72 protein-coding genes are annotated in these 52,188 nt (G+C 43.1%); 71 read left to right on the top strand and 1 reads right to left on the bottom strand.

Annotated features, from left to right (window positions below):
* Window positions 1-269: 269 nt before the first annotated feature.
* From ACTTK7_RS12275 to ACTTK7_RS12160, 24 genes are all read left to right on the top strand, one after another.
* Entirely contained in the window at window positions 270-407 is a 138-nt protein-coding gene (locus ACTTK7_RS12275; protein ID WP_462868374.1) for a hypothetical protein, read from the top strand.
* Window positions 408-455: 48 nt separating this feature from the next.
* The gene (locus tag ACTTK7_RS12270) at window positions 456-650 is read left to right on the top strand and encodes a hypothetical protein (RefSeq protein WP_462868373.1); all 195 of its coding nucleotides are present in this window, start codon (window positions 456-458) and stop codon (window positions 648-650) included.
* 2 nt (window positions 651-652) lie between these two features.
* A complete protein-coding gene (locus tag ACTTK7_RS12265) occupies window positions 653-1,156 on the top strand; it encodes a hypothetical protein (RefSeq protein ID WP_462868372.1) in 504 nt (167 codons plus the stop codon).
* Between the two features lie 637 nt (window positions 1,157-1,793).
* Complete coding sequence (locus ACTTK7_RS12260) at window positions 1,794-2,759, top strand: helix-turn-helix domain-containing protein (protein ID WP_462868371.1); 966 nt, start codon at window positions 1,794-1,796, stop codon at window positions 2,757-2,759.
* Window positions 2,760-2,848: 89 nt separating this feature from the next.
* Window positions 2,849-3,631, top strand: a complete 783-nt coding sequence (locus ACTTK7_RS12255) for a ParA family protein (protein WP_462868370.1) — start codon at window positions 2,849-2,851, stop codon at window positions 3,629-3,631.
* On the top strand, window positions 3,615-3,950 hold the full coding sequence (locus ACTTK7_RS12250; RefSeq protein WP_462868369.1) for a hypothetical protein: 336 nt from the start codon (window positions 3,615-3,617) through the stop codon (window positions 3,948-3,950). Before ACTTK7_RS12255 ends, ACTTK7_RS12250 begins: the two co-directional genes overlap by 17 nt.
* 88 nt (window positions 3,951-4,038) lie before the next feature.
* Window positions 4,039-4,242 (top strand): hypothetical protein, encoded by a 204-nt coding sequence (locus tag ACTTK7_RS12245; protein WP_462868368.1) that lies wholly within the window; start codon window positions 4,039-4,041, stop codon window positions 4,240-4,242.
* A 72-nt stretch (window positions 4,243-4,314) separates the two neighbouring features.
* Window positions 4,315-4,779, top strand: coding sequence for a hypothetical protein (locus ACTTK7_RS12240; RefSeq protein WP_462868367.1), 465 nt, complete (start codon window positions 4,315-4,317; stop codon window positions 4,777-4,779).
* A 153-nt stretch (window positions 4,780-4,932) separates the two neighbouring features.
* Entirely contained in the window at window positions 4,933-5,478 is a 546-nt protein-coding gene (locus ACTTK7_RS12235; protein WP_462868366.1) for an antirestriction protein ArdA, read from the top strand.
* Between the two features lie 123 nt (window positions 5,479-5,601).
* Window positions 5,602-5,757, top strand: coding sequence for a hypothetical protein (locus tag ACTTK7_RS12230; RefSeq protein WP_462868365.1), 156 nt, complete (start codon window positions 5,602-5,604; stop codon window positions 5,755-5,757).
* An 88-nt stretch (window positions 5,758-5,845) separates the two neighbouring features.
* Window positions 5,846-6,037, top strand: a complete 192-nt coding sequence (locus ACTTK7_RS12225; protein WP_462868364.1) for a hypothetical protein — start codon at window positions 5,846-5,848, stop codon at window positions 6,035-6,037.
* 129 nt (window positions 6,038-6,166) lie between these two features.
* Window positions 6,167-6,520, top strand: a complete 354-nt coding sequence (locus tag ACTTK7_RS12220) for a hypothetical protein (protein ID WP_462868363.1) — start codon at window positions 6,167-6,169, stop codon at window positions 6,518-6,520.
* Window positions 6,521-6,549: 29 nt separating this feature from the next.
* Window positions 6,550-6,705 carry a hypothetical protein gene (locus ACTTK7_RS12215; protein WP_462868362.1) on the top strand — a complete coding sequence of 52 codons (156 nt, stop codon included), beginning with the start codon at window positions 6,550-6,552 and terminating at the stop codon, window positions 6,703-6,705.
* Window positions 6,702-7,301, top strand: a complete 600-nt coding sequence (locus tag ACTTK7_RS12210) for a hypothetical protein (RefSeq protein ID WP_462868361.1) — start codon at window positions 6,702-6,704, stop codon at window positions 7,299-7,301. Before ACTTK7_RS12215 ends, ACTTK7_RS12210 begins: the two co-directional genes overlap by 4 nt.
* A 23-nt stretch (window positions 7,302-7,324) precedes the next feature.
* A complete protein-coding gene (locus ACTTK7_RS12205) occupies window positions 7,325-7,942 on the top strand; it encodes a hypothetical protein (RefSeq protein WP_462868360.1) in 618 nt (205 codons plus the stop codon).
* A 228-nt stretch (window positions 7,943-8,170) separates the two neighbouring features.
* Window positions 8,171-8,506, top strand: coding sequence for a hypothetical protein (locus ACTTK7_RS12200; protein ID WP_462868359.1), 336 nt, complete (start codon window positions 8,171-8,173; stop codon window positions 8,504-8,506).
* 18 nt (window positions 8,507-8,524) lie between these two features.
* A complete protein-coding gene (locus tag ACTTK7_RS12195; protein WP_462868358.1) occupies window positions 8,525-8,647 on the top strand; it encodes a hypothetical protein in 123 nt (40 codons plus the stop codon).
* A gap of 80 nt (window positions 8,648-8,727) precedes the next feature.
* Window positions 8,728-9,303, top strand: a complete 576-nt coding sequence (locus tag ACTTK7_RS12190) for a helix-turn-helix domain-containing protein (protein ID WP_462868357.1) — start codon at window positions 8,728-8,730, stop codon at window positions 9,301-9,303.
* Window positions 9,300-9,788 carry a hypothetical protein gene (locus ACTTK7_RS12185; RefSeq protein WP_462868356.1) on the top strand — a complete coding sequence of 163 codons (489 nt, stop codon included), beginning with the start codon at window positions 9,300-9,302 and terminating at the stop codon, window positions 9,786-9,788. The genes ACTTK7_RS12190 and ACTTK7_RS12185 overlap by 4 nt, the downstream gene beginning before the upstream one ends.
* Window positions 9,789-9,803: 15 nt before the next feature.
* Complete coding sequence (gene ssb / locus ACTTK7_RS12180) at window positions 9,804-10,253, top strand: single-stranded DNA-binding protein (protein ID WP_462868355.1); 450 nt, start codon at window positions 9,804-9,806, stop codon at window positions 10,251-10,253.
* Window positions 10,254-10,409: 156 nt separating this feature from the next.
* Window positions 10,410-10,802: a hypothetical protein gene (locus tag ACTTK7_RS12175; protein WP_462868353.1), complete on the top strand. Its 393-nt coding sequence runs from the start codon at window positions 10,410-10,412 to the stop codon at window positions 10,800-10,802.
* Window positions 10,803-10,860: 58 nt separating this feature from the next.
* Window positions 10,861-11,394 (top strand): hypothetical protein, encoded by a 534-nt coding sequence (locus ACTTK7_RS12170; RefSeq protein ID WP_462868352.1) that lies wholly within the window; start codon window positions 10,861-10,863, stop codon window positions 11,392-11,394.
* A 49-nt stretch (window positions 11,395-11,443) separates the two neighbouring features.
* Complete coding sequence (locus tag ACTTK7_RS12165) at window positions 11,444-11,776, top strand: hypothetical protein (protein ID WP_462868351.1); 333 nt, start codon at window positions 11,444-11,446, stop codon at window positions 11,774-11,776.
* A gap of 344 nt (window positions 11,777-12,120) precedes the next feature.
* The gene (locus ACTTK7_RS12160; RefSeq protein ID WP_462868350.1) at window positions 12,121-12,336 is read left to right on the top strand and encodes a hypothetical protein; all 216 of its coding nucleotides are present in this window, start codon (window positions 12,121-12,123) and stop codon (window positions 12,334-12,336) included.
* Window positions 12,337-12,355: 19 nt separating this feature from the next.
* On the opposite strand, the gene ACTTK7_RS12155 is transcribed toward ACTTK7_RS12160, so the two are convergent.
* Complete coding sequence (locus tag ACTTK7_RS12155) at window positions 12,356-12,724, bottom strand: helix-turn-helix domain-containing protein (protein ID WP_462868349.1); 369 nt, start codon at window positions 12,722-12,724, stop codon at window positions 12,356-12,358.
* Window positions 12,725-12,978: 254 nt separating this feature from the next.
* Between ACTTK7_RS12155 and ACTTK7_RS12150 the strand changes: the two genes are divergently transcribed.
* The 47 genes from ACTTK7_RS12150 (at window position 12,979) to ACTTK7_RS11920 (ending at window position 51,779) form a co-directional block, all read left to right on the top strand.
* Window positions 12,979-13,218, top strand: coding sequence for a helix-turn-helix domain-containing protein (locus ACTTK7_RS12150; RefSeq protein ID WP_462868348.1), 240 nt, complete (start codon window positions 12,979-12,981; stop codon window positions 13,216-13,218).
* 277 nt (window positions 13,219-13,495) lie between these two features.
* A complete protein-coding gene (locus ACTTK7_RS12145) occupies window positions 13,496-13,717 on the top strand; it encodes a hypothetical protein (protein WP_462868347.1) in 222 nt (73 codons plus the stop codon).
* A 117-nt stretch (window positions 13,718-13,834) separates the two neighbouring features.
* Window positions 13,835-14,797 (top strand): YqaJ viral recombinase family nuclease, encoded by a 963-nt coding sequence (locus ACTTK7_RS12140; protein WP_462868346.1) that lies wholly within the window; start codon window positions 13,835-13,837, stop codon window positions 14,795-14,797.
* Between the two features lie 21 nt (window positions 14,798-14,818).
* The gene (locus tag ACTTK7_RS12135; RefSeq protein WP_462868345.1) at window positions 14,819-15,694 is read left to right on the top strand and encodes a recombinase RecT; all 876 of its coding nucleotides are present in this window, start codon (window positions 14,819-14,821) and stop codon (window positions 15,692-15,694) included.
* Window positions 15,695-15,727: 33 nt separating this feature from the next.
* Window positions 15,728-16,585, top strand: coding sequence for a DnaD domain protein (locus tag ACTTK7_RS12130; RefSeq protein WP_462868344.1), 858 nt, complete (start codon window positions 15,728-15,730; stop codon window positions 16,583-16,585).
* The gene (locus ACTTK7_RS12125) at window positions 16,506-17,342 is read left to right on the top strand and encodes an ATP-binding protein (protein ID WP_462868343.1); all 837 of its coding nucleotides are present in this window, start codon (window positions 16,506-16,508) and stop codon (window positions 17,340-17,342) included. Before ACTTK7_RS12130 ends, ACTTK7_RS12125 begins: the two co-directional genes overlap by 80 nt.
* Before the next feature lie 9 nt (window positions 17,343-17,351).
* On the top strand, window positions 17,352-17,525 hold the full coding sequence (locus ACTTK7_RS12120; RefSeq protein ID WP_462868341.1) for a hypothetical protein: 174 nt from the start codon (window positions 17,352-17,354) through the stop codon (window positions 17,523-17,525).
* Between the two features lie 139 nt (window positions 17,526-17,664).
* Entirely contained in the window at window positions 17,665-17,817 is a 153-nt protein-coding gene (locus ACTTK7_RS12115) for a hypothetical protein (protein WP_462868340.1), read from the top strand.
* A gap of 89 nt (window positions 17,818-17,906) precedes the next feature.
* Window positions 17,907-18,143 (top strand): hypothetical protein, encoded by a 237-nt coding sequence (locus ACTTK7_RS12110; protein ID WP_462868339.1) that lies wholly within the window; start codon window positions 17,907-17,909, stop codon window positions 18,141-18,143.
* A complete protein-coding gene (locus tag ACTTK7_RS12105; RefSeq protein WP_462868338.1) occupies window positions 18,124-18,387 on the top strand; it encodes a hypothetical protein in 264 nt (87 codons plus the stop codon). The genes ACTTK7_RS12110 and ACTTK7_RS12105 overlap by 20 nt, the downstream gene beginning before the upstream one ends.
* Window positions 18,388-18,399: 12 nt before the next feature.
* Complete coding sequence (locus ACTTK7_RS12100; RefSeq protein WP_462868337.1) at window positions 18,400-18,618, top strand: DUF3310 domain-containing protein; 219 nt, start codon at window positions 18,400-18,402, stop codon at window positions 18,616-18,618.
* Complete coding sequence (locus ACTTK7_RS12095) at window positions 18,608-18,988, top strand: hypothetical protein (RefSeq protein WP_462868336.1); 381 nt, start codon at window positions 18,608-18,610, stop codon at window positions 18,986-18,988. The genes ACTTK7_RS12100 and ACTTK7_RS12095 overlap by 11 nt, the downstream gene beginning before the upstream one ends.
* A 23-nt stretch (window positions 18,989-19,011) precedes the next feature.
* Entirely contained in the window at window positions 19,012-19,215 is a 204-nt protein-coding gene (locus tag ACTTK7_RS12090) for a hypothetical protein (RefSeq protein WP_462868335.1), read from the top strand.
* Window positions 19,216-19,272: 57 nt separating this feature from the next.
* The gene (locus ACTTK7_RS12085) at window positions 19,273-19,482 is read left to right on the top strand and encodes a hypothetical protein (protein WP_462868334.1); all 210 of its coding nucleotides are present in this window, start codon (window positions 19,273-19,275) and stop codon (window positions 19,480-19,482) included.
* Between the two features lie 34 nt (window positions 19,483-19,516).
* Window positions 19,517-19,726, top strand: a complete 210-nt coding sequence (locus ACTTK7_RS12080; RefSeq protein WP_462868333.1) for a hypothetical protein — start codon at window positions 19,517-19,519, stop codon at window positions 19,724-19,726.
* Window positions 19,727-19,744: 18 nt separating this feature from the next.
* Window positions 19,745-19,951, top strand: a complete 207-nt coding sequence (locus ACTTK7_RS12075) for a hypothetical protein (RefSeq protein ID WP_462868332.1) — start codon at window positions 19,745-19,747, stop codon at window positions 19,949-19,951.
* A 1-nt stretch (window position 19,952) separates the two neighbouring features.
* Window positions 19,953-20,468: a hypothetical protein gene (locus tag ACTTK7_RS12070; protein ID WP_462868331.1), complete on the top strand. Its 516-nt coding sequence runs from the start codon at window positions 19,953-19,955 to the stop codon at window positions 20,466-20,468.
* A gap of 17 nt (window positions 20,469-20,485) precedes the next feature.
* The gene (locus ACTTK7_RS12065) at window positions 20,486-20,962 is read left to right on the top strand and encodes a sigma-70 family RNA polymerase sigma factor (RefSeq protein ID WP_462868330.1); all 477 of its coding nucleotides are present in this window, start codon (window positions 20,486-20,488) and stop codon (window positions 20,960-20,962) included.
* Between the two features lie 172 nt (window positions 20,963-21,134).
* Window positions 21,135-21,773: a ParB N-terminal domain-containing protein gene (locus ACTTK7_RS12060; protein WP_462868329.1), complete on the top strand. Its 639-nt coding sequence runs from the start codon at window positions 21,135-21,137 to the stop codon at window positions 21,771-21,773.
* Window positions 21,774-21,788: 15 nt separating this feature from the next.
* Complete coding sequence (locus tag ACTTK7_RS12055) at window positions 21,789-22,520, top strand: GREB1-related protein (RefSeq protein WP_462868328.1); 732 nt, start codon at window positions 21,789-21,791, stop codon at window positions 22,518-22,520.
* Window positions 22,521-22,524: 4 nt separating this feature from the next.
* Window positions 22,525-22,857 (top strand): HNH endonuclease, encoded by a 333-nt coding sequence (locus ACTTK7_RS12050; RefSeq protein ID WP_462868327.1) that lies wholly within the window; start codon window positions 22,525-22,527, stop codon window positions 22,855-22,857.
* Complete coding sequence (locus ACTTK7_RS12045; RefSeq protein ID WP_462868326.1) at window positions 22,854-23,843, top strand: mannose-1-phosphate guanylyltransferase; 990 nt, start codon at window positions 22,854-22,856, stop codon at window positions 23,841-23,843. The genes ACTTK7_RS12050 and ACTTK7_RS12045 overlap by 4 nt, the downstream gene beginning before the upstream one ends.
* Entirely contained in the window at window positions 23,840-24,304 is a 465-nt protein-coding gene (locus ACTTK7_RS12040) for a hypothetical protein (protein ID WP_462868325.1), read from the top strand. Before ACTTK7_RS12045 ends, ACTTK7_RS12040 begins: the two co-directional genes overlap by 4 nt.
* 2 nt (window positions 24,305-24,306) lie before the next feature.
* The gene (locus ACTTK7_RS12035) at window positions 24,307-25,602 is read left to right on the top strand and encodes a DNA-packaging protein (protein WP_462868324.1); all 1,296 of its coding nucleotides are present in this window, start codon (window positions 24,307-24,309) and stop codon (window positions 25,600-25,602) included.
* Between the two features lie 241 nt (window positions 25,603-25,843).
* Window positions 25,844-27,130, top strand: coding sequence for a phage portal protein (locus ACTTK7_RS12030; RefSeq protein ID WP_462868323.1), 1,287 nt, complete (start codon window positions 25,844-25,846; stop codon window positions 27,128-27,130).
* Window positions 27,123-27,998, top strand: a complete 876-nt coding sequence (locus tag ACTTK7_RS12025; RefSeq protein WP_462868322.1) for a phage head morphogenesis protein — start codon at window positions 27,123-27,125, stop codon at window positions 27,996-27,998. The genes ACTTK7_RS12030 and ACTTK7_RS12025 overlap by 8 nt, the downstream gene beginning before the upstream one ends.
* Window positions 27,999-28,011: 13 nt before the next feature.
* A complete protein-coding gene (locus ACTTK7_RS12020) occupies window positions 28,012-28,242 on the top strand; it encodes a hypothetical protein (RefSeq protein WP_462868321.1) in 231 nt (76 codons plus the stop codon).
* A complete protein-coding gene (locus ACTTK7_RS12015; RefSeq protein ID WP_462868320.1) occupies window positions 28,226-28,492 on the top strand; it encodes a hypothetical protein in 267 nt (88 codons plus the stop codon). Before ACTTK7_RS12020 ends, ACTTK7_RS12015 begins: the two co-directional genes overlap by 17 nt.
* A gap of 60 nt (window positions 28,493-28,552) precedes the next feature.
* The gene (locus ACTTK7_RS12010; RefSeq protein ID WP_462868319.1) at window positions 28,553-30,085 is read left to right on the top strand and encodes an XkdF-like putative serine protease domain-containing protein; all 1,533 of its coding nucleotides are present in this window, start codon (window positions 28,553-28,555) and stop codon (window positions 30,083-30,085) included.
* A gap of 63 nt (window positions 30,086-30,148) precedes the next feature.
* Window positions 30,149-31,066 (top strand): phage major capsid protein, encoded by a 918-nt coding sequence (locus ACTTK7_RS12005; protein WP_462868318.1) that lies wholly within the window; start codon window positions 30,149-30,151, stop codon window positions 31,064-31,066.
* 15 nt (window positions 31,067-31,081) lie between these two features.
* Window positions 31,082-31,507: a hypothetical protein gene (locus tag ACTTK7_RS12000; RefSeq protein WP_462868317.1), complete on the top strand. Its 426-nt coding sequence runs from the start codon at window positions 31,082-31,084 to the stop codon at window positions 31,505-31,507.
* Between the two features lie 3 nt (window positions 31,508-31,510).
* On the top strand, window positions 31,511-31,933 hold the full coding sequence (locus tag ACTTK7_RS11995) for a hypothetical protein (protein ID WP_462868316.1): 423 nt from the start codon (window positions 31,511-31,513) through the stop codon (window positions 31,931-31,933).
* 12 nt (window positions 31,934-31,945) lie between these two features.
* Complete coding sequence (locus ACTTK7_RS11990) at window positions 31,946-32,092, top strand: hypothetical protein (protein WP_462868315.1); 147 nt, start codon at window positions 31,946-31,948, stop codon at window positions 32,090-32,092.
* Window positions 32,093-32,111: 19 nt separating this feature from the next.
* Complete coding sequence (locus ACTTK7_RS11985) at window positions 32,112-32,522, top strand: HK97 gp10 family phage protein (protein WP_462868314.1); 411 nt, start codon at window positions 32,112-32,114, stop codon at window positions 32,520-32,522.
* Window positions 32,519-32,962 carry a hypothetical protein gene (locus ACTTK7_RS11980; protein ID WP_462868313.1) on the top strand — a complete coding sequence of 148 codons (444 nt, stop codon included), beginning with the start codon at window positions 32,519-32,521 and terminating at the stop codon, window positions 32,960-32,962. Before ACTTK7_RS11985 ends, ACTTK7_RS11980 begins: the two co-directional genes overlap by 4 nt.
* Window positions 32,963-32,968: 6 nt before the next feature.
* Entirely contained in the window at window positions 32,969-33,946 is a 978-nt protein-coding gene (locus tag ACTTK7_RS11975) for a phage tail tube protein (protein ID WP_462868312.1), read from the top strand.
* 67 nt (window positions 33,947-34,013) lie between these two features.
* The gene (locus tag ACTTK7_RS11970; protein ID WP_462868311.1) at window positions 34,014-34,538 is read left to right on the top strand and encodes a hypothetical protein; all 525 of its coding nucleotides are present in this window, start codon (window positions 34,014-34,016) and stop codon (window positions 34,536-34,538) included.
* Window positions 34,539-34,656: 118 nt separating this feature from the next.
* The gene (locus ACTTK7_RS11965) at window positions 34,657-38,895 is read left to right on the top strand and encodes a phage tail tape measure protein (protein WP_462868310.1); all 4,239 of its coding nucleotides are present in this window, start codon (window positions 34,657-34,659) and stop codon (window positions 38,893-38,895) included.
* Window positions 38,896-38,901: 6 nt separating this feature from the next.
* The gene (locus tag ACTTK7_RS11960) at window positions 38,902-39,639 is read left to right on the top strand and encodes a distal tail protein Dit (protein ID WP_462868309.1); all 738 of its coding nucleotides are present in this window, start codon (window positions 38,902-38,904) and stop codon (window positions 39,637-39,639) included.
* Between the two features lie 2 nt (window positions 39,640-39,641).
* Complete coding sequence (locus ACTTK7_RS11955; protein ID WP_462868308.1) at window positions 39,642-42,707, top strand: phage tail spike protein; 3,066 nt, start codon at window positions 39,642-39,644, stop codon at window positions 42,705-42,707.
* Window positions 42,634-48,780: a peptidoglycan-binding protein gene (locus ACTTK7_RS11950; protein WP_462868307.1), complete on the top strand. Its 6,147-nt coding sequence runs from the start codon at window positions 42,634-42,636 to the stop codon at window positions 48,778-48,780. The genes ACTTK7_RS11955 and ACTTK7_RS11950 overlap by 74 nt, the downstream gene beginning before the upstream one ends.
* Before the next feature lie 12 nt (window positions 48,781-48,792).
* The gene (locus ACTTK7_RS11945) at window positions 48,793-49,077 is read left to right on the top strand and encodes a hypothetical protein (RefSeq protein WP_462868306.1); all 285 of its coding nucleotides are present in this window, start codon (window positions 48,793-48,795) and stop codon (window positions 49,075-49,077) included.
* 89 nt (window positions 49,078-49,166) lie between these two features.
* Window positions 49,167-49,448 carry a phage holin gene (locus ACTTK7_RS11940; protein ID WP_462868305.1) on the top strand — a complete coding sequence of 94 codons (282 nt, stop codon included), beginning with the start codon at window positions 49,167-49,169 and terminating at the stop codon, window positions 49,446-49,448.
* Window positions 49,449-49,529: 81 nt separating this feature from the next.
* Window positions 49,530-49,835 carry a hypothetical protein gene (locus ACTTK7_RS11935; protein WP_462868304.1) on the top strand — a complete coding sequence of 102 codons (306 nt, stop codon included), beginning with the start codon at window positions 49,530-49,532 and terminating at the stop codon, window positions 49,833-49,835.
* Between the two features lie 21 nt (window positions 49,836-49,856).
* Entirely contained in the window at window positions 49,857-50,801 is a 945-nt protein-coding gene (locus ACTTK7_RS11930) for a peptidoglycan recognition protein family protein (RefSeq protein WP_462868303.1), read from the top strand.
* 36 nt (window positions 50,802-50,837) lie between these two features.
* Entirely contained in the window at window positions 50,838-51,086 is a 249-nt protein-coding gene (locus tag ACTTK7_RS11925; protein WP_462868302.1) for a hypothetical protein, read from the top strand.
* Between the two features lie 327 nt (window positions 51,087-51,413).
* Window positions 51,414-51,779, top strand: coding sequence for a hypothetical protein (locus ACTTK7_RS11920; RefSeq protein ID WP_462868301.1), 366 nt, complete (start codon window positions 51,414-51,416; stop codon window positions 51,777-51,779).
* Window positions 51,780-52,188 lie beyond the last annotated feature (409 nt).

Raw genomic sequence — 52,188 nt, 5'->3', positions numbered from 1 at the left:
AACCCCTTTGAAGGGTCGTTATTTGTTGCCAGGGCCGAACGTATGGGGATGCGTTCGGTCTTTTTTGATATATGCGCGTAACTAAGGGGATGTGATAGATGATCACTCTCTGTGTACTTACATAGTAAATGAACTATGTTAGTTAAAGCAAGAAAAAAGTTCATGAATAGAAAATAATCATAAAGAAATTCCATTTTATTACATATAAACGGTAGACATTTGTATATGCCTTTGATACGATAATAATAGAGAAAGGAGGTGAGGAAAGAGTGATTGAGGAATTACGAAACGTTCTTGCTTCTCTGTTAGCCATCTTCATGATTTATAGTACATGGCTAGATATTCAAGAGAAAAAAGAGCGGAAAAAGAAAAAACGCCCCTCTCGGCGAAAGAGGAAGCGTTACTAAACCAAGTGGGGGAGAACTTCTCCCCCTATTCCTTAATCACAATATATCATGAAACCATTACTACGAGAAGTATTTACCAAAGAAAAGCTGTTTGTCTTTGCCACGGTACTGTATTTGTACACGATGGACTGGAACCATATTACGGTGATGAACAAAGTGGTACTCGGATTAACGGGCGTAGTGTTTGCTCTGATCGCTTATAAAGTGATCCGATTCGATCTCCCGGAAAGGAAAGAGGGGTAATGATGGAATTACAAGAACTCGAACAGACCATCCGGGAGCATTGTTATTCGTACCAAGAAGCAATGGATCTATTGGGGATCAACCGCCAACGGTTAAATCGGTTGATCCTCGATCACAAACTCCGGAATGTGGACCACCCGGGAGCCAAATTGCTCTGGAAAGAAGATGTACACGCCCGTTTGGATTCTGTGGGATTTGTGAAGATTAGAAGTGATGCTAAGTATCAAACGATCAACCATGCCATTGAACAGTATATTGAAGCAGCGAGACGGTCACTCCGTAAAGAACACGAAGGGGTGGAGGAAGATCCAGGGGAAGATATTGTACAGAGTGAATTGGAGGCGTTTCGTGCGTTAGAGGATGCTTTGGGCGTTCAAGGTCTCCAAGATACTCGCACAGATAAGATTACGGATTTGATTGTGGATAGCTATTTTCATGAAGCCCCTGAGCAGGAAGTATACAATTATATTTACCGTACCTTTTTATCTAAAAATCCTATGGTATAATCAAGCTGAATTAATAAAATAACCAACTTAAGAAAATGTGAAGTTGGTTTTATTAATCACTTGAATGTTTATACAATGGGTGAGTAGAGACTACTGCCGATAATACACATTACGTAAACTACGGTTAACGGAAAAAGCCTGTTAAATAAGGATTCTTCTATATACACCGGAGTTCTTCTCTTTGATGAGAAGAACTTTTTTTATACATTTATCTCATTTATCATTGATAAAACGGGAAAAAGGTATGTATAAATGCTATTTCTTTTAGTTAACATAATATTTTCGGGTTTTTCGGGAATGATAGAGGGGGTGCATAAATGCTTTCGAGGATCTGGGGAAACAGGAGAAGGGAAAACAACAAAATGTTAACAGAATCTTATTGATAATTGAAATGCAAACGAGTACAATTAAAAATAAACAAAAAACAAGCCCAGAGCGGGAACTCTGGGCTACGGATGAAAGACCACCCCAACCACGAGAAGGTCTTTCGCACAAAACGTATTTGATGTTATTATACCCTGCTTACATAAAAATATGCAAGGGTTTGGTTCGTAATATCAAAATTAACGTGCGAATATAATCTCGGGGCGGTCTTTCTACCATTTGTTTTTTGCAAATGATGTAGGAGGGCTTTTTTATGGACATTTTAGATTTATTACGAGCAGACGGGAGCATTGTGGTCAATAAGCAGCTTGCTCATGAGATTGGATTAAACGAAGCTGTTATTTATTCGGAATTAGTAAGCCTGTTTAAGTATTGGAAAGATCGAAATGAATTAACAGACGAAGGCATGTTCTTTTGTACATATGAAAATCTGGAGAGAAATACAACCATTCAACAAAAGACAGCTTCTCGGGCGATTACTCGCTTAGAGAAATTGGGATTGATCGAGAAAAAGAGACAAGGATTACCTGCCAAAACCTATTACAAAATCACCAATAGCATTTATGATTTATTTCAACTGCAAGAAAAGAAAAACAAGAGTGGACAAAATGACCAATCTGATAATGACGGGGGTTCTAGCGTTAAAAATGACGAAAAACCCCGTCACATCCAGAGTGGTCAAAATGTCCAATCAAGAGAAGAAGATTTGTCCAATCAAGACTGGTCAAAAAGTCCACGTAATAATACTAGATCTAATAATACTAGAATTAATAATACTAAATTAAATAATCAATCCATCAGTAAGAAGATTCAAAACTATAACTTTGGAGAAAAACTCCAAGGATGGTTATTAAAAAATCATGATCGATTGACGGATGATTATCTGGAATCTATATCAGAATTTCATGAATTAAATCTTTTAACCGAAACGCAATTCATCGGTGTATTAAGTAATGTTTTTCAACAGAAACAAATTCGTGACTTTTCGGCATATCTTCGCCGGTCATATTATGGCAAGGTAGAAGAAGGATCTCACCCAGAGAATCAAGAAGTGCATAACACAGAGAATACCAGAGATATTATTCCAAAGTGGATGGAACAGAAGTATGTCGAGGGTTCATCCGAGGTATCAGAGGATAGCCGAAAGACATTTGAATCTATGCTTGCCGAACGTGAAAAACGAAAGGCTCAGGCAGTGGATCAATTTTTAAATGAGTAGGAACCTGTGTCGTTTGTATATCTTTGGAGGATCTAACCCTCATTCATATTCTTAAAATTGCACAGAAAGGCAAGGAGGTGGCAATGTCGATGGGCATCACCATATCATTTGGGATTCAAAAAGGAGGGGTGGGAAAGACCACCACCACCTCCATTACGTCTTACCTATTAGCCAAAGATGCCAAAGTGTTAGCCATTGATTTTGATTCTCAGGGAAATCTCACAGCCATGCTTACCGGGGAAAATATCTATAATTTTACGGGAAAATCTATACTTGAAGCCTGCCAAGAACGAGATCCCAAACCGTACATATACCCGGTGCATGAGAACTTGCATGTCTTGCCAGCTGAGGATCATCTGGTGACGTTTTCTCGATATGTCTCTCAATACTGGCATCAAGGGGATACAGAGACTTCTTTTCATGTGTTGCGTGAAACAATTGAGAGTGTCAAAAATGACTATGATTATATTGTCATTGATCTCCCTCCCAATGTTGGCGATCAAACCTTGAATGGCTTGACGGCATCCGACTATGCGGTGGTACTGCTGCAGAGTGATCCGTTTTGCTATGATGCGTTGGATAGGTACTTAGAGATCCTCGCAGAAGTCGTAGACCGAGCAAACCCAGATCTCAAAATGGCAGGGATTTTAACGAGTATGCTTGATGCTCGAGCCAGTCTGGATAAGGCCATCTTAGAGCAAGCACGTACCGATTATGCCGATCGGGTGTTTGAAACGGTTATTCGCCGGAAAAGCCGGATTAAAGAGTTTTCGATCTCTGGGGTGACCGATCATACGAAATTAGATCGAGAAGCATTAGAAACTTATCAATCTTTTGTGAAGGAGTTGAAAGCAGTTGTCCAAAGAAAATGATTTTAGAGACATGCTAGGAAAGAAAAATAAAAGTAGTGATCCAGAGAAATCACAAGAAGCAAAGAAAGAAGTCATAGAATCGTTAAATCATGAGAGAAATGAAGAAGAAGATCAAGAAACCAAGAAAGATTCCTTACTCCCTTCCAGAAATACAGACCGAGTACAGCGAACAAAGACGAACCTCACGATTTCCGAAGCGTTGTATAAAGAGTATCGTATGGTTTCTCTCCGTTATGACATCCCTACCTATGAATTAGTAGAAAAGGCAATGGAAAGGTATTTAGAGGAATTACAAGAAGCCGAAAAAAACAACGAATAATGATATATTAGAACTGGTCAAAATTGGAAGTAGCCTGTACGATATGCATGTAACACTTTGGGGGCAATATTGTATAGGAGGTATTGATGTGGCTATCACAGAAGAAACACTACATCGCATTTTAGAAAATCAAGAAGAAATCATGAAGAAATTATCAAAGTTAGAACAGTATAATCAGCATGAGATTTTTGAACTTAATCATATAACTATGCAGACAGAAGAAACGCACAGTCATATTAAAGGGAAAAGATTAAACAAAAACTCATTCCATCGGTTTTCTGTCTCTCGATAAGAGAGGAAAGAGATCGCCTACGGGCGGTCTTTTTGTGCATTGTAGAAACGAACATACAGGAGAGATAAATCAATGATCTTTACGCAAATCACCTATGATATAGGTTCGCTGACGGATTGGTTTTCAGCTATTGGAACGTTAGCAGCGGTCATCGTTGCTCTGTATTTGGCGAGAAGAAGAAGAAAACCACTCGCCCATGTGAAAGCGGATATTGCTCATTATGTCTCATCAAATGGGCAAATCTACGACAAGAAAATCAGTGCGAAAATTATTAATATAGGAGAAATGCCTTTCACCGTAGAAGCCTGTTCCGTAGAGACAAAGAAAAAACAATGGATTGCCTTTGCAGATGGATCTCATGAGGTAAAAGGGCTGTTAAATCCCGGGGAACAGAAAGAAGCGATATTGGATTATTCTCTTATTAAAGAACAGTTTTTACGTGATGGGTTAAAAAAGAAGAAGATTAACGTATTTTTCCGAGATTCAACTCGAAAACGATATAGGGCTAAATTACAAGTGGATTTTCATAAAGAGTAACATCCTTTGCCTGGAGCAAGGGATTTTTTTATGGCGAAAAATTAACAAAAAATTGTATAAAAAGACTTTAACTTAACTTTTTGTTAATGTACGATGAATTTAGAAAGTTAACGAAAGGTTAACAAATTACATCAATCAAAGGGGAAATGAATTATGTTAAGCATCTGGATCGGACATTTAGGAGCCTACAACGCAGGGAGATTAATCGGTCAATGGGTAGACCTTCCGGTAAGCCCAGAAGAAGCCCAGGAAGTCGAACAGGAGTTAATGGAACAGGCCGAGGATATTTGCGAGTTCGGGGATGAATTTGAAGTCATGGATATATCAGTGCATGAAGATCTCAAATATCTCTATAATGAGCTTTCCGAAGAAGGAATGAAAGAATTAAACGATCTGGCTCATTACTTTGAAACCATGATAGCCCAAGGACATACCCTGCAAGATTTCATGTTAGTGTATGCCACGATTGGAGATATTGAAGATACCAAGCTCGTGATCGATAATGAAACTCATATCATTCTGGATGATGTATATACCGAGGAAGATCTCGGGCGAGCAGCGATTGATGAATTGGAAGTCATGCAAGTGCCGGATCATTTAGAAATGTATTTTGATTATGAGAAATTAGGGATCACCTTAATGACCGAGGGATGGAAGATCAATACCGATCAAGGAAGGGCAATATCTACCGAGATTTAAGAGAGGGTTGTTCTCTCTCTTTTTTTACCTAAAAAATTAACAAAAAGTTAATTAAACGACTATGAAGCGAAGATTGTGCGAGATACGATGAACGTACATTAAATCGAGAGAGGGGAAATCATCATGTATATCACGCAATTAGAAGAAACCGAGCAAAAAAGGATCAAATCAGAAATCATGGAAGCCTTAATGGATCTTGGTTTGGAAGGAGAAGAGTTTGATGAAGCTTTAGAAAATGCAATGGATAGCAAATTGGTGGATCTGGAAGATCTGATATAAAATTAACTTTTTGTTAAAAAAAGACTTTAAACTGAATAAAATGCGGTGTACGCTGACTGCGAAATAAATCAAAAGAAAGAAGGTTATTATGGCTAATACTGAAATTGAAAACATCATCATTGTTGAAGGAAATCAAGAGATCGACTTTCAAGCCCAGCGTTGGGCGGTGAAAGTCTTGTCGGTCAATGAAAGCGAGATTGAATACATTCATCCTTTGACTGAGCAGGTGCAGGTTCATGCTTGCGAAGTTCATGGCGGTGCAGCGATCATCTTCGCATAAACGAGGGAGATAAATTCTCCCTTTCTTCTAAAAAAATTCCAATAAACGACTATGAAGCGAAGAAAAAGCGAGATACGATATACTTAGAAATTAACAAAAGGTTAACAAATCAATGAGGGGGCAATCATCATGCAACAATTTAACGCAACACACAAACGGAACGGAAATGAAGCAATCGTTCAGTATCATACAGATGGAACCATTGTTGTGAAAAAAGCAGATGGCACAGAAAAACAGGTCAAAGAAAATACGATCAAACGTTGGTACGAGATCCGAAGTGAAATCATTCCAGAAGAACCTAAAGAAAAGAAAAAAGGAGATAAGCGAAAGAAATTGACCGAGGAAGAAGTAGTTGAAATCCGACAAAAGTTTGCTGAGGGACAGAGCAAAGCTTCATTGTCCAGAGAATATAAAATGAGTTATAGCGGTATTCATTGGGTATGTAATCGAAACACCTGGGCAAATCTTGAAGGCACAACGTAAACAATATTACACATGAAGGAGTCGAAAAGATGAAAATTAATGATATTCGGAAAATGATGTATTTTTTCGCTAAAATTCTGGGGGATGTAAACGCAGTAAAAAAAGGAAAGGTAGGCAAGAGGGTGCAAAGAAGAGTGGTTGGCAAAATGGCAGGTCGTACTCTTTGGGGGAAGTGGTTTAAATGAATAATGATTTTGTGAATTTCTTCTCAGATCCAGGTAATTATATTGTACCCTTAGTAACTTTGATTGTTCTAGGTATTAACTTAATCGCTGATTACTTAAAAAGACAAAGTGAATTTAGAAAAGAAATTAATAAAATACAAATTGATTACAAAATCGAGCTCATACATGGCTCAGTAAAACATATAGAAGAAAATGCTAGAGAGATGAGGCATGCGGTTCTTGAATCAAAGAATAGATTAAATGACTTTGATGGGGAAAGAGCTTTACATGCAATGGGAAACGTATTGGCAGAGCTAAACAAATTGCATCCCTTTGTTAATGGTGAACTAAAAAGTCGGATTAATAATGGTATAAAAGAATTTGAAAAGCTTAATGGAAAAGGATATAAAAGAAACGAAGTAATTCAAGAAGTAAATAACTTATCTACTATTTTCTTCAATCTATCTAACTTAGTCGTCAAAAATATGGATGAGATAATTTATGAAAGCACAAAGAATAGTAAATCTACGACTAAAATCAATAGCTTCACTTCGAGTTTAATCAATGCCTTAATTGTAGTAATATTTGCGGTCATTTTAAGTATATTTTTTCAGTAATAACTAAGAAAGGAAAAATAACGATGAGTGATTTCTTTACCAATCCATCTAGTTACCTAATAGCTGTAACTACTTTAATAGTCTTAATAATTAACTTATTCGCAGATCGTTTTAAAAGAAAAACTGATTATGAAAGAGAATTATCGAAATTAAACCTAGAAAATAGATTTAATGTATTTAATGATTCTATTATTCGTTTACAAGAAAAGAATAACGAATTAAATAAAAAAGTATTAGAATCGAATATTGAAAAGTTTTCTGGTAAATATGAATTTATATATTTAGGAAACGAAGTCTTTTTAGAATTCAATAAGCTTTCACGTTTTATAAAAGATGAAAATTTGAAAAAAGATATTGAAAATTTAAAAGAAGCTTTCAAAAATAAAACATCTGAAGAAGAAATTTTAATGGTAAATGTTGCAGATATTGCTTGGTTATCAGTTGAAACTGAAAAATTAATAGTACGTTTAGTAGAAGAAATGTTGCCTGCTGAGAAAAGTAAAGCGAATATATATACTAGGGAAACAATAGAATCTCACAATTTTTGGGTAGCTATATTCCGTTCGGTAATTATAACAGTATTAGGGATACTCATAGCAGTATTTGTTTCGAGAGGATTAATTTATTTATTTTTTGGATAACTGTTTTTACCAAACAGTTATCTTTTTGTTTATTCATTAATAAAGAAAGAAAGGAAGAAAGGAAGAAACAAGGAAAAGTTAAATAATTTTTTGCAAAAAAAGGTCTTTCCATCTATTCACTTAACTTTTCCTTAATTTATCCTTTTAAAATTAAACAAAAAGTTGTAATATGGACTTAGAAATTAACAGATAGTTAATTTTAGGGCAATCAACTGAAAGGAGATTTGTATGGAACGGAAAAATGAAGGGATTATGGATTTCTTTGAATTTATGTTTGGTGAAAAGCCAGTGCATGTTTGTGATATGGATGAGGGATTGCATACCGCCTTCCGTCAACTGGATCGTCAAAAACATGAATTGGAAGAAGTTAAAGAGGAACGTCAAGAACAATTAGCGAAACTCATGCAAACCAAATTAGAAGAAGAATTTGAAGGCAGAGAAGAAGATCTTAGAACCCAGGAGGAAAACCTTGTGCAAAAACTCCGGGAGAAATATCGAATAACCGAGGACTTAGGAGCATTAATTGTAGATCGGCAACATGGATCAGTATATAAAATCAAATAAAGAAAGGAAGAAAGAATGATGGAAGGCATTCAACAAACCGAGCAAGAGATTCGAGAAATTCAAGAAACCACTGGTGCTTCTCTAGGCGAGATTCTTCAGAAAGCGAAAGAATTGCGTGAGAGCGAATGCCAGACGAATTAACCGAGTTTGTTCAAAAGCATAAGCCTTTTATTCGGAGCACTGCTCGCAGATATGGCGGTGGTGCTCTGGCGTTAAAGGCGATGGAGCAAGAAGATCTCGTACAGATTGGATATGAAGCACTAGTGAACTGGTGGAAGGAAGAACAACCATCGATGAAAGCCAAATCAGCGATTGCGATTGCGATCCGTTCAGCCGTAGAGCGTTCTCCCGAACAAGTGAAAGTTCGGACCACCGTTTTTCGTTGGCGAAATTATATCGTTAAAAACAATTTAGAGCGTGAAAGCTTTGAATCGTTGTACCAGTATATTCGTTCTTTAGAACCCCGGGCGACAAGAGAAACCGTCAAAGAAGCTCATATGTTAGTCCAACAGGGTGTTCAGTATTTAGATGCCAAAATCAGTATAGGCGAAACGATGAATCTCCATGAAGTGATCGGAGAGGTAGACGACCGTACGGTGATGGATGTTGAACAGTTCTTGCAGCTGTTAAATGATCGAGATCAACAGATGGTACGAGCATTAATGAATGGAGCTTCTGGAGCCGAAGCCGGAAAAATGGTAGGGATCTCTCGCAATCAAGTGATGCGGATCCGTAAACGTCTGCAAAAAATGTATGAATCCTATTTTCACGATCAACCGAAAGGGGTATTATCATGACCGATTTATCGTATTTGTATAGTGAAGGGAACAGCATTCCCGACATAGCGTATCAGTTAAATTGGACCGAAAAAGATGTTCGCCGGGAGTTGAATGGATGGATTAAAAAGCTACGGATCACGAAAGAGCCGGAAAAAGATGAATTTTTTGCAGTGCAAGACCGAGTGAATACCTTTGGTGTTCAACATGTAGCCCAAGAATTGAAATCGACTTGTACTACAATCCGAAAATATTTCAATGTGGGTACAGATCTAACTGTACGATCTCCAGATGTATCATGGAAGAATCCTGATGTGTGTAAAGAATGTGGCTCTCGCAGTATCCGAAACATGGGGAGACACATGGACACCATGCTACGCCCAGATTCAACCTACACTGAAGCTGTCAGTCTGGAAGCCAAGTATTGCCCGGAATGTGATAATGAATGGGATTATCATACCGATAGTGGCTATATTTTGCCCGTACAGTGGGAACTCATTAGTTAATAGGAGGAAGATGAAATGATTAATCGAGCAGTATTGGTAGGAAGATTAACGAAAGATCCAGAGTTGAATTACACACCAAATGGGGTGGCCGTAGCGAACTTTACTCTTGCGGTCAATCGCCCATTTAAAAATCAGCAGGGCGAAAATGATGCCGATTTTATTCGGTGTACCGTATGGCGAAAGATTGCCGAGAATACCGCCACCTATCTCGGAAAAGGAAGCATGGCAGGGGTCGAAGGGCGAATCCAAACCCGGCAATTTGAAAATGACGAAGGGAAACGGGTGACCATGGTGGAAGTTCAGGCAGAAAATGTGCAATTTTTAGATACCAGGAACAGTTCTGGAAACAAACAGCAAGGGCAACAAGGACAGCAGAAGCAACAGGGGCGGAACAATCAATCGAACGATCCGTTTGCGGATAATGGACAACCTATCGATATATCCGATGATGATCTTCCATTTTAGGTCAATAGACCTTACCTATATCAGAGGAAAAAATTTTTTGAATAAATAACAACGAAAAATTAATTTATCTATTTAAAAAGTAAACAAAAGATTGTAAAATGTGACATGCGATTACTCACGTAGTTATAAAGTTGTAATTAGTAGGGGGCATTCATCATGCAACTATGGGAAGCGATGTCGTTGCTCGTTCGTTCGGGTGGTTATGTAACGAATCGAAAAGGCAAGTTAAAAATTACCTTCGATACCGAGAGCAAAAAGTTCAAAAGCAATAAAAAAGGATTATTCCGAGATCGAAGCATGTATTCCGATGGGTGGTTCCATCGGAAAGGGGATGAGGATCACATTCGCCTTCATGTGCCTAAAGAATTGCTACAAGATAACCATAGTGGCAAATGGAAAAGTGATAACCAAGGAATATATAAAGTTTTATATTTGAGTGAATCGAGAGAAGATTATTATATTCGCCGATATGAAACTCAACAAACAGAAATTATACCGAAAGATAAGATCGAAAACGATGATGAGGTGGAAAATCCCAATGTCCAATAGAAAAGAGGTGAGTTACATGGTGTAGCTCACTTAAATTCATGAAAAAGGAGTTTTTGACATGGCAGGATGCACAGATTATCTGTATGCCGATAAAGTATTGGTGGTGCGAAATTTTGAAGATCTTTCGCAAATTTATTGTACTTCAGGCTTAGACAGTAGTGAAACGTATGGCACACAGGGAGATTATTGTTATACCGATTACTATGATGGTGGGAAAGGCTTGAAATATAGTGATGGTCAATATGATCGCCGGTATCGCAATATCGAGGTAGGCGATTCGACAGGAATCCTTTATGATATGTACCTTTATTTCGCTAGAACCAAAGGACAAATATCCAATGGGTTAGCCTATGCTTATGTTCGCAGAGATACCGATTTGGATCATGATGGTGGCACAACTCGTTTATATGAAGGTGACAGAGTTTTCTTTGGAGAACCCCAGGCATATACTCGAGGATCTGGAACTGGACGTTCTTGGATTCGTTGTTGGGGATATAGCCGAGGTACAGGAGCCGTTCAAGAAACCTATGGCGGTTATGTATTAGATCCGTATTCTAACAGCACTGCGTATTGGCGATTGACCCGTCAATAATTATTAGGTTTCAAGGAAGGAAGAAAGAAAAGAAGAAAGGAAGTTATTAATGGCAGAACAAAAAGTAATTGCAGTATCTCCAGAAATTTTTGATAAGCGTTTGACGGAAACCGTAGATCGAGCACGAAAGATCATTGATACTCGATTGAACAATGCAGGGGCAGATGAACATGCCGAAACGGAGAATCTTTCCGAAGAAATCTCGGCATTTGTCGAAAGGAATATCTCTTACCTCATTGAATCCTTCACTACGACTGTGGAGGAAGTATCGGCAGATGATGTAGCCGATGCGGATAAGGCTGAGGGTGCAAAGCATGAAAGTTTAGATGTTCTCGGTCTGGGAGCAGAAGAAAAAGCAGAATGTTTAGATTGTGATGAGTAAGTGAATGAGCGATAGAAGTCCTGGATCTGCCAGGGCTTCTTTTTCGTTTGTAATATTAACTATTTGTTTATCTAAAAATTAAAATATGATACGATACGGTTGTAAAGGAAATAAGAAAAAAAGAAAGAAAGAAATCAAGAAAAAAAGAAAACAAGAAAACAAGATTACTTTAATAAGGCGGTTTAGAGAGAATATTTTTTTTGCTTGTTTATGGGGTTTTTCGCCATTTTTTAAAGATAATAGGTAATTCATTTGTTGTTTTAGGAACGTGTGTTCGTTAAAATAAAAACATTCAAACAGAACGAAAAACAATAAAAAGTTAATTTGGTCAAGGGGGAGTTTGCATGACAGCGAATAGCAGCCATCAAGAGGTGACAGGTTTGATGGAAGAATTAAAAAAAGAAACGGGGATGGAGCCACAGTTTAATATTCGCCAGTATTTGGAGGATGCAGTGAATCAAGGGGTTATCACCAAAGAAAAGTGTGCAGATCTTCTGGTAGCTTACTTTGAACCAGAAGCAAATGAATGGATGGTAAGTGATCTAAAAAAAGAAGCCTGACATAGAAAAAGAGAGCCAACTAGGATGATTGGCTCTCTTTTTTATGGCGTTTTTCATGAAGAATATAGGACAAAATATCTTTGGTTTTTTGAATATCTTCCTCATCTAGTTGTGTGCCTTCCCAATTCAATACGTTTTTTTCATTGAGAATTTCTGTGAAATCAATATTGGTTTTTTCTTCTCCGATAATCTCTGAAACCGTCAGATTATATAAATCTCCCAGTTTTTGAAGGTTTTTAATCGAAGGTTCATTCCTTCCTTTTTCATAATACCCATAGGCTGATTCGGTAATTCCTAAATATTCGGCAATGTCTCTTTGACGGTAGCCTTTAGATTTTCGGATCGTAGCTAATCGTTTGCCTAAATCGATTGGTTGATATTCATTCATGTTCTAGCCCCCCTATTGGCTATGCATTAGTGATCTATAATCAAAAAGGATTGTATTCTATTGGATCTCTTGGTGGTAGATTTCAAAACATAATTATCTACTCTTAAAGCTATGATACAACCTTTCGTTGCTATTTAAAAGCAAAAAAATAACTAAAACTTGGAAAAATCCAACAAAAAATGATTTCTACGGGTTGAAAATTAACAAAATGTTGGGTTATAATATTAACAGAAAGTTAAGGGAGGTGATCACATATGAAGCGAACGCAACTCAAAGAAATCCGAGAAAGCAAGAATTTAACGCAGGCAATGGTTGTGGATCTGCTCGAAAAACAAAAGAATATTTCCATCACAAATGCTTATTTCTCGCAGATTGAGAGTGGTAAGAGGGAAGGCAAATTATATGTATTGTTTGCTATTGCTGAAATCTTAGATACCGATTTCCAAGGCATTTTCTACCCGTACCAAAATGACCATACGTTAATAGAAGCATAAAATTTTTTTCTCATAGACTTAACTTTTTGTTGCTTTTTATCAATTTGATTACAAAATAAAAACCCACGCCGGGCAAGCGTGAGTTCGAGATCTGTATAGAACGTTGAACTTATTATAACACGTATCCCCTCGGGGTTCACAAAGGAGAGATCCCAATGAACAAGATCAAGGATATGGATTTTACAGAGAAAACAATGTCGGTGCTGATGATTTTATCTTGTCTGTTTGTCATGTACGCCGGAGCCAATCCGATTCAATAAAAAAGGAGCGATGAATCATGCAATTAGAAAATCCAATGGTATTACCGAACAATGGTGGTCGTTTTGAATATGATAAGGAAGATCCCGAGGTGTTAGGCGAATGCATCATGACGGGCGAAGATATTGTGGAAGGTGATGATTACATCGAGCTGTTAGATGGTTCCTTAATGTTGGATGAATTAGAAGCCATGAGGGAGTACATCAAGAGCGAAGGCGGTTCGTTTGTATCTGGACAGTAAAAAAGCCGAATCGTGGGGACGATCCGACTTTTCGATGAAAAAGAGTGCTCTCTTTCAATATTAGCGACACTTTTATTGTAAGAGAGCGATCATAAGAATGCAAGGAGGACAATAAAAGTGCAAACAGCGTTATCGCAAGAACAGATGGAGCATCGGCAGTGGTTACAGCAACGAAAAAAAGGCATCGGTGGCACAGATATTCCCGGCATTTTAGGGATCAGCAAATACAAGTCGCCAATCCAGGTGTACATGGATAAAATGGGCGAATTGCCGGATCAAGATCTGTACGAAGTGGATGAAGATGGAGCGTTCCTCGGAGGGAATGAAGCAGCGTATTGGGGCAACAAAGACGAAGATACGATCGCCAAAGAGTTTTCTCTCCGAACAAAGATGAGGGTTCGCCGGAGAAATGAAATGTTTGTTCATCCGGATTATCCGTACTTTTTCGCCAACGTGGATCGGGTGATCGTGGGCAAAAAAGAAGGATTGGAATGCAAGACGACTTCGGCCTTTCTGCATGGCGAATGGAAAGATGAAGTTATACCTAACCAGTATTTCCTGCAAGTGCAGTGGTATCTGGGTGTGACTGGCTATGAACGGTGGTGGATCGCCGTTCGGATCGGGGGCAATCATTTCATTCATAAAGTGATCGAACGGGATGAAGAATTGATTGCCATGCTGTTTGAGCGAGCCGAGGACTTCTGGAAGAACCATATATTAGCTGAAAATCCCCCGTTGATGGATGGATCAGAGGCGAGCACCAAATTGCTCGAGCATATGTATCCCGAGAGTAAGCAGGAGCAGGCAGTATTGCCAAACAGCGTTCTCGATAAAGTGGAACAGATTGATGCCTTGAAGGATCAAATCGCAGAACTGAAAAAGGAAGAAGAAAAGTTAAAGAACCAGATCAAAGATGAATTAGGTGAGAACGAAGAAGGCACATTCGAGTATTCGCCACGAAAAGTGAAATGGAAAACGGAATTTTATAATCACTTCGATAAGAAGCAACTGGCGAAAGATTACCCAGATCTCGTTGAGAAATATACCGAACAGCGTACAAAACGACCATTCAAAATATAAAAAATAAAGGGGCATATACCAATGGCACAAGCAGATCAGTTGAAAGATCAGATTAAAGAGAATCAGCAGTCACAGCAAACCGAGAGTAAGCAATCTGGGCAAGGTAATGGCGAAGTTGCCAATCAGAATGAAGGCAAAGGAGAAGAACGGAACACCGTTAAAGGGATGATCCAGAAAATGGAGCCGGAGATCAAAAAGGCTCTCCCTCAACACTTCTCAGCCGAGCGAATGACCCGGTTGACCCTTACAGCCGTAAGAAACACACCAAAACTCGGAGAGTGTGATCCGTATTCTCTCCTGGGAGCCATGATGCAATCGGCACAGTTAGGTCTGGAACCGAACACACCGTTAGGGGAAGCCTATCTGATTCCTCGGAAAAACAAACAACGGGGGATCATGGAAGCGAACTTTGAAATGGGCTACAAAGGGCTGTTAAGCCTGGCTCACCGTACCGGAAGGTTTCGGATGATCTATGCTCACGAAGTTTATAGAAACGATGAATTTGAATTTAAGTTAGGGCTTCACAAGGATGTGCATCATGTGCCTGCGGATATACCGGAAGGCGATCCTACGTACTTTTATGCTGTCTATCATCTGGACAACGGGGGCTATGACTTTGTGGTGTGGTCGGCAGATCGGATTAAACGCCATGCCGAGCAATACAGCCAATCGTATGGATATAGCAGTTCTCCTTGGAAATCGAATTTCAATGCTATGGCAAAGAAAACCGTCTTGAAAGATGTTCTCACGTATGCACCGAAAAGTACGGAGTTTGCTCAACAGTTTGAATCCGATAACTCGGTCAAACGGGAGATTAACCCGGATATGGGCGAAGTGCAGGATGATGCGGACATCATTATGGATGTCGAACCCGAAGGTCAACAGGAAGAAGGTTAATCCCCTTCTTTCTATTGGCAAAGGGTGAGTGTTATGCCAGAGCAATATATCGGGGTGGAGAGCAATGATCCTAAATTTACGATGATCTATCACCGATTCATGGATGACGAAGGCGAATTGTTTCAGACGGTCTATGAAAAAATGGTGTTCTTCCAGTTACGGAGATATGCCAATAACGAAACGAGTGAAGCCTTTCCTTCGATCAATCGACTAGCCGGAAAATGTTTCTGCAGCAACCGAACCATTCAACGATCCTTGAAGCAGTTAGAGGATCGGGGAGTGATTCGGATCATCCGGCGAAAGACCGATGATAATCGAAATCAAACAAGCGTTTACCAGTTAATCGGGTTAACCGATGCCCCTCAACCGGATGGTGACACACAGTCATCGGGGGGTGACACACAGTCAGGGGGTGGTGACAGAGAGTCACCCCGGGGTGTCACACAGTCACCCGAACTAGACTCACTAGAACTAGACTCTCTGAACTATACTCACGAGAACTCTGATGATGATGATAGGGCAACCGATTATCAGATGAATATGTTCGATCAATTTGTCACCTGTATGGGGAAGCAACCTTCGGGGTTAGTTGCCGAAGAGTTGTTTGCTTGGGTGGATAAAGACGGGATCGAAGAACGAGCCATCAATCTTGCTTTAGAGAAAACCGCCTTAAATAATGCTGGACTGAATTACTGCCGGGCGATTATTAATAATTGGTTGAAGCAAGGCATTACCACCTTAGAGGAAGCTCAAAAGCAAGACGAAGCCTATCAGCAGAAAAAACAGAAGAAGCAGGGAGGATCGAATAACCATGGAAAGCCTCAGCGATTATCTTCAGAAACAGACTACAACGCCATTCTCCGTAACCGAGGGAGCAACGTATCGTTGTGACGGTTGTGGCGAGACGGTTCATGAAAAACAAATCCCTATTCTGGGTGGCGAACGCAAAGGAGAAATGAAAACCATTAAGCAGTTCTGTCGATGTGAAGATAACCAGATCGCCCAAGCGATTGCAGATAACAAGAAAGAACGCCGGAGACAAAAGGTGTGGGATTACTTCGATCAAGAATCTTTGATACCGGAAGATCTGCAAGGGGCTTCATTGGATAATTACGATCCGAAAAATGAATCACAGGAGGAAGCGTTAAAGGTGGCTCGGCGGTATGTTGAAACCTTTGGCGAAGAAGGGAAGCCTACGGATCTCATTTTTTCGGGATCATATGGGATTGGGAAATCTCATCTTGCTATTGGCATCACGAAAGCATTGATGGCAAAAGGCAAAACCTGTGTATTCATCGATGTGGAGCAGTTTTTAACATTAATCAAAGAAACGTATGAAAAGAGCAACGACAAAACCGAGAAAGATCTTTTTGACAAGCTTCATGAGGTCGATGTGTTAGTGCTCGATGATCTGGGCGTGGAAATGCCGGAAGAAGAACAGCGAAAAAGCCAATGGGCAACTCGCCAGATCTTCCAGGTGGCGAACAGCCGACAAGGCAAACACACCATCTTTACCACGAATTTTAGTTTGGAACATGGATTGGTGGATGTGGTTGGACCTCGGAATTTCAGCCGATTGATGAAAGGAACGTTCCCGGTAGAAATGACGGGGCCGGATCAACGCATCGAACAAAATCCATTTTTATAAGGAGAAGCCATGAAACATTATAACTGGCTTGTTACTTTCGAGGGATTTGGGGAGATCGAGATTAACACGATTGTCGATGATCCCCATCATGCCTTCGTAGCAGCAGAGCAATTACTTCCAGAGGTAGCAGAGCATCATGAAGTGACCAATATCCAAATGATTGCGAAAGGAGAACAACGATGAGTTATCCCGAATGTGCGATTGTCATGCAAGGGCAGAAGTTGAATGAAGCAGAGGAATATCAGAGGGTCGAGCGAGTAGAGCGAAATATGGAACGGTTTCGGCAAGCCGAAGCCTATTGGCAACAGAAGGAGGGTGTGCGGTGAATATCATTATCCAACTATTATTTATTGGGCTGATTCTGTTTTTCGGCATTGGTGTCCTCGGAGAGCAAGACGAAGAGAAAGCAAAGATGTGGGGCATCATTGTGCTGTTCAGTGTCGTGGCTCTGTGTATTTCTACATGGGTTCTATAAGGATTAGGTCGTGAATGGATAAAAAATGGCACAGGCAAGCCGAGACAAATTCCTGTGCCTATGTGTCTACCAAGGTTAGGAGGGCAATCATGAAAGGATTACAAAAAACCGATCAGATTATCGGGATGTTATTAGGGATACTTATTGCCGGGAAGCATGGGATCGTGCTGTGGCAACTCGTTCATCAACAATCAGCATCGGTGGACTTGGGGGATCTCTTAATTGTGTATGCCATCGCCACGATTGCCGGCATGGAGATCCTTCGGCGTGAAGGGAAACGATTTCTCCGAAAGGGGGAAACCACTGATGGAACTGGTGACAGGTAAGTATTATCAAGCCACGTTGATCTATACCGAAGGAGGATATAAGCACACACCGAAACAAGCGTATATTCTTCATGTCGGTCATACCCATGCTCGGTTTTACGAAGATCAGGCGTTGCAGTCCTTCATGGGGCAGTTTCCTCTGGAATGGTTTAACGGGTTTGAAGAAATCGAGCCTGTACCACCAGATGAGGATCAACAGCAGGAAGCTCCTGCGGAATATCTCGAACAAATCACGTTATTTTGAAAGGAGCATATCATGGAAAATACTATTGACCGTACACATTACCGGGGGCGTGTTGCCTGGGATACCATCAATCATTTTAAGCTTAATTTCAATCTCGGCAATGTGGTGAAATACACCTGCCGATCTGGGGAGAAATCTGGATTAGAAGATCTGTACAAAGCGAGGGATTACTTAAACGATGAGATCCGAAAACAGGAAAACCGAGAGGAAGCCCGTGAATATGGATATTGAAGTGAACGATCACGTTCAACGATTTTATGTAGCGATCGCAAGCGAAGAGAAATGGAAGCCCATGCTCGGGTATCGGGTGGACGTTGGCGATTACCAATTTTGTGTCGCCCCTATTGGTGACATTGTACGGGTGGCCGAAGTCACTTCGGGAGCAAGAATCATGGATCTACCTTTTCAACAGGTAGTCGATCCATCCATGCCGGAGGATGCAAATATAAGCCCATGGATATATAAGATTGGTGAGCAAATCCGGGAAATGATACGAAATATCGATGCTTTGGATAAGATCATTGCGAATAAGCGACAAACCATGATTGCTCTGTTAGGGGATAAGCCCGGAACGGAGCATGTGAAGGCGAATGAGATTTAAAGAAGTAATAGGGAGGGGATCATATGGAATTACACTTTTATACAACATGGAGAAATGTAGAAAAGCTCTGGGCAGGTAAAGAAATCAATGTATGGCTTAAATATGTTGCTAGTAATATGGATGTTCATATCAGTTTAAATAAAGCACAGTATGATATAACGCCGACAGACACGCCCCATCTTTTTAATGTCATCAGTGAAAACAAAATGCTAAAAAGAAAGATATAGTTATTTATCTGTATCAACAAATAAGATAATAAAATCTAACTTTTATGGAGGTTAATTATGAGTAGTAGTGAAAAATCTTATTTTCTTGTTATACATGAAGGTGAGAGTAATGAATTTTATGGCGTTCGAGAAACTATTGATTTTTTGAAAAATGCACTTCATATGGATTTAGACGAAGAAGCATTAAAATATATTCTTCTTCATATGGAAATCGGGGAATACGAGAAGATAACTGAATATCGTTTTGTATTTTGTTTATATGCATAATTGATAAAACCTAGCTTTTATAAGGAGCGATAATATGAGTGCGAATGATCACATGACCGCAGAAATGAAAAAACATCAACAGGCAGAGGAATTATATCGGCAGGTGATGAGGGATTATTCCAAGCAGGGGCATCGGGAAATGCTTCGAGAAGATTTTGCAGATATGAATGGGATGAGCGAAGACGAAGTGGAAGAACTCTTTGATCTGATTGATGAAAAAGTGAAAGCCGAACATAAAATATAACCATTGAAGGAGGAACGTATGGAACGAATATCGATCATGATTTTAACAGGGTTAGTCCTACTGATGTATTTTGCTTATGGCATTCAACAAGGGGAGATCAATAGCAATGCCTGGGTGGATCTTGTCATGGTGTTTAGCATGGCCTTAGCAAGTGGTCTGGGGATGCCAGCATTTATAGAATTTACCAAAGAAAAATATGAAGAAAGAAAGAAAGGAAGAACGTAAGATGGAATTTGTAGGCTTAGACGTATCAACAGCAACCGGGGTCATTCGATTAAGTGAAAGCGGAGCATTAATCAGTGAAGAAAAGATTGAGGAAAAAGGCAAAGATCCGTATCGGATGATGCGATTGATTGATCGGATCATGGAACAAATCGAGCCGGATGATGTGGTGGCGATTGAAGGATTCGGATTTAGTTCCCAGAAGGGATTCATCCTCGGAGGGATCGGGTGGAGTGTTCGCATGAAGCTGTTAGAGCGAGGGCTTCCTTATTTGGAATGCTCTCCGGGAACGTTGAAGAATTATGCCGGGATCGCCGGGAACAAAGGCAAAAGCGATATGATCTTGGCGGTCTATGACCGTTTTGGATATAGGCAATCCGATGATGATCTGGCTGATGCTTATGTGCTTGCCGAGTTAGCCAGAGGGTATCATGGCAAAGCCAAGGTGTTAAAACCACAGGAGAAGGCATTACAAAAGGCAACGGAAGTAAAGCCGGAGAAGGGGAACATCAATCAGTAAAAAGGTAGGGGATTTCCATGAGTACAATGGTTCAAGAGCCGAAAGGAAAAAAGAAAAACCAGATCGAACGAGCGATTGAATATCATTTGCGTCATTATCGTACGTATTTGGTAGGAATCAAAAACTTAGAAAAGCAATTAGATTGGATCTTACCAAGTGCGATTTCCAGTTATGATATGACCGAAGGTGGAGGATCAGGCTTTTCAATTAAAAGTACCACCGAAGATTTTGCGATTGACCGTATTGAATCCAAACGGGCGTTAGATATTCATGAAGAAAAGGAACGATACGAACTCATTGTGCGTTCGATTGATGCTGCTTTGGAAGATCTCGATGAAACGGAGAAAGCCTTTGTAAAATGTCGGTATTTTGAGGATGAAATGATCGAAAAGTGTGCGTTGCAGTTAGGGTATGCTCGTACTTCTCTCTATGATGTTCGCCGGAGGGTGATGGATCGGTTGATGATTAGTTTGAAAGGGGTTTTGGAACTCTAACCTAGTTTTGACCGACAAATCGTGAACGATTTCCGTACGTTTTTCGTTCTCAAAGCCCTTATTATGATATTGTAGCCAAATCAATGCCCCCTATTATTGGTTTGACTGAAAGGCCATTCGCTTAGAGCGAGTGGTCTTTTTATATACATAAAGGAATGGAGGGGGAGAACACATGGATGATGCATTGGTATCGTATCAAGAAAAGAACATTGATGATCTCCAGGGGGCAGATTATAACCCTCGGAAAGAATTAAAACCGGGAGATAAAGAATACGAGAACCTGCGGAAATCGATTCAAGAGTTTGGCTATGTTGAGCCGATCATCTGGAATAAGCATACCGAAACGGTGGTTGGGGGTCACCAACGCATGAATGTTTTAAAAGATCTTGGTTATGAAAAGATTACGGTTTCGGTTATTGATATAGATGAACAAAAAGAAAAAGCCTTGAATATGGCGTTAAATAAGATCTCCGGGGAATGGAATGAATCCATGCTGAAGGATCTCCTGTTGGATGTAGACACCGGGGATTTTGATATGGATCTGACAGGCTTTGATGAAAGCGAAATTGAAAAACTCATGAATAAGTTCGCCGATGAGGAAGAAGAACGCCCGGAAAAGACATTCACCGAAGAATTGATGGAAGAACACAATTACGTGGTGTTGTATTTTGATAATCAAATGGATTGGCAGACAGCTGTCGATAAGCTCGGGATTCAGACGGTTCATGCGAAAGATAGCAAAGAAGGCTATGAACGTGCCGGGGTCGGCAGAGTGATTCGGGGCGTAGATGTTGTTGAAAGGCTCGATTAAAAGGGGGGGATCGTGATGAAAATTGTGACACCAAGCTATAAACGGGCAGGAGAAGTCAAAGCCGAGCAGTTATTTGGGGAGAGTTTAACCATAGCTGCTCATGAATTTGAAGCGGATGCTTACCAAGAAGCCTATCCGAAAAATGAAATCATGGTGCTCCCGGATGATACTCGGGGCAATATGGCAAAGGTGCGGAATTACATTCGGGATCATTGCGAAGATCGGTATTTGGTGATGTTGGATGATGATGTGGAAGAAATCGGCTTTCATGAAGATATGCAACGGAACCCGATTGGTTTAATTACCATCATGGACTTTCTCGAAAAGGGCTTCCAAGTCTGTGAGGAAGTCGGCACGATTCTCTGGGGGCTTAATCTTCAAGCCGATCCGAAATTCTACCGAGAATACAGCCCATTTAGTTTTCTGACCCCGGTGTTAGGACCGTTCAGTTGCCATATTGTCACGAATACCAAAGAGGTTCGGTACGATGAGCGATTGGGGTTAAATGAGGATTATGATTTTGCTCTCCAGGTGCTTCATAAATACCATAAGATTTTTCGGAACAATAAATATTATTATTTAGCCGGACATCTATCCGAAGCCGGAGGTTGTGGAGCGTATCGTACCTTAAAGCATGAACGGGAACAAGCAGAAATCATGGAAAAGAAATGGGGAACAAACGTGGTGCAGTATAACTTTGCAAAAACCACGAATCCTCGATTGAAAGTTCCATTGAAAGGGATTTGATAGAATGGTTCAGCCAGTACCAAAGCCCAACCATAAGCGGAGGAAGCCGAAAACGGGAGATCGGAATAAGTTTTCGGATAAAGTAAGGAAACAGATCGTTGAAGTACAAGGAAGATGCCAAGAATGCAAGAAAGCAAGCATCGAAGAAATCCACCATGTAAGGCCGAGGTCATTAGGAGGGCGAGGAGTTCTCACCAATGGCATCGGTCTTTGTCATGTCTGCCATCAAAAGATTGAACAGGATCAAGCGTTGAAAACCAAATGGCAAGAGAAATTTCAGATGTGGTATGGCGAAGATTATTACAAAGATGAGTATGATCGGAGGGATCTACGATGAAATGGTTTGGCGTTGCATTAGCCGGAGGTAGTGGCGAACGGTTATTCCCGATTAGTCAGGGGGATCGCCCGAAGCAATTGGTTGAAGTGGAAGGGAAAACCCTCTTACAGCAAACATTAGACCGTATGAATCCTATCATTCCGAAGCATATGCAGTTCATTACGACCGTAGATGAGCAAAAAGATTGGTATGAGGATTACCCAGGGATTCGATTAATCGAGCCGGAAAAGAAAAATACCGGGGCAAGCGTGATTTATTCAGCGACAGCCATTCATGCTTCCTATGGCGAAGGAATCATGGGGATCTTCCCCTCGGATCATTATGTACGGACCGAAGATGAATCGATCTTCCAAGAGAAAATTCGTGAAGCGTATGAATTAGCCGAAGCCACCGGGGAGATCGTAACCCTCGGGTTTCAGCCTACCTATCCGTCAACCGGGCAGGGATATATTAAACCGAAAGGGGATCGGGTGGAGAAATTCATCGAGAAACCTCCACAGGAATGGGCAGATCTCTTTTATCAGTCGCATTTATGGAATGCCGGGATCTACATCGGACCGATTGATACGTTCATGGAAGAATGTTTAGCCCATTATCCATCCATTCCCGAGCATATCGTAAGTGGATTTACCCAACATCGATTAAATGAAGCCTATGAGCTTCTTCCAGAGATCTCGATTGATAAAGCATTAGGTGAAAAATCCGATCGGTTGAGAGTGATTCCCGTTCATGCGGAATGGTCGGATGTTGGCAATCTGGATCGGTTCTCGATGATGTATGCCAAAGATCATGAAGGCAATACCATGAAGGGATCGCATGAGGTGATCCATGGTTACGATAACTTTTTATATAGTGAAGATGATATGAGGATTACGACCATCGGGGTGGATGATCTCATGGTGATCCAGAATGGCAATGACATTATCGTGTGTCCTCGGGAGGATGCGGAAAAGGTGAAATACATCGAAAGGAGGGGTGATGGATGAGCCGACCAAATAAATTGACCGATGAGGTACAGCGAAAGATCGTTCAAGCGGTTCAGATTGGCAATTATATTGAAACTGCAGCGGCTTATGCCGGAATTGATAAATCAACCCTCCATCGATGGTTAAAACGGGGAGAGCGTGAAATTGCCCGGACTGACGGGGATAAGCCCAAAAAAGTAAAGCAATCCGAGGAACCTTATGTAGAGTTTTGCAACGCAGTAGAGAAAGCCATGGCAGAATCCGAAGTGAATGATGTTACTCGTCTATTCAAAATGTCGGATGATCCGAAAGTGATTACGTGGCGGTTGGAGCGAAGGTTTCCAGAACGATGGGGGCATAAGCAAAAAGTTTCTGCCGATGTGGAGCATAGTGGTCACATTGAACATGAAGATGTATCGCCAAAAGAAAAGCTCAATGACCAATTGCAACGGATTCGCAAGCGAAAAGCCAAGGATGAGTAATTGTGGCTCACATCGAAGATCTGGCATCACTGACCGATGAGGAATTAGCCGAAGTATTCAACTCATTGAGCGATGAAGAAGCCGAGCAATTGATCTATGATTGGACCTTCTGGGCGAGAGCGAATCAATTAGCCCCGGAGGGAACATGGCGAACATGGTTATTGTTAGCCGGGCGTGGCTTTGGGAAGACCCGTACCGGGGCAGAATACGTGAAAGAAATGGTGGAAGCCGGAGAAGCGAAACGGATTGCCTTGATTGCACCGACACCTGGGGATGCCCGGGATGTCATGATCGAAGGGGAATCCGGCATTAAAGCTATTTCCCCACCTTGGAATTATCCGTATTATGAGCCATCCAAACGCCGGATCACATGGCCGAATGGAGCAATGGCAACCGTCTTTTCGGGATCAAACCCGGAGCAATTACGTGGTCCTCAACATGATTTGGTGTGGGCAGATGAGTTAGCAGCATGGAAATATCCGAAAGATACATGGGATAACATGAAATTCGGGTTGCGTCTGGGGGATCATCCTCATGCGATTGTCACGACTACGCCGAAGCCGATTCCATTAGTCCAAAAATTGGTGAAGATGGATAGTACGCATGTAACCAAAGGGAGTACCTTCGATAATCAGGCGAACCTTGCGGATGAGTTTATCGATGAGGTGCTTTCCGAGTATGAAGGAACCAAACTCGGGCGACAGGAACTCTATGCGGAGATCCTGGATGATACCGAGGGAGCGTTATGGAAACGAAACCAGATCGAAAAGTTACGAGTGAAGAAACCTCCACACCTGCAACGGATTGTCGTTGCTGTTGACCCGGCAGTAACCAGTGAAGAAGATTCCGATGAAACCGGGATTATTGTTGCCGGGATTGGTACAGATCGCAAAGGGTATCTCCTGGATGATCTCACAACCAAAGGATCGCCGGATGAATGGGCGAAAGTCGTGGTGGATGCGTATCATACATGGGAAGCAGATCGAATTGTGGCTGAGGTCAACCAAGGAGGGGATCTGGTGGAAAGTCTGATCCGTACAGTGGATAAAAAAGTACCGTACAAGGGGGTACATGCCACTCGGGGAAAATATACGAGAGCCGAGCCTATATCAGCCTTGTATGAGCAAGGGCGTGTGAATCATGTGGGATCTCATCCGAAGCTAGAGGATCAGATGACGACATGGGTTCCTTCGACTGGCGAAAAATCTCCCGACCGGGTGGATGCTACGGTTTGGGCGTTTACGGATCTCATCCTTAACAAGAAAACGAAGTCTAAAGTCAAAGCAAGTACGGTATAAGAAATTTAACAAGATGTTAAGAAAGAAAGGAAGAAACCAAGAAAGGAGGGATAGCATGGCGAAAACGCAAGCCTTTGTGCTTGAAGATGGCGAAGTGATAGGGAAAAGCGTTCTGGATGGTTATGCCTTGAAAGGGCAAGAGGATGGTTCCAAACAGTTGCCTTCAGATCTATTTGCGGATGCGTACGGGCAACAGCAATTCATTGAGCCTTTATATAACCTCGAAGGATTAGCCCGATTATTGGAAATCAGTACCCCTCACTATCGAGCCTGTAAAACCAAAGCCCGGGATACTGCCGGCATTGGTTGGTTTTTAGAGCCTTCGCATGAAGATAAAGAAAATCCGAGCGAAAATGAAAAGTCCATGATTGAACAATTAATCAAGCGACCAAATCCAGAAGAGAGCTTTAGTGAGTTTGCGGAGAAAGTCGAAGTGGATTATGAGAGTACAGGCAATGGCTATATTGAGGTGGTGAGAGATCCAGACACTCGCCTGGTATCGCATTTATTGCATATCCCGGCTCATACGGTTCGGGTGCATTCCTCAGAAGTGCTGTATGCTCAACATCGCATGGGCAGGAGAGCATGGTTTAAGAAATTCGGTGAAGAACAAGATTATTACTTGGATTCAGGCAACGTGATCGAAAAACCGGATGAGGTGGATGAGAAAGATAAAGCCAATGAGATCTTACACCTTAAAAATTATACAAGCCGAAGCGATTATTACGGATTGCCCGATGTCATTCCCTCGTTAGATGCCTTAATCGGAGATCGGGAGAGACAGGAATATAATATTAGTTTCTTTGATAATCATGCGATCCCGGCCTATGCCGTCACGGTATCGGGAGCCGATCTGGATGAGGAAACGGAAAAACAGATTAAAAAATTCTTCCAGAGTGATGTAAAAAATAATAATCATTCTACCCTCGTTTTATCGGGGAAGAAAGACGAAGATGATCCTACGGAAGAACCCGTACAGTTTCAGTTTGAAGCCCTCAGTACAGATACCAAAGAAGCGAGTTTCCGGATGTTCCGGCAGGATAACCGTGATGAGATTCTATCGGCTCATGGTGTTCCTCCGTATCGTGCCGGAATTGTTGTGGAGGGGCAGTTAGGAGGATCATCAGCCCAAGAAACGACAGAGATCTATAAACAATCGGTGATTTCTCCCAAGCAAGAGCGATGGGAGAACTTGATCACTAATGCCATTATCGAGCAGGGGTTAGGGTGTAAAGATTGGGTGTTCCGATTAAATGATATTGATACCCGGGATTCTTCAGCCGAAGTCAGCCGATTTCAACGATTGGGCAATATGGGGGTCATTACGCCTAATGAGATCCGGGAAGCGATGGGCTATGAAAAATCCGATAACCCGGCGTTGGATGAGTTCTACTTTGCCGGAAAACCATTAGGGCAGACAGGAGCACCCGCCGGAGAAGGTGGGGGCGATCAAGCCTTAATGCAGTCCGTGAATAAGTTGCATCGAGATATTGTCCAGGTAGCGAAAGGACAAGATTCGGATGTGTAGGGCATGTGAGCCATCGAAAGCAGTGAAGATGGGTGAGAAAGTGGTGCAGTTTTTAGTCGATCATCACGAGTTGCCCGCCTTTAAGAAACAAGACGATAAGGTGAAGGAAGCCGAAGAACGGTTAGCCAATCGGTTGATTAACATGCAAGCCGGATTAGAGCAGGCTTTCATTGATGAACTGCGAACGAATGGATTACTCCCGGAGAATGATGAGGAACGAAAACGCCTGATTGCCCGGATCATGGATACTTCTTTCGAGAATATGAAGGAAGCCATCGTGGATGAGGGATTGGATATAGCTGAAGTCGGAAGGCAAATGACCTTTGATGATTTTGCTTCGCAGGGGTTGAGCCTTGAATTTACCTCGTTTTCCGAAGAAGTACGGGATGAACTGTACGACAAAATCTATGAGTTTTCCGATGATACGTTCAGCCGGATCAAAGGGGATTTTCGCAAAACCTTAGCCGAAGGATATGCCGAAGGGTTAGGGATCGATGATATTGCGGATGAGTTAGGCAAAGACTTTGATAATCTCCGAAATGGACGATTACAGACGATTGCCCGGACAGAGATTCAAGGAGCACAGAATGAGGGATCACATCGAACCATGCAGGAGCATAATGTGGAGTTCGAGCAATGGTTAACCGTCAATGATGATCGAGTGCGGGATGATGGCGAAGTGAGCCATGTGATCTTACATGGAGAGGTGGTTCGAGTGGGTGAAGCCTTCTCGAATGGCTTAATGTATCCGGGAGATCGTTCAGGCGTGATCGGGGAATGGATCAACTGCCGTTGCCGGGTTCGCCCTTACCTGCCGAAAGAGGATGAACACATTACATCAACACCGTATTTCCCTAATGCTGCTTAAAGGAGTGACCACAATGGCTCATGTATATAATCCAGAGGATGATAAGCATCAAAACAAGCAAGAGGTTGACCAATTAAAGAAGGAAAACGAAGCCATGTTTGCCTTCTCTGCCCTTCTCATAGAGAAATTAGGAGGGTCAGTGACCTTTACCCCGGAAGAACTTAAAAAACTCGATACAGCAAAGTCTATTAGCAAAGAAAAACAAGATGAGGGGAAGGTGAGGTACTATGTCGAATCAAAATAATCCGATGCAGGAGCTTATGGATACACTTGCTGAAGGGATTCGGAAGATCTGGCAGAGAATTAAACGAACCGTACGAGAGATCTACGACAGCGTATTTAGGGCAAAAAGAAAGAAGCAGGGGATTCGTTCAGAAGCATGGAGAAATGTTCGCAGACAAAGCCTGTATAAGCTACAACAGCATCGTGAGCCAAAGCATCTGCCCGTGATGAGCCGAAAACCTCATCGATTTGTGGCACGAAGTGATTGCTAAAGGAGCCTTTCATGAAGAAATGGCTCTTTTTTCTATATTCTGCAAAGGAGGTGAAAAAGAATGAATAAGACAGCAACACGTAAAGGAGGGAGTGACAGGATGGGCGAATTAACAGCCCCTATGGTGGCAAAGGATGATAGCAAGCGAGTGGTGTTAGGCCCGGTGCTTGTACCCGATGAGCCGGATTCCGATGATGATGTAGTCACCGCCGAAGAAATAGAGGAAGTGGCTCATAAATTCATGGAGGAATATGGCAACATCGATGTGCAACATTCCCTCAACAATGTAGGGAAAACCATTGAGAGTTATCTGGCTCCGATGGATATGGAATTTGAAAAAGATGGGCAAGTCGTGGAAGTACCGAAAGGCTCATGGATGATGGGTGTTCGGGTCACGAATGATAAGAGTTGGGAAGCCGTCAAAGATGGAAATCTCAATGGTTTTTCGATCATGGGTATTCCGAAATCCACGTTGAAATCCAAGTACAATAACAGCTTGAAGAATGCAGCGGATAATCATGCGGTGAAAGAACGCACGACCTTGAATGATATTGGTGACTTTGAAGTGAATGCAGTGTCATTGGTGGATGAGCCTGCGGTTCCTAAAGCGAAATGGGTCGCCATCAAGAGCAAAGGCCCTTCCAATGAAGTGATCCAGAAGGCGTTAGAAGGATCGATTGAGCAACGCCGGATGCTTGTGGAAGCCAAGATGGATGAGGTGTATTGGAATGACGAGCAGATGCCGATTGTGTACTCCGTATTAGAGGACACATTGGTGATGCAGGTCATTAACGAGGAATCGGTTCGGTTTGTTCAGGTCGAATACCGGATCACCGAGGATGGCGATGTGGAGTTTGTAGGGTCTCCCCAGGAAGTCCGGATTGAAGAAAACGTAATTCCAGTAACAAACCCGAGCAATCAACCGATTCAGCAAGCATCTACGCTTAACAGTCAAGGCACAAAGCCAGTAGTGTCGAGCAAAGCGATTACAGATGTTCTTAATCAGAGCGAAGAAGCTCAAAAGTCTGCAGAGCAGGATCAACAAAGTGGCATGAATATGTTTGAAAAAGCTCTAGCGAAAATGGGATTTGCTTCGAGCGAAAAAGCCGGAAGGCAGATCTCGGAATCGAGTTATCGCAAACTGAAAGAAGCAAAGAAAAACATTGATGAACTGTTTGAGCAAGCCCAGAATGAGCGATCAAACAAGTCAGCCCAGAAGGAGGAAGGCGACATGAATGAGGAAGAAACAAAGCAACTCATTGAGGATACGCTCGATGAACGCATGAAGCCGATTGGAGAGAAGCTAGAAGAAATCAGTGCTACTCTCAGCGGTGATGGCGAAGGAAATAACGAGGATGAAGGTAACGAGGAAGAAGATGAGGAAAACGGAGGATCTTCCGACAAAGGAAGCAAGAAAGGAAGTAGCCAAGAAACTGTTCCAAAATCGGAGTATGACGAAAAGGTTGAGGAATTGGAACGGTTAGCAAAAAAACGTGCACCACTTTCCAAACGTCTGGCCGGACAAGATGGTGGCGAGCCTTCCCAGAAGTCAGCCCCGGAACCAGCCAGAGATCCGTTTGGATATAAAAAATAAATAAGCCAGTAGCATAAGGGGGCGATGGCTAAAACATGAATGATTTTAGATGGAGGGTTCACATTGGATCAAAACCAAGAATTAATGCAGAGAATACAGGGAGCACTGAAAGCTATTCAAACGAGCGATCTCGGATCGAGTATCCTCGAAACGGAAAAACGTGATCGGTTCATTCAAACCGTTTCAAAGTCAACACGCATCCTTGATGATGCTCGCCAAATTACGATGAACAGCCATACGCACGACATTGATCGTGTCGGCTTTGCATCCCGTATCCTTCGAGCAGCTTCCGAAGGACAAAGCCCGGATGAGAAAAGTCAGCCGGATTTCAATACCAACACTCTGGAATCCAAAGAGTTGATTGCGATTGCCGGACTTACGGATTCTACTCTGGAAGATAATATTGAGAAAGAAGGCTTTGAAAATACCCTGCTTGCTCTTATTGCGGATCGTTCCGGGGTTGATCTGGAAGAACTATTTATTGCCGGAGACACTAGTAGCAGTGACAGCCTGCTTCGTGTAACCGATGGTTGGTTGAAGAAATCAGCAAATGAAGCAGATGTTTCCGAGGAAAGCGATCCATCGGATGTAGAGCAACTCTTTGATAAGATGATCGGTTCTGTTGATAAGAAGTATCTCCGTAACCGGGATGAGTGGAAACTCTATGTGCATTGGGATATTGAAGATGCGTACCGGAATCTCCTTCGTGATCGTGGTACTGGTCTGGGTGACAGTGCACAGACAGAAGCGAACCAACTAGCATACAAAGGATTCCGGATTGCCGATACGTCCAATATGCCAACCGGAAAGGCTCTCCTTGCCCCTACCACGAACCTTGTGTATGGCATGTATCGTGATATTCGCATTGAGCCGGATCGTCAAGCGAAGAGACGCCTGACCGACTTCGTGACCACTATGCGTGTCGATTGCCATTACGAAGATGAAAATGCTTCGGTAGTCGGCACAGGCTTTGAAGGTTAATAAGGGGGAAGCGATATGAAAACATTAGAGGTTATCAATCAAGGCAAGCAGGTTCGTAGTCGTCTGGGTAGACGGTTCGAGCCTGGAAAGCCCGTACAGGTGGAAGTCAGTAACCGAGAAGCCATCGTGCTCACAGCGGTGAAGGACTTGAAAACGCAGGTGATTGAGGAAGAAACCAAGGAAGAAAGAGAACAAGGTTCTAAGGAAGAAGGAGAGGAAGATCCCGAGGGAGAAGGAAATCCTTCTTCTCCGGATGCTTCTGAAACCGAGAAAGAACCGATCCAAGATCAAGTTGAAGCCATGCAAGCCCTTAACATTGAGGACTTTAAACAAGCCATCACAGACAAGGGCATGAGCGTGGAAAGTGCCATTGAGATCGAGCAAAATGGAAAGGCTCGCACGACCTTGTTGGAGGATCTGGAAGCCCAGAAGGAGCAATAAATCATGGGATTGTTTGAAGATCAAAAAATCACCGATGTTGTAACGGTCAAAGGCATTAAAGATCTTACCGGGGTCAGCACCGATGACTTTTATCTTGAAGATAAAGACGATCCCGAGGGCTATTTGGACCGAATGCTAGAGAAATGGATCGAGCAGATTGGTTCGCATGTGCATACGAGAGTAAAGAAAACGTTCGGCGAGGATGATACCGAGTATTTGGCAATGGTGGACATCATCGAGCGTACGGTGGCGAAAATGGTAGGCACAGCCCAACAGCAACGATCTTCCCCGATTATCCAAATGGATGATTATACGGTGGATGTGATTAATACCAGTGATGTGATTAAAGATCTGAAAAAAGAGTTGAGACCTTTCCGAAAGCGAAGGGTCTCCATTTTTTCGTCATTGGATGAATATGAAGGATAAGGAGGAAATATCATGCCAGTCGAAGCACCGAAAAACATCGGTAAAGGTGAAGGCGGTAACCGTGTAGCAAAACTGGAATCGGTTCTGCAAGAGTATGCAGATAAGATCAATGAGCTAGAGCAGCGAGTAGAGGAACTTGAAGGAGGAATTACCTCCTAACCGATTGAGGTGAGGGAGCATGGATATAGATTCTAGCGGAATCCGGAGCCTGTCAGACAAAGTACAGGAAGCCTTAGAGCATTCCCATGAATTATCGACACTGGAATTGTGGGGCAATCTCATGGAGAACTCTCCGCAAAATCATGGGCGATTAGCCGGGTCATGGAAGTATCAGCAACGGGGCTATTTGCACTCCGTTGTTGGCACATCCGTGGCGTATGCCTTGATTCAAAATGATGGGATCGATCCCTTTACTATTGTGCCGAAAAATGGCAAGGCATTGTACTGGCCGGGAGCCGATCATCCAGTGAAGAAAGTGGAACACCCTGGCTTTGCCGGGAGTAATTATATTGAGCAATCGATTAGTGAAGCCGAAGGCAGGCATGGGGATTTCATTCGTCAAGCATTACGAGGGGTGGACTTGATTTGAGCGAAAAGAAAAGCATGGTGGATTCTCTTCGAGATATACGACAGGGATTTCTCGATACGTTAAGAAATCATGAAACATTAGAAGAAGTGAAAGAAATTAATTATGGCAGGAAAGCCGATTTAAACAAACTGCGAACCCCTACTATTTGGATCTTACCCTCGGGTCACACACCGAACTTGCAGGGCATGAAAACGGAAGAACACGATTTCACTTTTACCTTTTTGATTCTCGTGAAATCGAATAAGCCGGAGGAAGGTTATGAGAAAGCACAGGATCTTTCCATGATGGTGTATGACGCATTAACCGAGGATCGGACATTAGGGGGAGCTGTTCATGACGTTCGCCCGGTGAATGTTGATCCGGCATATAGTGGGGGAGCAGATAACCCGCAACTCTATTGGAGTGCGGTGGATATGGCGTTTCGATTAAGAAGGAGGTAACAACAAATGGCAGAGATCACCAGATATGCGTCTTTTGCGGAAGAAACCGAGTTCGCCAAAGAAGCAGAAGGACAAAAGGAAACCCTTGATCCCGAATCGGCAGAGTTTGACCCTTCCGAAGAGGACAAATTGGTATATGAAGGCATGAGTGGCTTAGATCGCCTTGCCGGTCTGGGCATGTATATGACTGAGGGATCATTAAGTGTACCAGTCGATAAATATGTTGCTCCGTTTTTCTTTAAGTGGGCATTGGGCAACTATGAAGTAAGCGGAGATACGGGAGCATATACGCACACGTTCTCTCCAAGCACAGCCCCAACGATGCCAACCTTCACCTCATGGATCGGGAAAGACATTTTAGAGCATGTGTTTCTCGGCAATGCGGTAAGCACCATTGAAATCGAGGTTGAAGATGAATGGGCAAACATGAGTGTCGAAACCGTAGGCGTGAAAGACAAACGGGGAACGTTGCAGGAGGATGTGGACTTTACCGAGGGTAAAGTATATGCCTCTCATGAAACCACTCTCTCCAAAGGAGATACGGACATCACCGCCGATGTGCAATCCATGACTTTTTCTCTGGAAACCGGGGCATCGGCTGAGGATGGACAAGGCCCGGGTTCACGTTTTCCGAAAAAGATCTATCGAGGGGCGATGGTGGTTTCCCTCGAAACAACGCTCGGTTTCACTGATCCCCAAGAATTAATCAACTTCTGGGGCGATAGTGATGGACCTTCCGAAAACACGATGGAGGAAGCTGCTTATACGATTCATCTGGGCGAGGATATTGAAATTACTCTCCCAAGAGTGATCTATATGAGTGCGACACAGCCAGTCAGTGGTCGGGAGTTCATTGAACAGACCGTGAGTGTTCGAGCATTGATCGATACGGATGCCGGGAACGAAGGACCAGTTATTGTCAGCGTTACGAACGATAAAGAAAGCTATGATGTGGAAACGATTAACGGAAGCACTTCAGCATAAATCAAAAATCATGGAGCTAAGAGAAGATCTCTTTGCTCCTTTTTTAATTCTACTAGGAGGGTTCATATTGGCACGTTTAACGAAAGAACTATTACAGGGAGCAAAAGCAAAGAAAGACATTACGGTGAAGTTCCAGGGCGAGGATATGACCTTGACGGTACGCCCATTAACAGGACCGGAATCCGGCGAAGTGGAAGCGAAAGCCCAAGAAGGCAACGAAATGAAAGGGAAGCCGGGGCGTAATGGAAAAATGGAGCAATCAATGAGCATCGATATTAGTAAAAACACCGTGGCTCGCCGGGAATCAGATATGATTGCGTGTGCGTACGGCATGATCGATCCAGAAATGACGTTGAAAGAAGTAAAAGAAACGCTCACGAACGATCTGATTCAACAGATTGCAGGGGAGATTAAAGAGCTTTCGGGGATCTCCAATAAGCAGGAGGTAGAACGATTTCGCTCTGAACAATCCGGAGACCAAGGAGGAAACGCAGAACCTCTTCATCTTGATGAAGGAGGTGGGGATACAGCCGAGCGAGTATCTGGCGATGAATCCCCTGCAACGGGAGAGCTTAATCCATCGAGTGAATGAAGATTTAGATAAGCGGAAGAAAGAGCAAGACGAGCAACGCAAGAAAAATGGTAAAAGAAGTAGCAAACCTTCGGGGGGCAGGTCTGGTAATAAAACAGCTCGCCGGAGGTGAGGATAAATGGCAGGAAACACCGTTGAAATAACGGTTCGAGGAAATGACGAAGCATCAAGTGTATTCGATCAGATCAGTAATAATGCAGACCAAGCATTTAGTAATGCTCAATCCTCTGCAGAACAGGCAAATCAAGCCATTAGCGAAGCCCCTGTGTATGAGGTTGATACGAGCCAAGCGGAAGCATCTTTTGCTTCGGCTGAATCTACGGTGGCGGATGCCAATAGTACCGTGGAGCAATCCTCCGTTTGGCTTGTGGACACCTCTATGGGGGAATCTGCTTTGGATTCAGCGACTTCCTATGCTTCAGAAGCCAATCAAACATTGGAATCTGAAACATCATGGAATATTGATACGTCTGGGGCAGAGAGTTCTTTGAGTTCGGTGGCATCGTCAGCAGAGGAAGTACAGAGTGCCACCAGCCAAGCATCATCAGAAACGGGAAATTTCCAGAGCAGTGCCGGCGGTTTAGGTGGCGTTGCAGATAATTGGAAAGGCATCACTGTTGCTTCTGCCGGAGCAGGAGCCGGGATTGAAGCCATGAGTAGGCAACAAGCCGATCTCACTTCTCAAACTGACCGAGTAGCGAGAGCCATCGGAGAATCTAGTGGCTCGATGAGGGATCTAGCAGCGGACACGCAAAATGCGACCTTTCCGATTGAAGAAGTCACTGGACTTTTTGAGATCGGGTCACAGCAAGGGCTGAAATCAGCAGAAGATCTACAGAAATATGCAAACACCTGGGATATGGTTGGCGATGCGACCGGGCTTAATTCTAATGAATTAGCAAAGGGAAGCGTAGCTTTAGAACAAGTTGGCGTTTCAGCAGGAAATGAAGAACAAGCATTAGATGCTTTTGGTTATATCACCCAACAGACCAGTCAAGACGTTGGCGAGTTCATGAATACCGTGGATAAAGTCGGCCCTGAAATGAATGATCTGGGCTTTAGTGTCAATGATGCGGCGGGATTGCTCGGCTATATGGAGCAAGAAATGGGATTAACCGGGAGAACCGCCCGGCAGGAATTACGACAAGGGATTAATGATGCCGATGGGGATCTCGGAACCTTCCTCGACACGATGGGGTTGAGTGAAGAAGAATTTAATAGCCTTAGTGGGGATGTCGAAGGGTTCTCTAATGTCATCGAGGATAATGCTCAAGACGTAGCTGATAATACCACGGTTATGGAAAAGCTAACTTCCAAAGCTGAAGAATTGCAATACCAGTATGGTCCACTGATTCAGGGGGCATCGCAGTTCTCCGTAGCCATGATTGCTCTCGGCCCTGCCATCAAAGGGGCGACTGTGGCGATTCGGGGCATGAACATGGCAATGTTGGCAAGCCCGTGGGTTCTGATACCTGCCGCCATAGCAGCAGTCGTTACAGCCATTATTTTATTATGGAATAACGTGGAAGGCTTCCGGAATTTTGTTACCGGGGCATGGGAGAAGATCAAAGAGGTAACTTCCCAAGTCTGGAACAGTGTCAAAGAAACCCTCATGGGGATATGGCAGACCATACAGGAAGAAGGCGAAGCCTTATGGTCAACCTTGCAAGAAGCCTTTCAAGCGGGCGTAGATGGGATTAAAGCCATTATTGATTTCTTTGTAGAACAAGCGAAAGAAATATGGTCGATGTGGGGCGACAATATTCTGTCGATCCTTGAAACCACATGGAATACGATCACTACGGTTATTGATAATGCGATTCAGATTATCTCGAACACGATTCAATTAGTCCTCAATGTCATTATGGGCAACTGGGGCGAAGCGTGGGAAAACATCAAAGCGATTGGTGAATCGGTGTGGAATATCATCAAGCAATCGCTGAAACAGCTTTGGAACTCGATTAAAAACATCTTTCAGATGGGATGGACATTCCTGCAAGAATTGTGGTCGATGATCTGGGATTGGATCGGGGATTACGTTTCCCAAGCATGGAACAGCATTAAGGAATTTATCTCTAGCGGAATTGAAGCGGTGCAGAATTTCATTTCTAATGGAATGAACCGGGTGCAGGAGATCTTTAGTAGCATCTGGAATGGCATCGTTAGCTTCATTACAGGCATCTGGAACGGTATCCAGTCCACAGCGAACACCGTATTTAATGCGATCGTAAATACGATCCAAAGCATCTGGAATCAAGCAATGTCGAATGTGCAGAGCATTTGGAATGGCATTAAATCCTTCCTTTCTAGCATCTGGAATGGATTGAAAACTATTGCGTCTACGGCGTTTAATTTGCTGATTACCGTGGTGCAGAATGTCTGGAATACCATACAAAATGTCACCTCTACCGTTTGGAATGCGATCAAAACGGTGTTGCAGGGCATCTGGAATGGCTTTGTCACGTTGGCAACGTCTATTTTTCAAGGCATTTTATCAGCGATTCAAGCGGTCTGGACTGGCATCCAAACAGCAACATCAGCCGTATGGAATACGATCCAAAGTGTTCTTACGGGCATTTGGAATGGGTTGAAGTCGTTAGCATCCTCAGCCTTCAATGCGTTGAAAAATGCGATCCAAGCTGTTTGGACAGGCATCCAGACAGCCACACAGACCGTTTGGAATACGATTAAGAGCGTCCTCACGGGCATCTGGAATGGATTCACTTCGTTGGCATCGTCAGCCTTTAACCGTATCCAAAATGCAATCTCTACGGTTTGGAATGCGATACAATCTGTAACACAAACGGTCTGGAACACGATTAAGTCGGTAGTGCAGGGCATTTGGAATGGATTTATCTCGATGGCAACTAGCATCTTTCAGAGTATCCGTTCAGTAATCGAAACGGTTTGGAATGGCATCCAATCAGCTTCCACAGCAGTATGGAATACGATTAAATCAGTGCTTGTCGGAGTTTGGAATAGCTTTAAGGCAATCGCTCAAACTGCTTTCAATGGCATCAAGACAGCGATCACAACGATTTGGTCTACCATCCAATCAGTTACACAAGCAACTTGGAATGCCATCGTTAGTGCGATTCAGGCGATCTGGAATGGATTGATTAGCACAGCGACTTCGATCTTTAACAGCGTCAAAAATGCGATTACTACGGTTTGGAATACGGTGCAAAGCGTGTCACAAAACACCTGGAACACCATTAAATCAGCGATTTCTTCAGTGATTTCAGCGATCTCTAGCGTGATTTCAAGCACGTTTAATGCGATACAGAGCACCATTAGCACGATCTGGAATGCCATTAAGAGTGTTTCCAATTCGGTCTGGAATAGCATCCGCACTGCCATCCGTAGCATTGTAAGTGGCATTTTGAGTGCGATTAGCAACACCTTCCAGACCATCCAAAGCACGATCTCAACGATTTGGAACACGATTCAGAGTGTTTCTTCTTCGGTCTGGAATGCGATCCAGAGTGCGATCCAAAGCATTATCTCTAGCATCTCATCAGCGATTTCAAGTACCTTTAATGCGATCCAAAGCACTGTGTCTACCATCTGGAATGCGATTAAAAGCGTGTCCTCATCGGTATGGAATGCCATTCAGAGTGCCATACAGAGCATTATATCGAGCATTTCCTCAGCTATTTCTAGTACGTTCAATGCGATCCAAAGTACCATTTCTAGCATTTGGAATAGTGTGCAGAGCGTCACTTCTTCGATCTGGGATGGCATCATGAGTACGATTACAAGCGTGATCGATACGATCTCTAGCTCGGTTTCGAGTACCTTTGATTCAATCCTATCCACCATTACGAGCGTATGGGATAGCATTTCTAGTGCTACCTCGGACGTATGGGATGGCATTACTTCTACGGTCAAAGGAGCGATCAATGGCATTATTGGTGCAATCAATGGAATGCTTAGTGGCATTGGCAATATCAGCATTGATCTTCCAAGCCTTCCGGATTGGGTTCCCGGAGATATGGGTGGTGGATCTATTGGATTCCCAAGCCCTCCGAAAATACCGAAGCTACACAGTGGCGGTACGTATCGAGCACCTACGGCCGGAGGGGAAGGACTTGCGTTGCTTCGTGATGGGGAGGAAGTTATTACTCCGGAACAAATTGCTGAAGCCAAACGGTCCAGAAATGAAGCAAGTGGAAATAACAACGATGCGTTAGCCCAGAAGTTGGATCGTTTGATTGAGATCATGAGCAAAATGATGGGCAAATCGGCTCCGTTGATTCATATTGCAGAGTTTAATGGAGCAGAGCAGGATATTGAAGAACTTGCCGAACGATTGAAGGAACTGCAAGACGAAGATAAAGCAGCGAGAGGGGGATGATGAAAGATGGCAGAGGAAGTCACCGTTACCTTTAACGAAGAATATGTATTAAATGACGATATGGTAGTGGGGGAGATCACAAGACATGTGATTCCCCCTCGTACTATCAACACGCAAGAGATCCCCCTCCAAGGTGGTGAGCAATTTGTTAATGTCAAAGATGATACGTTGGAGATCTCCATAGAGGTCACCATCGATGCCCCGGATTATGAAGCCTTCCAAGAAAAATTAGATGCTATTGGTGAAAAATTAGGATCAGACCAACCTAAACGATTGCAGTTCAGCGATGAACGAGGATTCTATATGGCGATCCTCACCGGAAATACGGAATATGCACAGGGCAGACCGTTGGGCGAAGTGACGTTAACGTTTCTTTGCCCTCGGCCTTACCGATATGGAGAGGAACAAACACAAACATTGACGGGATCGGGAGGGGTCATCAACCGAGAAGGACGAAAAAAGGTGTCTCCTGTTTTTGATGTGACGTTTCAAGAAGCCACGGATCGGTTTCGTATCCGTAAAGCAAGCACAGGCGAACAGATCATCGTAGAGTATGATTTCACAGCCGATTCTGTCATGACCATTGACGCAGGGAAACGTGAAATTGATATTGATGGGGATGCTCGGCATGACCGATTCAGCATCGAAGAAACCACGTTTTTCAAGTTAGATAAAGAAACCGAGTTAGATATTCCCTCGGCAGGCGTAGACAGCGTTGATGTTCGGTATCGTGGGAGGTGGTAAGCATGCCAGATGGAATGATTTATGTATTTGATGAGGAAGAACGATTAAATACGATATTAGCCCATTCCGATGAGGAAGATGGGGATGCGGTATTCTGGGATGCTTCTGTCACCAGAGATTTAGAAGGCAAATATAATTTTGAATTTAAAACGAACAAACGGGGCGAACATTTAGATTTCATGACCAGTGGCTATAAGGTGGGAATCTTTGATCGAGACAGCCGGTTTCAAGTGTTCGATATTATCAGCCCGGAAGATACCCGGACAAGCCGAAGAAATTTAACAGTGAAGGCTCGGCATATTTTTCATGAATTGCTTGATGCTCCCCGGATCATGGATAAGCGACCTACCGATACCTCGCTCGAAGAAGCATTAATTCAATGCTTGGAAGATGTGCCGAATTGGAAAGTACGAAACGTAGCCAATACCTTAGGCACAAACAGCGATACCCTCTACCGGATCAACCCTCTTAAAGGGGCACAGACGATACGAGATACCTGGGGAAGCGAGTTAAATTATTATGTTGAGCTTCAAGGAGGACAAATCGGAGATCGGGTCATGGAAGCTCCTGAACGGTTAGGAGAAAACCGGGGAGCCATGATTGAGATTGGTCAAAATGCCAGTGAGATTAACCGGAAAGTGGATCGTAAAGGATTGAAAACAGCCATGTATGCGTTCGGAAAAGGTGAAAAATCCGGCGATGGATATGGAAGACGTATCACGATTGCGGATGCTTCGTTTAATACCGATAATGGCGATCCATTTGATAAACCAGAGGGGCAGATATATGTCGCTGACGAAGAAGCCCGACAACGGTTTGGGCGATTAGTGAATGGAGAAAAGGTGCATCGGTTTGGGGATTATGAAGATGAGCAAGAGAATGATCCCGAAGCCTTAGCCGAAGCAGCATGGGAAGCATTGCAAAAAGCGAACACGCCGAATGTCACCTATGAATGCGAAGCCATTGATTTAGAAAACAAGACCGATGAGTTTGGGGAACGGTATCGGGCGTATGTATTCCGATTAGGGGATGACGTAGCAGTGATGGATACCGTTTTCAAACCTCATATGCGTGTGCAAGCCCGGATCATTAAAGAAGAAGATCCGTTCCCGTATGGGCAGAGTGGCGAAAAACGGAAACTCACCCTCGGGAATTTCAAGCCGAAGATCACCGAAGATGAACGACTGGATCGGATCTCGGAGATCATCGGGGATAAATATGGACAATGGGAGGATAAAGTTTCGCCCGGGGATGATATTAAAACCTCATGGTTACAGGGGAATATCGATACCCTGAACAATGAAATTGAAAGTACCAATGGCTATGTCTATATGACGGATCAAGATGGGTTATCGATCTATGATAAACCGAGAGAGGAAAACCCTACGCAAGTGATTAACCTCAAAGGGGGAGCCTTGCGAGTTGCCAACAGCAAAGATCGGTTTGGCAATTGGGAGTTTTCCACCTTTGGTACAGGCGAAGGATTTACGGCTGAGTTATTAAATTCGGGAGAGATCTTAACCGAACTCATTCGGATCGTAGGCGATACGTATTTCTTTTGGGATGATAAAAATATTGTGCTTGCGGATCCAGATAACTCGCAGAAGCAATTACGCATTGGCCTGTATGATGATGAGAACTATGGCATTGGTTTCACGACAAACGGTGGTCGCACATGGAGACAGAGCATTGGCTTCGATGGCATCCAGATCACCCCGGAAGCTAGTTATAGTGAAGGGTATAATCCTCGGGAAAATGAAGAAGCTGCTTTTGAAGGAATCGGGGTGGATTATGGGGGCAATCCTCCGACCTTTACTCGGGCAAGTGAAGCCTACGATTATGATGTGAATCACTTTGCCGAAGGAGAGCCTGTCTTTGCTCATGGTGGGATCTTGTTACAACACGCCACAGAGAATCAACTTCGAGGACCGGAATTTGCGGAACTCGGGGATGAGGATGATCCTATAAGCGGAGGGGCAGACGAAGAAGGAACAACCAGTGATGGTGGGCAAGATGATTCGGATTCTTCCTATCAAGAAGAAAAAGGGGATGAGCCGGAAAGCACTGAACCGAGCCGAATTGAATCAGACGATAACATTATGGGATGGACGAGAGGAAACTGGTATGGTTCAACGAACCGAAACCGAGTGGAAGGTATCTCTCCTTACTCAAAATATTGTTTACGGTTTGAACGGTGGAACAGGCAAGAGAGTTCAACATCCTCGATTTATTCCTGGGGGATGGAAGTCGAAGGGGGCGAAATTTATTCGCTCTCTTTTTATGTCTATGCCCCACGAAATGATAAATGTCGGGTGAGTTTTCGGGATAGCACGAACCTCGAACACTTTTACCGGGATTTTGTCGGCACAGGCCGATGGGAACGCATGGAGTTCTATCAACGGTTGCCGGAGAGTTGCTCGGAAGCCCGGGTGTATATCTTTAACAACGATAAAAACAATCGGATTCATTATTATTCTAATGTCTTTTTCGGCAAAGGTTATCCTTGCCCCTATGTAAGCGGAGAACGAGATAAGGATCTTTTAACGATTGGAGCCGATCATGTCTTTCGCCGAAACAAAGGGTGCATCGAGTTGAAAGGGGTCGTTCCTCGGAATCTGGAACAAACCCTATTCAACATGATTATTGATGAGGAATTGACCGAAGGGGAAGAACCGAATCGGTTTTTATTACGGTTGACCGAAGAAGGAGAAGCCCATGTGCAATTCGGTGATACAGACAATACCATTACGAGTGATAAAAAGCAGATCAGAGCCAATAGACCGTTTCAAATTGCTATTAATTGGAGCGATGAACGTTCGCAATGGGAGCTTTGGTTGAATGGAAAACGAGTAAATAGCCGAAAATTCATCGAGCCAGAAGTATTCCCGGATGATGTAGAAATCAACGAAGATCATGTGTTGATCTTGCAGGATCTACGCATTAGTAAAAAGGCAAGGCCGGATAACGAATTACAGCAAGGAGGCGATCACGTATATGTGGGAAACGCTACGCATATTAGACGAAGAGGATATGAAACCGTTGATCCTGCTTCCGATGGAGAAGAATAAAGATTGGTTACAGGAGCAATTAGCAACAGAAGCCATTCTTATTACCGAGACATCTGAAGCACCAAGTGAAGTATTCCGTACCATTCATATTCAAGCAGAAGAAGGTTCTGGCATCCAATTAGGAGGTCGGGATCTTGTTTTACGTCAGAGAATGAACGAAACACTGACCGCAGAGGGATTTGATGTTTCGCTGTTAGAAGGAGAAGAACTCTATAATAGTGAAGCACCATCGGCTTTCTGCAATGATAATGAACGGGGCAAAGGGGTATTCATCGGAGTAGAACAAAGTATCCTTGATGAAGCCGACAGTTCGTTTCTCGAAGCCTTAGACAATGCGTTGGATCTTGTCATTCCAGAGGAAACCGAAGGGGAATTTATTACCGATGCCGAAACATGGCGAGATTGGCATGAAAAACATTTCTCTGACCAAGACTCTTATTTAACGTACGATGGGGAACGTCCGGCACGTTTAGATCCCGGCGATGAGGGCGAAGAAGTTCAAAAGCTGAATGAAAATCTCGAACGAGCAAATATGATTCATCATGAAAATACAGGATTTGTTGGCACAAACCTTATACCGAATACTACATTAACCGAGGGCTATGATCTCAATGGTACAAGTAGCGGTGATACTACGTATCGCCATGTGATAACGGATGAGATCGAAGCCGGGGAGTATACGATTTCCTTCAATGATTTTGAAACAGACATGCGTGTGCGTCTGGTGGATAAGGATGGGGAAGATGTCAATGATTCGTATAATGCTCCCTCTCCTATTACCTTTCAACTGGACGAAGCCACTCCCTTGTATATCAATTTTCGGACAGCCGACAGCCAAGATCTCGGCACTACTGCATATACCGTAGAGGATATACAACTGAAAGTCGAAACGGGAGATCAAGCAACCGCATGGATACAAGCCGTAGAGGATTTCTCCGATCAATATGATACCGCAGTAGAGGATGCTGTTTATTCTTTCCAAGAGGAACATGATTTATATGTCGATGGGATTGCCGGAGAGGAAACGATGGGCAAACTCATGGAGATTATCACGACTAATGGCGAAGGGATCAATCTGGATGAGACCAATTACATGGCCTTCCAGGTTCCCGAACGAGAAGAATTAGAAGATATACACACGATGGGTCTTGGCATGGAGCGTCAGGATCTTTTTGATGTAGCAGTGATTATGGCGAAGTATCGAGATAAACGATGGAACTGGCAGTTTCAGATCTATAAAGATACCGAAACCGAAGAACAGTTTGCCATGCTTCATGAAATCAATGATGAGAATGCTTTAGGATGGGGAACGTTCGCATGGCATACCAACCCTACGTATAACTGGTGTCTGGATTGTGTTCACACCTATCAAAATATTAATACAAGCCTGTTAGGGGCAAGGCTCTTTGCATGGTACAAAGGGCATCGGTGGTTTATGAATGGCACAGACAAATTGAATCTGCCGGAAGATCAAGACAATTACGGTCGCACATGGCGATCCGATTGTGCCAGAAACGATTGGAATCCTTTTCATGCGTTCGTATCAGCCGGAACCCGGCAGGATCTTCTTATTATCGAACCTCATGGATTTGGATGGGATTATTCGGGGAGAAGTAAAGAAAATTATGTTCCTCATGTGCTTTCAGATAGTGACACAGCATACAGCAAATTGGCTCAACAGTTTGCCGAATATCTTACTGAGGAAGGCATCGAAACCTTTTATTATGATGATACGCAATGGCAGGATCTCGGGGCACAGACGAACCGACAGGGGCATTGGACAAATGCTCGAATGGAAAGTCTCGGGATCTTTCAACATTGGGAATTGGAATCGCATATACGGTGGAATCGGGATGAACCCGACAAAACTGATGCTGAAATTTTAGATCGAAATGCTGAAATCTTTGGCGATGGATTAGCCGAGATTTATGGAGAGCCAGAAGAAAATATCATGCGGTTTAATACGTTAGCAGCGAAGGAGCCGATGGTTTCTCCCCAGGTCATCACGTATGCCATGACAGCCCGGTTTCAAGATGGGGATACGAATCACCTTGATATAACCTTTAATATGCCCGTAGAACGGCTTGCCCCGGTGAAAGAATGGGAAACAGACCAATATTTAAGCATTCAGAGTGCCGAGATTAAAGATGCCGGGTATCGGGTCGAATGCCAAGTAACAGGAAGCGTTCGTGCTAGACCTCACCGCATCGTTCCAAAAGGCGAAGATGCATGGGGAAGGGAGATCTACCCGGAACCTGTGTATGCCGAAGGAATCTCGGGTGATGAGGTATGGAGTGGCGAAGATAATTTATCCGAAATGGATTACCGCCCGTATCCTACCTTTCCTACGAGATCTGTCTTTGACACCGTAGGCATTAATGGATCAAATTTCACTCGCACGAAACGGTTTCACCCTCGACTGCCCCATCAGCGGAATGGAGCAGTTATGATGGTGCGGAAACGTTCTCCTTATTCGCAATGGACATGGCAGGGGGTAACTCTCCCAGAAGCTTTAACCGATGAGGGTTGGTTCCGTACCTATGTGTATTTTCCGAAGGATCATCAGCAACGGGCATCGAATATGATTTTCGGGCGGTTAATGGTCAACGAGGACAATCTCGATGGGATTCGCTTGTACCTATCCAGTGAACAAGATGAGGAATATGGCGACAGGTATTATCTCCGTATTAATGATGGGCAGGAATTTACGCAATATCCAAGTGAGGCCCGTTTAGAGTTAGGGCGTTGGCACTGTGTAGAAATCGGCATGAAAGGGATAGGAACAACCGAAGGTGTCTCGGAACTATGGCTCAATGGAGAAAAAATCGGAGAGTTAGCGAATGATTATACGGGGATTCCAGAACTCACCTTTTCTCGGGTGGGAGTGTCTTTCGTTTCCGTAGTGGATGAACGGTATGAGTTTTATATGGATGGCGTAAAGATCGGCAAAAGCCGATTCGGAACGGATGAACAGATTGATCGGATCATGCCACCGATGCCAAATTATATCCAAGAAGAACAATGGAACATTGGTCGATTCTTTTTAAGTATACCTGTTCATTATTCTGGCTTGGATGTGCGAGTAAGGGCAAGAGTATACAACGATGAAGGGCAAGAGATTGATAGCTTTGTATCTAGTTATCAACCGCAAGGACAAGGCAATGTCGAAGTCGCCTTTTCGCAAAATATCCCTTCCAATGCAGAAATGTATGTAGATGCTACGGATGGCGAGATATGGTCTAGTGTGTATCGGTTCGATGTGTTCAATGTTGTTTCTACTGGAAGGAATGCTCAAGATAAAAACACCACGTATGTCATGCACTTTGATGATGAGCTTTCTTATGGTGAGGGTGTGCGTCAAGGCAGTAATTCTATTCTGGATGATTGGAAATATGCCGGAACAACAAACTTAAATGGTAAAGTCATTGCCACAGAAACCATTTTAACGGAATCCCTGAACGTATTGGCTCGGGAACGAGTAAATAATTTCACTCGTACCGGAACCGATGAGGGATGGACCGAAACAACAGAAGATACCGATTTTGTGATTTGGGAATCTAATTCCCGGGATGCCGATGTAGCTAGAGTTCGTACCGATGGGGATGGAGGGATCGAATCTAATTTATTTATGGTCGATCCGAATACCACGTATGAAATAGCTTGTTCATTATGGTGTGACCACCCGGATGGCAAACGGCAGGTAGAAATTAAATTTTATGATGCCAATAAGGATCTGTTAAGCAGCTATGAATCCTATGACCCGGAGAACCGAGAAATAGGCGATAAAAAAGATCCGTTCTATCTGTTTGAGCAAGAAGGATCGTTGACAGGGATTGCTCGGGGCAATTATATGAAACTGGTCACCTATTTTGTTTCCAGTGAAGTCGATAGTGATGATACAGCAGAAGTTCCGATGGGAGAGAACTCCGGGGATTATGCGGTCATGCCTTACCGAGCGAGATATGCTCAACTTATTTTTCACAGCATCGAAAACAGTGGAAATGAAAGTGATTTTTATATCTATTCTCCTACGGTTCATAATGTGAATGCCGGAACGTTTCATGCTAAACAGGTAACCGCCGGAAAGTTCTCGGCAGATCGGTTGGATGTATTAGCCAAAAACAAAATTAATAATTTCACGAAAACCGGCGAGGACACCGGCTGGAGCGTGTCAACCAGTAATGATGATGGCACAATGGAGCTTATTGAAGATGATTCGGAACGAAATGGAGCAACTCTCATGCGATTGCAATCAGATGGTGATCTGGATGTATGGAGTGAATACTTTGAAGTTGATCCTTCCACTACGCATAAGCTCAATGTGAATATCAAATGTGAAGCCGAGGATGGCAGTCGCCGGGTCGGTATCATCTTTTATGATAAAAACGAAGAACAAATTGGAAACATCTCTCGGTGGTCACCTGCTGAACGTGGGGGCGATGGTGGATTCACTGATACTAGCCCAAGTTATCCGTATTTTGTCCGTCACAGTGGGCCTTTGTCTGATCTCGATGATAGCCGGGATGATGGATGGATTCACGTAGAAGCCATTTTCGCTCAATCAGATCTGACAAATCCCGATGAAATGCCTTATGGCATGAATGCCCGGTGGAACTTCGTCATGCCGGACAATGCTCGATATGCCCGTATTCGGTTTTTAAGCCGAAGTAATGGAGGAACACAAAGCAATTTCCTCATTCATTCTCCTGTCATTGAAAACACTGATGATGGATATGTACGAGCGAACAAAGTCAAAACAGGTGAATTGCAAATCGGTGGGGAAGGCGAAGGAAACGCTTCGTTAGGTCTATATGATAATGAAGGCGATCAAGTTGCCGAAATGACTGCCAAGAAACGGGGCTTTCGCCGATTAACGATTGAAGATTTGGAATCGGAATCAGTAGTCAATGTTAAGCGATATAACCAAGATTATTATGTGGATGTAAACGATGGCAGTGATGATGAAAACGATGGCGAGAGCCGAGATAGCCCGGTGCAACAGATCATGCAGATCGTCAGAAATCTTCCTCGTTATTTAGAGCGAAACGTGGCTATCAATGTATTAAGTACGGATAAGTTATATGAGTTATTAGATATACGTGGCTTCATGGGTCCAGGCAGTCTAACGATCAATCTAAACGACAGCCCGTTACAGGGCGGGGTGAACATCTGGAACTGTAACTTGAATTTTGAGGTGAACGATAGTGAGGTTATTGACGACCGAGCCAATGGAAGTGCTACGGTTTGGACCAATAGGTCTTTAACCACTCGGCTAAATAATGTCATGATTCAAACCAGAGGGCAACGCCAATATGGATTCCGAAATGATCTCGGCACAGTCGTTCTGGATGGGGTCGAAACGTATGGAGCTGAAAGAGGATTAAGCAACTTCTATGGTGGACAAATGAGCGTTATCGGCGACTGCAAAGGTTTAGCCAGTGATTATGGTATTTATAACTATGGTGGTTCAGTCTATGGGGAAGGAACAGCCCCGGATGGGGAAACTGCAATGAGTTATACGCACTTCGGCGGTTGGTATGAAGAATTGCATGAGCCAGATCCGGGCGATGCGACGAAGCCAGAGCCGGATGAAATCAAACGTAGCTTTGAGCCAACTGATTCTAATTCATGGCGTGATCGTTATTCTAGCGGTTGGAGAGCCAATGACGATGTGTATCAAGGTGAATGGAATAATCATGGCTTGCATACCGGATTTTGGTTCTTTGGCGGTGAGGTATCGGATCAGCTAGAAGGAAGAACCATTAAGAGTGCTCGGATTCGTGCGAAAAGACAGGACTATCATGGGTATTCTTCTCCCGTCACTGTCGTTTTCCGTACGCACACCACCGAAGACAAACCGAGTGGAACCAGTGAACCATGGACAAGTTCTTCCTATGTCACCGCCGACTTTGACCGGGATCAAAGCAAATGGGTCGAACTGGATGCAGCGATGATAAGTAACCTCGAAAACGGGCATGAGGGGATTGCGATTTACACCAGTTATACCAGTTCCGATAGGTATGCCATCATGCACCCGGATCTCTTATTAGAAGTCGTGATTGATAACACGTAAAGGAGTGAAGCCATGAAAGTCGTTATTCTTGAACACAATTACCGTACCGTTCGAGAGGTCAAAAATAATGTGAACGTCAAGCAAAGTGATGGGGTTAATATTCATGGTTCAGGGATCTCCATGAAAGGGATCAAACGCCCGTTCCATGTGTTCCTGGATGATATGGATGTGCAGGTAGGAGATCACCTATCAGCAGAACAAAAAGATCAATGCATCCGAGAGCAAATTGATGATCCTTCCGATGGCAATATCAAAGAACGATTAAAGAAATTAGAAGCCATGTTGGAAGAAAGATAGAAGGAAAGAAAGCAAGAATACGATCCAAGCCTTTCCCTACCATGGGAGGGGCTTTTTATATAGATAACTTTGGATAAGGAGGTGAAATCATGAAAAATCAAGAAGGATACGGTTCCCTTTGGGAAGCAATCAAAAACCATGAGCAATATGATCGTATGCGAAGCATCATTCTTTTCGTCAGTGCGATTATCGCTTCGGGGAAAAATCTGCTTTCGGCGTTTTTTGGGGTGGATGTTTCAAGCAATCAGCTAGATGCCACCGCCGATTTCATTTTAGCAGTGTTGATTGTCATAGCAGCGTACAAAAATAACTATATTGGCAAGAAAGGATCAAGCCAACTGCGGTTATTAGAGAGAGCGAAATTGCAGTAGGATCTCCCTCTCGGAAAGGGGGTGGGCAGGATGTAACCATAATGGGGGTCAATTTGGCACGTTTATCATGGAGGTGGAAGCGTGCCAGAGGAAAAGGAGAGAGCTGTGGCAGAGGTTAGTTTAGAACAAATATTTACGGAGGTTCGGCAAACGCACGATGGCATGAAAGACGTACAAAACGATGTAAAGAATCTACGGGATGATATTCAGCGAGTAGATAATGACCACAAAGAAGATATTGCAGATCTGCAGAACCAGATTAATGAGTGGAAAAAGAAGCAGGAGAATCAAAAGAAAGAATCCAAACGAAATTTAATCGCCACTGTCAGTGCGTTTTCTGTCTTGCTATCTCCCTTTATTACGTTCGTGCTACGAATCATGATTTAATAGAATCAAGGAGGAATGAATATGTATAGAGAATTACCACAGCTAGTAGACGTCCGAGGTGACATTGCGAGAAATGGATCTTACGACAAACGAGATTGGAGTGTTATCACTGATATAGCGAGACACCATTCTGCTGAAGATGCCGGGGATGCATTTGCCTATGCCAATTATCATGTGCATAATCTCGGATGGCCGAGCGTTGGCTATCATTTTGTCATTACAAAAGATGGAACGATTCAATGGGCAAATAGTGTCGAACGGATCACTTATGGTGTAGGACAGCATAACACGCCTATTATTAATGTTTGTGTAGTTGGAAACGGATCATTTACCGATGAACAAGAACAATCTTTCTATGATCTCTATGAAGCTCTCGTGGACACCGATGGGTTAAACATCCAACGATTAAAAGGGCATAATGAATATTCTGGACACTCGCACAATGCTTGCCCAGGGATCAATATGGATCAAGTTCGCAAAGCAATGGAAGAAAGTCATCCCGTAGGTGGAAAAATTGAAGGGTCTGGCTCCTGGGAAGGTCAGTTGCTAGAAAAAGGCGACAATGGAGAAGCAGTGGAAGATCTGCAAGAGCAATTGCTTGAAGTAGGTGAAGCCCTTCCCGAATATGGAGCCGATGGCGATTATGGCGAAGAAACTGCTTGTGCGGTGAAATCGTTCCAGAGTGAGCATGATTTATCGGTGGATGGAATAGCAGGACCGGAAACTTTTGAAGCGATGGAAGAAGCGTTAGTTGTTGGACAACTGGCACTGGTCGTAGCCGAATCGGTCAATGTTCGCAAAGAACCAAAACTTGATGATGATAGCGTGGTAGCCGGACAGGTGCATGAAGGAGAAGCCTTTACGATTGTCGGCGTTGTTCAGCCGGAAGATTCAGATACACCAATGTTTGAATTGAAATCCGGGTTGTTTATCACTACGTACGAAAAGTACGTTGAAGTTGCGTAATTAGAAAGAAAGAAACCAAGAAAGGAAGAATGAAAGATGGCTTTAGATATGAGAAAGAAAAGCATCAAAAAAATCGTGGGCTATATTGTGCCGGTACTTGCTACCGGCATTGGTTCTTTTTTCGGTCTGGATAGTACCACGGAATTAGAGACTGCCTTAGCCGGGATTATCTCTGGGGTAATTACGATCCTCGGGATTTTCGGGGTGATTGATAGCAACGATGAAACAGAAAAAGAAAAAGCAAAAAGAGAACGGAAAGAAGCCATTCAACGAGCAAAAGGGTAATATGGCGAATGATCGAGGGAGAGAAATCTCCCTCTTTTTTATATGATATTTATCATATTAATAGTTATGTTATAGTATGGATAATATAAACTTCGGCTTCAGTAATGAAGCCCAACACTAAAATATTTTGGTTTCATGAAGAAACCCTACCAGGAGAGCGAATGTTTCGCTCTCTTCATTAATTACATAGGTATTAATAAGGCGACTTCCAATGGGAGCTCGTCTTTGTTTTGTATATGCTACAAATTTTCCGTGACAAAGGGCTTACCAATGATTAATATAAAGTTATGTTTTACCATCTATTCAATTTTTAGGAGGTCGTGTCTTTTGTCTGTACGTACAATCTTACAAGAACTGGTTGAGGAAAATGATGTAATAGCTGAACACTTTCGGGAAGCTAATCAGCTATGGGATAGCATTTGGGAAAGTAGCGATAGTGACACGGTGGAAGGATTAGCCAGAAAGATCAGTGATAAACAACTTACCTTTGAATCACGCTGTGGAGGGCGACATTTAGGGCAGTCCATCATGGTCGCTTCTGGTTACGGCAGATTTTATTCTATTCAAACAGGCGTAGAAGATGAAGCAGGATTAATCAAGCTAAGTCAAGCCTTCGCAAAAAGCCATGTGAGTGTAGAAGTTGCAGCAGGAGCAAGGGAAATGGACCAATTATATTATGTAGAAGAATTATAAAACCGAGCCTAAGCTCGGTTTTTTTGCTAGAAATTCGTTTTTAAAAGTCAAGTTTAAAACAAGAAATTTCTTCATATCTTGTATGTTGAATTATCCACGATAGATCTATAAAGTAGAGGTATGGCAATTAAATAACAAACTCAAAGGTGGTTGGCACACCCCACGGAAAGGGGGTGATGCCGGAATGCTAATTGATGCAGTAACCGTAGCAGCTTCGATTCTGACAGCGATCTATGCAAGCATCATGTTGGCAGATCACTTTAAGCATAAAAAATAACCACCTTTGAGTTCTTTGGCAGGAACAAGGTGATTATTTTTCCATCTTTGTAGCCAACCCCTTTGAAGGGTCGTTATTTGTTGCCAGGGCCGAACGTATGGGGATGCGTTCGGTCTTTTTTGATATATGCGC

The sequence above is a fragment of the Marinococcus tarijensis genome, from assembly GCF_054971385.1.
This window is presented reverse-complemented; position numbering and strand designations above follow the sequence as displayed.

What these genes read in the sequence shown, in the direction of transcription:
- ACTTK7_RS11990 (WP_462868315.1), top strand. Translation starts at nt 31,946, where the DNA reads ATGCCAGTCGAAGCACCGAAAAACATCGGTAAAGGTGAAGGCGGTAAC.
- ACTTK7_RS12070 (WP_462868331.1), top strand. Translation starts at nt 19,953, where the DNA reads ATGGAATTTGTAGGCTTAGACGTATCAACAGCAACCGGGGTCATTCGA.
- ACTTK7_RS12220 (WP_462868363.1), top strand. Translation starts at nt 6,167, where the DNA reads ATGCAACAATTTAACGCAACACACAAACGGAACGGAAATGAAGCAATC.
- ACTTK7_RS12150 (WP_462868348.1), top strand. Translation starts at nt 12,979, where the DNA reads ATGAAGCGAACGCAACTCAAAGAAATCCGAGAAAGCAAGAATTTAACG.
- ACTTK7_RS11945 (WP_462868306.1), top strand. Translation starts at nt 48,793, where the DNA reads ATGAAAGTCGTTATTCTTGAACACAATTACCGTACCGTTCGAGAGGTC.
- ACTTK7_RS12010 (WP_462868319.1), top strand. Translation starts at nt 28,553, where the DNA reads ATGAATAAGACAGCAACACGTAAAGGAGGGAGTGACAGGATGGGCGAA.
- ACTTK7_RS12190 (WP_462868357.1), top strand. Translation starts at nt 8,728, where the DNA reads ATGGAGCAAGAAGATCTCGTACAGATTGGATATGAAGCACTAGTGAAC.
- ACTTK7_RS12200 (WP_462868359.1), top strand. Translation starts at nt 8,171, where the DNA reads ATGGAACGGAAAAATGAAGGGATTATGGATTTCTTTGAATTTATGTTT.
- ssb (WP_462868355.1), top strand. Translation starts at nt 9,804, where the DNA reads ATGATTAATCGAGCAGTATTGGTAGGAAGATTAACGAAAGATCCAGAG.
- ACTTK7_RS12270 (WP_462868373.1), top strand. Translation starts at nt 456, where the DNA reads ATGAAACCATTACTACGAGAAGTATTTACCAAAGAAAAGCTGTTTGTC.
- ACTTK7_RS12020 (WP_462868321.1), top strand. Translation starts at nt 28,012, where the DNA reads ATGGCTCATGTATATAATCCAGAGGATGATAAGCATCAAAACAAGCAA.
- ACTTK7_RS12165 (WP_462868351.1), top strand. Translation starts at nt 11,444, where the DNA reads ATGGCAGAACAAAAAGTAATTGCAGTATCTCCAGAAATTTTTGATAAG.
- ACTTK7_RS11955 (WP_462868308.1), top strand. Translation starts at nt 39,642, where the DNA reads ATGCCAGATGGAATGATTTATGTATTTGATGAGGAAGAACGATTAAAT.
- ACTTK7_RS12240 (WP_462868367.1), top strand. Translation starts at nt 4,315, where the DNA reads ATGATCTTTACGCAAATCACCTATGATATAGGTTCGCTGACGGATTGG.
- ACTTK7_RS12130 (WP_462868344.1), top strand. Translation starts at nt 15,728, where the DNA reads ATGCCAGAGCAATATATCGGGGTGGAGAGCAATGATCCTAAATTTACG.
- ACTTK7_RS12085 (WP_462868334.1), top strand. Translation starts at nt 19,273, where the DNA reads ATGAGTAGTAGTGAAAAATCTTATTTTCTTGTTATACATGAAGGTGAG.
- ACTTK7_RS12215 (WP_462868362.1), top strand. Translation starts at nt 6,550, where the DNA reads ATGAAAATTAATGATATTCGGAAAATGATGTATTTTTTCGCTAAAATT.
- ACTTK7_RS11995 (WP_462868316.1), top strand. Translation starts at nt 31,511, where the DNA reads ATGGGATTGTTTGAAGATCAAAAAATCACCGATGTTGTAACGGTCAAA.
- ACTTK7_RS12045 (WP_462868326.1), top strand. Translation starts at nt 22,854, where the DNA reads ATGAAATGGTTTGGCGTTGCATTAGCCGGAGGTAGTGGCGAACGGTTA.
- ACTTK7_RS11975 (WP_462868312.1), top strand. Translation starts at nt 32,969, where the DNA reads ATGGCAGAGATCACCAGATATGCGTCTTTTGCGGAAGAAACCGAGTTC.
- ACTTK7_RS12110 (WP_462868339.1), top strand. Translation starts at nt 17,907, where the DNA reads ATGAAAGGATTACAAAAAACCGATCAGATTATCGGGATGTTATTAGGG.
- ACTTK7_RS12105 (WP_462868338.1), top strand. Translation starts at nt 18,124, where the DNA reads ATGGAACTGGTGACAGGTAAGTATTATCAAGCCACGTTGATCTATACC.
- ACTTK7_RS12125 (WP_462868343.1), top strand. Translation starts at nt 16,506, where the DNA reads ATGGAAAGCCTCAGCGATTATCTTCAGAAACAGACTACAACGCCATTC.
- ACTTK7_RS12145 (WP_462868347.1), top strand. Translation starts at nt 13,496, where the DNA reads ATGCAATTAGAAAATCCAATGGTATTACCGAACAATGGTGGTCGTTTT.
- ACTTK7_RS12260 (WP_462868371.1), top strand. Translation starts at nt 1,794, where the DNA reads ATGGACATTTTAGATTTATTACGAGCAGACGGGAGCATTGTGGTCAAT.
- ACTTK7_RS12175 (WP_462868353.1), top strand. Translation starts at nt 10,410, where the DNA reads ATGCAACTATGGGAAGCGATGTCGTTGCTCGTTCGTTCGGGTGGTTAT.
- ACTTK7_RS12265 (WP_462868372.1), top strand. Translation starts at nt 653, where the DNA reads ATGGAATTACAAGAACTCGAACAGACCATCCGGGAGCATTGTTATTCG.
- ACTTK7_RS12000 (WP_462868317.1), top strand. Translation starts at nt 31,082, where the DNA reads ATGAAAACATTAGAGGTTATCAATCAAGGCAAGCAGGTTCGTAGTCGT.
- ACTTK7_RS12015 (WP_462868320.1), top strand. Translation starts at nt 28,226, where the DNA reads ATGTCGAATCAAAATAATCCGATGCAGGAGCTTATGGATACACTTGCT.
- ACTTK7_RS12195 (WP_462868358.1), top strand. Translation starts at nt 8,525, where the DNA reads ATGGAAGGCATTCAACAAACCGAGCAAGAGATTCGAGAAATTCAAGAA.
- ACTTK7_RS11925 (WP_462868302.1), top strand. Translation starts at nt 50,838, where the DNA reads ATGGCTTTAGATATGAGAAAGAAAAGCATCAAAAAAATCGTGGGCTAT.
- ACTTK7_RS12050 (WP_462868327.1), top strand. Translation starts at nt 22,525, where the DNA reads ATGGTTCAGCCAGTACCAAAGCCCAACCATAAGCGGAGGAAGCCGAAA.
- ACTTK7_RS12185 (WP_462868356.1), top strand. Translation starts at nt 9,300, where the DNA reads ATGACCGATTTATCGTATTTGTATAGTGAAGGGAACAGCATTCCCGAC.
- ACTTK7_RS11985 (WP_462868314.1), top strand. Translation starts at nt 32,112, where the DNA reads ATGGATATAGATTCTAGCGGAATCCGGAGCCTGTCAGACAAAGTACAG.
- ACTTK7_RS11960 (WP_462868309.1), top strand. Translation starts at nt 38,902, where the DNA reads ATGGCAGAGGAAGTCACCGTTACCTTTAACGAAGAATATGTATTAAAT.
- ACTTK7_RS12040 (WP_462868325.1), top strand. Translation starts at nt 23,840, where the DNA reads ATGAGCCGACCAAATAAATTGACCGATGAGGTACAGCGAAAGATCGTT.
- ACTTK7_RS12235 (WP_462868366.1), top strand. Translation starts at nt 4,933, where the DNA reads ATGTTAAGCATCTGGATCGGACATTTAGGAGCCTACAACGCAGGGAGA.
- ACTTK7_RS12160 (WP_462868350.1), top strand. Translation starts at nt 12,121, where the DNA reads ATGACAGCGAATAGCAGCCATCAAGAGGTGACAGGTTTGATGGAAGAA.
- ACTTK7_RS11965 (WP_462868310.1), top strand. Translation starts at nt 34,657, where the DNA reads ATGGCAGGAAACACCGTTGAAATAACGGTTCGAGGAAATGACGAAGCA.
- ACTTK7_RS12100 (WP_462868337.1), top strand. Translation starts at nt 18,400, where the DNA reads ATGGAAAATACTATTGACCGTACACATTACCGGGGGCGTGTTGCCTGG.
- ACTTK7_RS12170 (WP_462868352.1), top strand. Translation starts at nt 10,861, where the DNA reads ATGGCAGGATGCACAGATTATCTGTATGCCGATAAAGTATTGGTGGTG.
- ACTTK7_RS11950 (WP_462868307.1), top strand. Translation starts at nt 42,634, where the DNA reads ATGTGGGAAACGCTACGCATATTAGACGAAGAGGATATGAAACCGTTG.
- ACTTK7_RS12210 (WP_462868361.1), top strand. Translation starts at nt 6,702, where the DNA reads ATGAATAATGATTTTGTGAATTTCTTCTCAGATCCAGGTAATTATATT.
- ACTTK7_RS12080 (WP_462868333.1), top strand. Translation starts at nt 19,517, where the DNA reads ATGAGTGCGAATGATCACATGACCGCAGAAATGAAAAAACATCAACAG.
- ACTTK7_RS12090 (WP_462868335.1), top strand. Translation starts at nt 19,012, where the DNA reads ATGGAATTACACTTTTATACAACATGGAGAAATGTAGAAAAGCTCTGG.
- ACTTK7_RS12025 (WP_462868322.1), top strand. Translation starts at nt 27,123, where the DNA reads ATGTGTAGGGCATGTGAGCCATCGAAAGCAGTGAAGATGGGTGAGAAA.
- ACTTK7_RS12095 (WP_462868336.1), top strand. Translation starts at nt 18,608, where the DNA reads ATGGATATTGAAGTGAACGATCACGTTCAACGATTTTATGTAGCGATC.
- ACTTK7_RS12225 (WP_462868364.1), top strand. Translation starts at nt 5,846, where the DNA reads ATGGCTAATACTGAAATTGAAAACATCATCATTGTTGAAGGAAATCAA.
- ACTTK7_RS12155 (WP_462868349.1), bottom strand. Translation starts at nt 12,724, where the DNA reads ATGAATGAATATCAACCAATCGATTTAGGCAAACGATTAGCTACGATC.
- ACTTK7_RS12230 (WP_462868365.1), top strand. Translation starts at nt 5,602, where the DNA reads ATGTATATCACGCAATTAGAAGAAACCGAGCAAAAAAGGATCAAATCA.
- ACTTK7_RS12055 (WP_462868328.1), top strand. Translation starts at nt 21,789, where the DNA reads ATGAAAATTGTGACACCAAGCTATAAACGGGCAGGAGAAGTCAAAGCC.
- ACTTK7_RS12120 (WP_462868341.1), top strand. Translation starts at nt 17,352, where the DNA reads ATGAAACATTATAACTGGCTTGTTACTTTCGAGGGATTTGGGGAGATC.
- ACTTK7_RS12205 (WP_462868360.1), top strand. Translation starts at nt 7,325, where the DNA reads ATGAGTGATTTCTTTACCAATCCATCTAGTTACCTAATAGCTGTAACT.
- ACTTK7_RS12065 (WP_462868330.1), top strand. Translation starts at nt 20,486, where the DNA reads ATGAGTACAATGGTTCAAGAGCCGAAAGGAAAAAAGAAAAACCAGATC.
- ACTTK7_RS12255 (WP_462868370.1), top strand. Translation starts at nt 2,849, where the DNA reads ATGGGCATCACCATATCATTTGGGATTCAAAAAGGAGGGGTGGGAAAG.
- ACTTK7_RS11930 (WP_462868303.1), top strand. Translation starts at nt 49,857, where the DNA reads ATGTATAGAGAATTACCACAGCTAGTAGACGTCCGAGGTGACATTGCG.
- ACTTK7_RS12060 (WP_462868329.1), top strand. Translation starts at nt 21,135, where the DNA reads ATGGATGATGCATTGGTATCGTATCAAGAAAAGAACATTGATGATCTC.
- ACTTK7_RS12075 (WP_462868332.1), top strand. Translation starts at nt 19,745, where the DNA reads ATGGAACGAATATCGATCATGATTTTAACAGGGTTAGTCCTACTGATG.
- ACTTK7_RS11940 (WP_462868305.1), top strand. Translation starts at nt 49,167, where the DNA reads ATGAAAAATCAAGAAGGATACGGTTCCCTTTGGGAAGCAATCAAAAAC.
- ACTTK7_RS12135 (WP_462868345.1), top strand. Translation starts at nt 14,819, where the DNA reads ATGGCACAAGCAGATCAGTTGAAAGATCAGATTAAAGAGAATCAGCAG.